Raw genomic sequence first — 57,671 nt, 5'->3', positions numbered from 1 at the left:
CACGCCGGCACGGTCCAGCGCGCCGACGATCGCGCCGACCCGTTGCGGGCTGATGCGGTGGCGGATGGCGTGCATCCCGTCCCGCAGGGTCACGTCCTGCAGGTACATCCCGGTCACGCCGCCACCCCCAGCGCGATGCGCTCGGCGACCCGCATCGCGGCCGAGGTCATGATGTCGAGGTTGCCGGCGTAGGCGGGCAGGTAGTGCGCCGCCCCCTCGACCTCCAGGAACACGCTGACCTTCCAGGCGGCCCCGTCGGGGGCGAGCAGCCGCACCTCGCCGGGGTCGACCGGGGTGAACTGCACCGCCTGCTTGAGCCGGTACCCCGGCACGTACGCGGCGACATCGGCGACCATCCGCTCGACCGACGCGCGGATCGCGTCGTGGTCGGCCTCGCCGATGAGGCACAGCACGGTGTCGCGCATGATGAGCGGCGGCTCGGCCGGGTTGAGGATGATGATCGCCTTGCCGCGGCGGGCGCCGCCGACCGACTCCAGCGCGTGCGCGGTGGTCTCGGTGAACTCGTCGATGTTGGCCCGGGTACCGGGGCCGGCCGAGCGCGACGCGACGGTGGCCACGATCTCCGCGTAGGCGACCGGCGTGACCCGCGAGACGGCCGCGACGATGGGCACGGTCGCCTGACCCCCGCAGGTCACCATGTTGATGTTCGGCGCGGCGAGGTGCTGCTCGAGGTTGACCGGCGGGATCACGAACGGGCCCAGCGCCGCCGGGGTCAGATCGACGATCCGGCGGTTGTACGGGGCCAGCGCCGCCGCGTTCACGAGGTGCGCGGCGGCGCTCGTCGCGTCGAGCACGATCTCGACCGCACCGAACTCGGGCATCCGGATCAGGCCGTCGACCCCCTCGGAGGTGGTGGCCACGCCCATCCGGCGGGCGCGGGCCAGGCCGTCGGAATCGGGGTCGATGCCGACCATGGCCGCCACCTCCAGCGGTCCCCCGGCGCGCTTGATCTTGATCATCAGGTCGGTGCCGATGTTGCCCGATCCGATGATCGCTACGTGGTGAGCCATCTCAGCCTTTCTTCGTGAACGTCGCGGCCACGCGGCCGAGCGGGCCGATCTCGGCCTCGATCCGGTCGCCGTCGCCGACGGCGACCATGGGCCCGAGGGCGCCGGAGAGCACGATGTCGCCGCGGCGCAGCGGCGCTTGCAGTTCGAGCGCGGTGCGGGCCAGCCAGCCCAGGGCGTTGAGCGGGTCGCCGAGGCAGGCCCGGCCGTCGCCCTCGCTGGCCAGGGCCCCGTTGTGGTACATCCGCATCGGCACGTCGGCCGGCGTGAACTCGTCCAGCCGCAGCCGGACGTCGCCGAGCACGAACACGCCGCTGGAGGCGTTGTCGGCCACGGTGTCGGTGATGCCGATGCGCCACTGCGCGATCCGGCTGTCCACGACCTCGATCGCGGCGACGGCGTACCCCACCGCCGCCGCCACGGCCACCGGGTCCGCGTCGGCGATGTCGTCGGCGAGCACGAAGGCGACCTCCGCCTCGGCCTTCGGCTGCAGAAGACGCTCCAGCGGTACCGCCGGCCCGCATTGCATGTCGTCGAAGAGCACCCCGAAGTCGGGCCGGTCGACGCCGATCTGCCGCTGCACGGCCGCGGACGTCAGGCCGATCTTCCGCCCGACGATCCGCGCGCCGCCGGCCAGCCGCCGGGCGGTGAGGATCGACTGCACGGCGTAGGCGGTAGCGATGTCGGTGCCACCGATGAGGTCGGCGACCGGCGCGCACGCCACCCCGGTGCGCGCCGCCGCCTCGAGCCGGTCGGCCGCCGCGACGACCGGGTTCACGCGGCGACCGCCAGGTGCTCCAGGAGGATGCGGTGGAAGGCGTCCGGCTGCTCCCACTGCGGCCAGTGCCCGGCCCGGTCGATGAGCGCGAAGCGGCCGTGCGGCAGCCGCTCGGCCATCTCCAGGCCGGCCGCGGCGGGCCCCGACGGGTCGTCGCTGGTCCACACCACGACGGTCGGCGCCGTGACGGCCGCGAGCTCGGCGGGCGTGATGAGGTTGCGCCGGCGCACCTCCGGGTCCTGCAGGCAGAGCAGGTGCCGCATCGACGCGGCGAAGCCGGGCTGCGCGTAGAGGGCCTGGCGGATCGCGACGAGCTCGTCGGTCACCGATGCCGGATCGGCCATGAGCCAGGCGAGCCGGGCCCGGATGCGCTGCTCGGTGGGGTCGTCGGCGGCCTCCTGGCTGAGTGTGCGGATGCGCGCCATGACCTCGGGGGTGGCCATGGTACCGCCAGGCGTGTTCAGCACCAGCCGGTCGACCCGGCCGGGATGGGCCGCCGCGAACTTCACGGCGACCCAGCCCCCGAGCGACTCGCCGCTGAGGTGGGCCCGCTCGATGCCGAGCGCGTCGAGCAGGCCCAGCAGGTGCGCGGTGTAGTCGGCGAGCTCGAGATCCCGCGCGGCGAGCGTGGTCCCTCCGTGCCCCGGCAGGTCGTAGGCGACGACCCGGAAGTGTTCGGCGAGCGCCGGCACGTTGCGGGCGTACGCCTCGAGGTGCCCGCCGGTTCCGTGCAGCAGCACGAGCGGCCGCCCTGTGCCGGCCTCCAGCACGCGGGTCGACCAGGGGCCGACCGGCACGGTGTGCATGCGGAAGCCGGCCGGGACGCGCAGCGCGAGCTCGGTCCAGAGCGTCACGTCAGGAGCCCACCTGGTACTGGCCGTTGACCTGGGCCGCGGACGGGATGAACGGGAAGTCGTCCGGCGTCGGGGTCGGCGTGTGCTTGTCGGCGGAGTAGGTGAACTGCCGCTCGGTGAGCCAGTACCCGTCCTCGACCTTGAGGTTGTAGACGGCCTTGACGAGCGAGCCGGGCAGGTCGGCGAGGGCGCCGTCCTGGGCCGCGGCGGCCGCGATCAGGCGCAGCTCGTCCCAGGCCAGCGACGGCGTGGAGAGGCTGTTCTGGATCGGCTGGCCGCCGGAGTAGCGGGTGATGAAGTCCTTGAACACCGGCGACTGCTGGGCGTCGGGCACCGCGACCTCGACCTTGAAGACGAGGATCTCCAGGTTCTTGTTGGCCTCCGGCGAGCCGTACTTGAACGGGCCGCCGGCCGTGAGCGACATGCCGCTGCCGGCGATCGTCGGGATCGTCACCGCGCCGGTCTGCACGCGGGCCTGCAGCAGCCGCGTCGCGGCGTCGCCGGTCGTGTCGAGGTACACCACGTCGGGCTTGGCGTCGAGCATGCGGCGGTAGGAGACGGACAGGTCGATGTCGGTCGGGACGAACTCGAAGTTCTGCACCTCGATGCCGCTGCCCTCCAGCTGCGACTTGACGGCGGAGACGACGCCCTTGCCGTATTCGTCCTGCGACACCAGCAGCCCCAGCCGCTTGGCGCCCTTGGCCTCCAGGTGCTTGCGCAGCCCGGTCAGCTGGGCCGCGCTGCTGGGCACGCTCTGGAAGTGGTACGGGTACTTCTGCGGGTCGTTGAGCAGCGGGCTGGCCCCGAACGCGATCGACACGATCTTGCTGCGGGTCAGCAGCGGTACCATCGCCAGGGCTTCGGCACTTGTGCCGCTGGGGATCACCACGTCGGGCAGGTTCTTGCCGGACAGCTCCTCCTGCAGCAGGCTGACCGCCTTGCGCGCGTCGCCCTGCGAGTCCTTGACCTTGACCACGACGTTGCGGCCCTTGACGCCGCCGTGCTCGTTGATGGATTTGGCGGCGGCGTCCAGCGCCTTGGTGGTGGCGGCGACGGTGGTCGCGGCGGGGCCGGTGACGCCGCCGATGAACAGGACGGTGAAGTCCTTGCTGCCGGCGCCGGCGTCGCTGTCCTTGCCGCAGCCGGCGGCGAGCAGGGTGAGGGCGGCGCCGGCGGCGAGGAAGCCGCGGCGGGTGAGGGATAACGGCATGGCAGTGCCTCTTTCGTCGGTTGGGGGTGTCATGCGATCTCCTCGGCCATGTAGGCCCGGCGGATCGCCTCGCGGAGGCCGGTGTCGGTGGCGTTGCCGGAGTGGACGGTGCGGCCGAGGTTGAGCACCACGACCCGGTCGGCGGCGGCGAGCGCGAACTCCACCGCCTGCTCGACCAGCAGGATGGCCAGCCCGCGGGCCCGCAGGTCGCGGATCACGTCGAGGACCTGGCCGACGATCGCGGGCGCGAGGCCCGCGGAGGGTTCGTCGAGCAGCAGGACGCGCGGGTCGGCGACGAGCGCCTGCGCGATGGCGAGCATCTGTTGCTGGCCGCCGCTGAGCTGGGCGGCGCGCAGCTTGCGCCGCTCGGCCAGCAGCGGGAACCGTTCGTACATCTGGGCTGTGAGCTCGCGCCCGCGGGCCGTGCTGCGTCCGGCGTAGGTGCCCAGGAGCAGGTTCTCCTCGACGGTGCGGGAGCGGAAGATCCGCTTGCCCTCCTGGACGTAGGCGATGCCGGCCCGGGCCCGGCGGTAGGCCGGCAGGGCGGCCAGGTCGGTGCCGTCGAGCGTGGCGGCGCCCGACGTGATCTTGTTGAGGCCGGCGACGGCCCGCAGGGTGGTGGTCTTGCCGGCGCCGTTGCGCCCGAGCAGGGCGGTGACCGAGCCGGCGTCGACCTCCAGGGTGGCGTCGGTGACGACCCGCAGATCGCCGTAGCCGCACGCGACCTGGCGCAGTTCGAGCGTGCTCACGCCGTCCTCCCGGAGATCTGCGTGCCGGTGATGGCCCCGCCTTCGCCGAGGTAGGTGCGCACGACGGTGGCGTCGGCGGCGACCTCGGCCGGGGTACCGACGGCGAGCACCCGCCCTTCGGCGAGCACGACGACGCTGTCGGCGACGGCCTTGACGAGGGAGAAGTTGTGCTCGACGAGCACCACCGTGATCCCGGCGGCGCGCATCTTCTGCAGCACCCGCACGAGCCCCCGGATGTCGTCCTCGTCGAGCCCGGACGCGACCTCGTCGAGCAGCACGAGCGCGCTGCCGCCGGCGATCGCCCGGCCCAGTTCGAGCATCCGGCGGGTGCCCAGGGCCAGGTCGGCTGCGGGCGTGCCGGCGTGCCGGTCGAGGCCGAGGGCCCGCATGATCTCCTGGCTGCTGCGGCGCTCCTCGGCCAGCGCCCGCCAGTGCCGGGGCAGCCGCAGCGCCGTGGCCAGCAGCGAGACGGGGTGGCTGCCGAGCCGGCCGGTGACGATGGTGTCCTGCACGGTCAGCCCCTGCGGGATCAGCGGCGTCTGGAAGGTGCGCCCGACGCCGCACCGGGCGACGCGGTGCGCCGGCAGCCCGGAGATGACCCGCTCGCCGAGCATGACGGTGCCGGCATCGGGGGTGTAGTACCCGGAGATCAGGTTCATGGTCGTGGTCTTGCCGGAGCCGTTCGGCCCGACGATCGCGGTGATCCGGCCCGGGTGCGCCTCGAACGAGACGTCGTCGACGGCGAGGTTGCCGCCGAAGCTCCGGCTCACGCCGGAGACCACCAGCGGCTGCCCCTCGACGGCCGGCAGGTCCACGAGCGCCTCGCCGGCCTCGGCAGCAGGCGGTGGCGCGCCCCCACGCACCCGCCGCCACAGCCGCTGGGCCAGCCCGGCCAGGCCGTTGCGCAGCAGCAGCCCGCCGACGACCAGGAACACGCCGTAGGCCACCAGGGCGTAGTCGTTGAAGAAGGTGATGCGCAGCGGGCCGACCTGCATGATGGCCGCGCCGACGAGCGCGCCGTAGACGCTGGTCGGCCCGCCCAGGATGCCGGCGGCCAGGATGATGATCGACAGCTCCAGGCCGAAGGTCAGCGGCGACAGGTAGGCGTCGACGTAGGCGGCGAAGCAGCCGGCGATCCCGGCCGGCACGGCCCCGATGGCGTACGCGGCCAGCTTCGTGCCGTGCGGCGAGGTGCCGACCGCGGCGGCGAGGATCGGACTCTGCTTGAGCACGAGCAGCCGTGCGCCGTGCCGGGAGACCGCGATGTTGCGGAACACGAGGAACCACAGCGCGGTGACGGCGATGACGACGACGTAGAAGGACGGGCCGTCGAGCTCGACGCCGAACACCGCCGGTGCCGGGATACCGATCATGCCCTCGTAGCCGCCGAGGCGGTCGCCGAACGCGGTGACGATCGACGGGATGAGCAGCACCACGAAGAACGAGGTGATGGCCAGCGTCCAGCCGCCGAGGCGCAGGCCCGGCAGTCCGGTGACCACGCCGACGAGGACCGCGACCGCGACCGCGGCGGCCAGCGCGACGAGCAGGTCGTTGAGGACCTCGGTGGCCAGGTACCCGGTCACGTAGGCGCCGGCCGCGTAGATCGGCACCTGGGCCAGGGCCAGTTCGCCGGCGTAGCCGAGGGTCAGGTTCAGCCCGCTCACCACCAGGGCGAGGATCGCCACGAGCGTGACGAGGCGCAGCGTGGCGCCGCTCGCGCCCAGCCACGGCAGGGCGGCGAACGCCCCGACCGCGACGATCCACGCGCCGGCCAGGGGCCGGACCGCCGTTGCGCGCGTCATACCGCCCTCACCTTCCGGTCGCCGAAGAGCCCCTGCGGCAGGGCCAGCAGCACGATCGCGAACACGACGAAGACGACGATGTCGCGGTACAGCGGGCCGATGTAGCGGGCCCCGAACGCCTCGACCAGCCCGATGCCGAGGGCGGCGACGAGCACCCCGCGGTGACTGCCGACCCCGCCGAGTACCAGCACGACGAAGCCCTTGACCGCGAGCACCAGCGCGAGCGACGTCGCCGCGAAGGTCTTGGCCACCAGCAGCGGCCCGAGCAGCCCGCCGGCCGCCGAGGCGACCGCGAAGCCCCACATCGACAGGCCGGCGACGTTGATGCCGCGCAGCTGGGCCGCCTCGCGGTCGTCGGTCTGGGCCAGCGCGGCCAGCCCGACCCGGGTGCGGTGGGTGACCCAGTGCAGGCCGGCGGCGAGCGCGACGGCGACGCCGACGATGATGAGGTCGATCGGCTGGGCCCGGCCGCCGAGCACCTTGACGGTGCCCTCCGGCCCGAAGAACGGCACGCGCAGCGCGTCGGTGCCGAACAGCAGCGCGACGACGCCGGTGATGACGGTGGCGACGCCGATCATCGTGACGAGCTCGGCGCTGCCGCTGGTGTTGCGCAGCGGCCGGATCGCGAACCGCTCCTCGACCAGGCCGACGACGCCGGCCAGCACGAAGGCGATGAGGAAGACCACCGGTACGGGCAGTCCCCCGATGCTGTGCGCCCAGTAGGCGACGAACATCCCGGCGACCATGAGGTTGGCGTGCGCGAAGTTGAGCACGCCCGAGGCCAGGAAGGTCACGTTGTACCCGAGCGCGACCATCGCGTAGATCGCGCCCGTGGTCAGCCCGGCGATAATCTCGGTCATGACGGTTCTCCAGTCGGTGCGGGCGCGCCGAGGCTGCCCGTGCGGTGCGGCAGCCGGCCGGTGGCGACGCCGGCCAGGTAGCCGCCGTCGGCCCAGATCACCTGGCCGCTGACGTAGCTCGCGTCGGTGCTGCCCAGGAACGCGAGGACGGCCGCCTGCTCCCCGGGCTCGGCGAGGCGGCCGAGCGGCTTCGGGATGGCGTCCAGGAACGCCTCGCCGCGCGCGGCGCGGGACGCGTCGAGGATGGGGGTGGCGGTCAGGCCGGGGGCGACGCAGTTGATGCGGATGCTCCGCCCGGCCAGGGCAACGGCGGAATGCAGCGTGTACCAGACGATGGCGTCCTTCGACACGGCGTACCCGGTGCCGATGTCCGCCGAGTGCTCGCGGCACCAGCGGGTCGCCTCGTCCCGGTCCCGGGTGGCCAGCAGCCCGGCGACGAGCTCGCGGCGCTCCAGGTAGTGCGAGGCGGCGATCGACGCGGTGGTGACGATCGCGGCGCCGGCCGTCATCCGGGGCAGCAGCAGCTCCGTCAGCTCCCGCGTGCCGACGAAGTTGACGCCGACGACGCGGGCGGGGTCGATCGCCCCGGACAGGCCGGCGACGTTGAACAGCGCGTCGACCGGGCCGCCGATCTCCTCGGCGGCGGCGCGGATCGAGGCCGAGTCGTTCAGGTCCGCGGCGACGAACCGGGCCGGCGGGGCCTCGGCCGGGCGGATGTCCACGCCGATCACCTCGGCGCCGCGCTCGTGCAAAAGGTGGGCGAGGGCGGCCCCGATGCCCGACGCGCAGCCGGTGACGACGACCCGCTCGCCGCGGTAGCCGGTCACGACGCGGCCTCGGCGTGCGTCAGGTCGTTCGCCAAGTCGTTGGCCGCGATGTAGGCGAAGGTCATCGCCGGGCCGAGGGTGGCCCCGGCGCCGGCGTAGCTGCGGCCCATGATGGTGGCCGAGGCGTTGCCGGTGGCGTAGAGGCCGGAGATCGCGCTGCCGTCCGGCCGCAGCGCCCGGGCCCGCTCGTCGGTGCGCACGCCGCCGTTGGTGCCGAGGTCGGACAGGATCAGCTTGAAGGCGTAGTACGGGCCGGGGCCGAGCGGGCGCAGGTTGGGCACCGGCAGTGTGACGTCGGCGTAGTACCGGTCGTAGACGCTCTCGCCGCGGTGGAAGTCCTCGTCGCGGCCGGCCGCGGCCAGGGTGTTGTACCGCTCGGCGGTGCGCCGCAGCCCTTCGGCGGGCACGGCCATCCCGGCGGCGAGCTCGTCGAGGGTGCGCCCGGTGACGACCGAGCCCGACGCGAGCCAGCTCGCCGGCAGCTTGCGCCCGGTCGGCACCGGCGCGAACGGGATGCGCGGCAGCGGCAGATGGCCGAAGACGATGTACCGCCGCCAGCACCAGTCGTCGGTGACGAGCCACGACGGGATGTGGCCGCCGGCGATCATCGCGTGGCCGAAGTCCTCGTAGGGCGCGGCCTCGTTGATGAACCGCTCGCCGGCGCCGTTGACGATGAACTGGGCGGGCATCATCCGCTCGTTGAGGCTGAACTGCACGCGGTGCTCGCTCCAGGCGACCGCCGGGTACCACCAGGCGTTGTCCATCAGCTCGGTGCCGGCCCCGGCGGCCGCGGCGGCGGTGATGCCGTCGCCGGTGTTGGCGGTGGCGCCGAGGCTCAGCCGGTGGTCGGCGAACGGCTGGTGGGTGCGGCGCAGCCCCGGATCGTGGTCGAAGCCGCCGGAGGCGAGGATGACCCCGCGCCGGGCCCGCACCCGGGTGACGGCGTCGCCGCGGCGCACCTCGGCCCCCACGACCTGGCCCTCGTCGCCGGTGACGAGCGCGGTCATCGGCGAGTCCAGCCACAGCTGCAGCTCGCGCTCGCGGAAGGCGAGCATGAGCCGGGCCATGAGGGCCTGGCCCATGGTCACGTACCGCTCGCCGAGCAGCCGGGCCCGCGCCATGCGCCACAGCAGCCGCAGGAAGACCCGCTTGCCGGTCCAGCTCTGGCGCAGCCGGTAGAAGTCGACGAGCTCGTTCGGGCCGATCCAGAACCCGCTCGGGGCGACCGCGTGCGGCGGCAGCAGCAGCGCCGCGTCCTCGCCGAGGGTGCGCAGGTCGATCGGCGGGATGTTGATGACGCTGCCCTCGGCGGAGCCGCCGGGCGCCTCCGGGTAGTAGTCGGGGTAGCCGGGCTTCCAGACGAAGCGCAGGTGCCGGCTGGCGCCCTCGAGGAAGGCCAGCATCGGCGCGGCGTGCTCGAGGTAGGCCCGCAGCCGGGCCTCGGCCACCGCTCCCCCGGTGATCGTGCGCAGGTAGGTCAGCACCGCGTCCGGGTCCAGGTCGACCCCGGCCCGCTGCTGGGCCGGCGCGCCGGGCACCCACAGGCCACCGCCCGACAGGGCGCTGGAGCCGCCGAAGTGGCCGGCCTTCTCCACCACGAGCGTGGAGAGCCCGCGGGCGTGGGCGGTGAGGGCGGCGGTGAGGCCGCCGGCGCCGGAGCCGACGACGAGGACGTCGACGGTGTGCTGGAAGTCCGGTTGGTCATGCGGCACGGTCGGCCACCTCCACGCGGGGCTGGTCGTTGAGGGCCAGGGCGGACGCGAGCCGCCGCGACACGTCGGAGGCCTGCTGCGCGATCGACGCGGCGGCGACGCAGCGGTCGGGCCGCAGGAACACGACCGACTCGGGGTGGCCGTCGAACCACGACTTGAGTCGGCCGAGGTCGCCGACGACGAGGACCTCCGGCGGGAACGCGGTCCGGCCCAGCTGCGCCGCCGGCACGATCGCGACGAGGCGGGCGCCGAGCCCGCGCCAGATGCCCAGCGCGTCGTCGTCGAGGATCGCGGTGGGGTCGTTGTTCCAGCACAGCACCGCGAACCAGGTGCCGATCGCGTCGTCGAGCAGCGCGGGGCCGTCTTCCGTCTGCACCTGCGGCTGGATGAAGAGGCGGCCGACCGGTGAGCGGTCGCCGCCGATCGGCACGATGGCGCCGCGCTCGTACCGCGGCATGGGTTTGAACCGCATCTCCACGATGTAGCGCTTCAGCGAGGGCAGCAGGGACGCGGCGCCGGCGATCCGGTCGCGCAGCCAGGCCAGCGGGCGGCTGCGGATCGAGATGATGCGCCCGACCGTCGTGGAAAGGTCGATCATCGCCTTGGCATGGCCGCGGCGCTCCGCGTCGTAGGTGCCGAGGAGGTCCTCGCGGCAGGCGCCGGAGACGACCGCGGCGAGCTTCCAGCCGAGGTTGGCCGCGTCGCGGATGCCGCTGTTGTACCCCTGCCCCTGCCACACCGGCATGAGGTGCGCGGCGTCGCCGGCGATGAGCACGCGGCCCTGCACGAACGTTCCGGCGATGCGGGAGTGGTGGGTGTACACCCGGTGCCGGATGATGTGCGCCTCGGCGGGCCGCGGGACGAACGGGGCGAGCAGCCGGTGCAGGAACTCGGGCCGCTCGACCTCCTCGTCGGACTCGTCGGCCATCACCATGAACTCGAAGCGGCGGATGCCGTGCGCGATGGAGATCGACGCGAACGGCCGGGCCGGGTCGGCGCCCACGTAGCTGTTGGGTGAGCCCAGCGGGTCGTGCTCGATGTCGACGACGACCCACCGGGTGGCCGAGGTGGTGCCCTCGAACGTGGTGCCGAGCAGCTGGCGGGTGGCGCTGCGGCCGCCGTCGCAGCCGACGAGGTACCGCGCCCGCACCTCCCGCGCCGAGCCGTCGCCCTCGCGCAGCCGGACCGTGACCGCGTCGGCGCCGGTCTCGTAGGTCTCCATCCGGGTCTGCCAGGCCAGCTCGACCGACGGGTGCCGGCCGAGCCCGCCGAGGAGCTCGGCGTCGACGAGCGGCTGGACGAACCCGCTGCGCTTGGGCCAGCCGAAGTCGGTGCCGCTCGGGGCGATCTCGGCGAGCACCCGGCCCTTGCCGTTGACGAAGCGCAGGATCTGGTTCGGGATCGTGTGCCGCTGGACCTGGGCGATCAGCCCGATCGACTGGAACGTGCGCAGCGACTCGTCGTCGATGCCGACGCCCCGCGGGTAGTCGATCAGCGCGGCCCGCTCGTCCACGACGAGCACGCCGATGCCGCGCGCGCCAAGGATGTTGGCGAGGGTCAGCCCGACGGGCCCGGCGCCGACGACGACGACGTCGAAGTGGTCGCGGGGGGCGGCGGTGGGGGTCTCGTGCATCTTCACCTCGTGTATTTATCGCACAGGCGGTTGCGATAGTCGCACACTAACGAGCCGTGCGAACCGCGTCAACAAGCCGGAGGGCCCGGCCGCCGCGGCGCGCCGGGCCCGTAACGGCCGCCGTCTATCGAGGCCGGGCGGTCGTGGTGGCGAACCCGGCGAACCACTCCGGGATCGCGCGGTAGTAGCTGGACTGCACGTCGTAGGGGCCCTGCGCGGCCAGCGCGGCGTAGGCGGCGATCCACGTGCGCACCTCGTGCGCCGAGTGACCTCCCTCCGCCACGAACCAGTCGTTGTCGTGCCCGTCGATCGCGGCGAAGTCACCGGCCGCGAGCGAGCGCAGCACCAGGGCGTCCCACTCGGGGTTCAGCGGGCGGTACGGCCCCTCGCCGCGCGCGAAGTCGGCGGCCGCGGCGACCGTGCGGCCCTCGCGCTGGGCCCGCTGCTCCCGGGTGGGGTTACGGCCGTGCTTGAGCCGCTCGACGACCTCCGGGGGCGCCTCGGCCAGCCGCGGCACCGGCGGGTCGTGCGAGAGCCCGCCCGAGCCGACCACGAGCACACGGCGGTCCAGCCGGCCGGCCGCCGCCCCCACCGCCGCGCCGAGCCGCCGGGCCCGCACCGCCGGCCCGAGGGGCTCGGCGACGCAGTTGATGAAGACCGGCACGACCGGCACCGCGTCGATCGCGCCGAACAGGAACGTCATCGGCTGCACGAGGCCGTGGTCGACCTGCATGTCCTCGGAGACGGCGACGTCGACCCCGGCGGCCAGCGCCGCCCCGGCCAGGGCGTAGGCGGCGGCGCGGTCGACGTCCAGCGGCCCGGCCGGCAGGCCGTAGTCGCCGACCGACGTCGCGGCGGCCCCGACGCAGAACGACGGCATCATGTCGTACAGGAAGCCGTTGTAGTGATCCGGCGCGAACACGACCACGAGTTGCGGGTCGAACTCGGCGACGAAGGCCCGGGCCCGGGCGAGGACCGCGTCCACCTCGGCCCGCACGGCCGGCGGCGGGTCGTGCAGGCCGATCAGCGGGGAATGCGATGTCGTACACAGTGCCACTGTCATGGCATACTCCCGATCTGATACCGTTATTTACACGGCGCTGCTCGCTATGTGGGCGCAGCGTACGCAGCCGCGATGCGCCGGTCAACGAGGCCCGTGCGTTAATAGGGACTGCGCCGAACGAGGGGATACAGCGGTATGGCGGAACAGGCATCGGCTCGGCCGCAGGTGGGCAGCCAGACACTGGCCCGGGGGCTGCGGGCGCTGCTGGTCGTCGTCGACTCGCCCGACGGGCTGACGAGCCAGCAGCTGGCCGTCGAGCTCGGCGTGCACCGCTCGATCGCCTACCGCCTGCTGCAGACGCTCGTCGAGTTCGGCCTGCTGACCCAGAGCGCCGACGGGCGGTACCGCGGCGGCTCCCGCCTGGCCACCCTCGCCGACGCCTACCTGCCCGCGCTGCGCCAGCTCGCGATCCCGGCCATGCGCGAGGTCGCCAACGAGATCGGCTGCACCGTCTCGCTGTTCATCGCCGAGGGCGCGGAGGCGGTGTCGATCGAGCTCGTCGAGCCGACGACGGCCACCCACCACATCGCCTTCAAGGCCGGCATGCGCACCCCGATCAACCGGGGCGCGGCCGGCTACGCGCTGCTGGCCGCCGGGCCGCAGGTGGCCGAGGAGCCCGACGAGGTGACCCGGGCCCGCGAGCGCGGCTACGCGACAAGCTCCGGCGAGATCGAGGTGGGTGCGTACGCGGTGGCGGCGCCGATCCCCAACTCCCATCCGCGGGCCTGCCTCAACCTGATCACCTACCGCGAGGACCAGGCCACGGCGGCCGAAGAGTTCATCCTCAACGCCGCCCGCCAGGTCGGCGAGGCGCTGCGCGACTGACGCCCGGCCCGGCTTGATTCCGGCGGCCGCTCAGCCGACCGCGTGCTCCGGCTGGGCGAGCGGCCAGGTGAGGGCCAGGCCGCCGTCGACGACGAGGTTCTGGCCGGTCACGTGCCCCGCCAGCGGCGAGGCGAGGAACAGCACGGCGGCGGCGATGTCGCTCGGCCGGGCCACGCGCCGCAGCGGCGTGCGTTCGCCGTTGGCGCGGAGAGCCGCGGCGAAGCGCGGGTCGGCGGCCAGCCGCGGGTTGAGCGTGACCCCCGGCGAGACGGCGTTGACCCGGATGCCCGCCGGACCGAGCTCGATCGCCGCGGTGCGCACCATCGACAGCAGGGCGGCCTTGGCCATGCCGTAGAGGCCGTGCCCGGGCGCGCTGGTCAGCGCGGACACCGAGGCGATGAACGTCAGGGCTCCCCCACCGGCCCTGCGCAGCAACGGTACCGCCGCCCGCAGCACCCGCACCGACTGCCCGGCGACCACCTCGCCCTGCCACACCCAGTCCTCGTCGGCGGTGTCCGCCAGCGGCGACCACCGCACCAGCCCGACCACGTCGGTGACCCCGTCGACCCGGCCCAGGTCGCGCTCGGCGGCGGCGAGGGCCCCGGCGAACCCGTCCGGCTCGGTGACGTCGCAGACCGCGGCGACCCCACCGGTCTCGGCGGCGACCGCGGCGGCCTGCTCGCCGTCGACGTCGACGCAGACGACCCGGGCGCCGGCCGCGGCCAGCGCGAGGGCCGTCTCCCGGCCGATGCCCGGCCCGACCCCGACGACCACGTGCACCCGTCCGTCGAGGCGCAGCAACCCCGGATAGTCCACCCCGCTCATCCTCCGGCCGCCAGGAACTCGAGCAGCAGGTCGTTGACGGCGTCCGGCCGCTCGATCTGCGGGCAGTGCCCGGCGCCGTCCACGACGACGCCGCGCCCCTCGGGCACCCGCGCGGCGAGCCGCGCGGCCCAGCCGGGCGGCTTGAGCTTGTCGGCGCCGCCCTCGATGAAGAGCACCGGCGGGCGGATCCGGGCGTAGTCGGGCTCGCCCGATCCGCCGCCGGGCGGGGCGCCGGGGCGGCGGAAGCGTGCCGCCGCGATCGCCTCCCACGCCCCGGGCGCGGTGCTGGAGGCGAACCGGCGCTCGACGTAGCCGGCGTCCTCGGCGTAGGCCGGGTCGTGGAACAGCGCCGCGACGAGCCGGCGCATGGCCGGGCGGGTCGCGTCGTAATCGTAGAGGGCGTCGACGTGCTCGTTGCGCAGGATCTCGCCGCCGCCGCAGATCGCGACCAGGCGGCGGGCCGGCAGCAGCGGTGCCGCCGAGGCCGCGTCGACGAGCAGGTTCACCGCGCCCATCGAGTTGCCGACGAAGGCCGCCGACTCGATGCCCAGCGCCGCGCAGAGCCGGGCGACGTGGCGGATGCGCAGGCGCCGGCCGTCGACGAAGTCGATCACCTTGGCGGTGCGGCCGTAGCCGAGCTGGTCGGGCGCGACGACCCGGTAGCGGGTGGCCAGCGCGGCGATGGTGTGCTCCCAGGCGAGCTCCGCGTCGGCGCCGAACTCGCCGCCGTGCAGCAGGACCACCGCCTCGCCGGTGCCGGCCTCCAGGAACGAGGTGGCCAGGCCGTCGACCACCAGCTCGCGCCGATGCACCGTCATGCCGCCGGCGCCTTCGAGCCGGTGGCGGCGCGGTGGGCGGCGCGGTGGCCCCAGGTCAGGGCCGGGCCGATGGTGCCGCCGGCCCCGCCGTAGGCCATGCCGGTCGTGCCGGCCATGGCGTTGCCGGCCGCGTAGAGCCCGCCGATCGGGTGGCCGTCGAGGTCGAGGACCTGGCCGTTGTCGTCGGTGCGGGGCCCGCCCTTGGTGCCCATGGCGCCGATGCCGACCCGCACGGCGTAGTACGGCGGCGTGTCGAGCGGGCCGAGGGTCCGCGCGGCCAGGGTCGGGGCGGTGCTGTCGCCCCAGTGCCCGTCGTAGCTGCTGCGCCCGCGGCCGAAGTCGGGGTCCTCCAGGCGTCCGGCGTGCTCGTTCCAGGCCTCGACGGTCCGGCCGAGGGCGGCACCGTCGGCGCCGAGCCGCTCGGCGAGCTCGGCGAGGCTCGCGGACTCGTGGAACCACGCCGGGACCGGGTCGCCCGCGGCGACGCCGAGGAAGCCGTACCGCCGCAGGTGCTCGGCGTCGAAGACGATCCAGGCCGGCAGGTTCGGGTACTCGAAGCGGGCCGGGTCGAACTGGTGGAACGCGCCGCCGAGGCTGTGGTAGTCGCCGGCCTCGTTGGCGAAGCGGCGCCCGGCGCGGTTCACCATGATGGAGCGCGGGCGGGTCCGCTCCAGCCGGACGCTGCGGTTGCGCTGCTGGCCGCCGAGCGTGTCGCCGGGGATCTGCACGATCGGCACCCACCACGCCTCGGCCATGTTGCCCAGCGCCGCGCCGGCCCGCATCGCCATCCGCAGCCCGTCGCCGGTGTTGTTCGGCGGCGAGGTGGGCCCGTGCATCGGCCCGCGCAGGAACGCCCGCACCAGCTCCGGGTCCCACTCGAAGCCGCCGGTGGCGAGGACGACGCCGCGGCGGGCCCGCACCTCCCGCACCCCGTCCTCGATCTGCAGCCGGACGCCGGTGACGGCGCCGCCCGCGCACACGAGCTCGACGGCCCGCGCCGACGTCTGCGGCTCCACGCCGAGGTCGAGCAGGCCGCGCAGGAGGCTGCCGACGAGCGCCTGCCCGGCCACCCGGACGTCGGCGCCGGGGCCCAGCTCGCGGCCGGCCCAGATCCGGGCCCGGGTCTCGGCGTCGAAGCCGACGTTGCTGTAGTCGTCGGGGAACGCGGTCACCCGGCCGGCCCAGTCGCCGAGCGCGGCGAAGTCGAACGGGGCGGGGCTCAGCGACCGGCCGCCGGCCGCCTTGCCGCCGGGAAGTTCCGGCTTGTAGTCCGGGAAGCCCTCGGTGACCGCCAGCCGCAGCGGCGTATGCGCCTCCAGGAACCGCACCGCGAGCGGGGCCGAGCGCACGAACACCTCGGCCAGGCGCTCGTCGATCGTGCCGTTGGACAGGGCCCCGAGGTACGTCAGCGCGTCGTCGACCGGCAGCGGGACCGGGGCGTCCGGGCGGTCGTGGGCCGGGATCCAGGCGACGCCGCCGGACACGGCGGTGGTGCCGCCGACGGTGCCGGCCTTCTCGAAGACGCCGACGGACGCGCCGAGCGCCGCGGCCGTGACGGCGGCGGCCAGGCCGCCCGCGCCGGTACCCAGGACGACGACGTCGTAGGCGTCGGCCACTGCCACCTCCGGAGTGTAATTATCGTTGACTCATGCGCGATATATACACACCCTGGCGCCCGGAGGGCGGGTTGTCAACCCGCTAGCCGGTTCCGGACCGCAGCGGGAGGAGTTCGCGAACGTGCGTTATACAAATGGCGTGCCCTCAACCGCCGCCGCCCGGCAGGAGTTGCTGCGACGCGAGCTGGCCGCCCTCGGGCCGCCCGGCTGGCGCCGCCTCGACGCGGTGTTCGCCCTGACCACTACGGCCGAGACGGTCCGTCTGGAGTTCACCGACGCGCAGGGCACCACGGTGCGCCGGGAACCGACCGACGTGATCCTGACCCTGGCCCGCTCCGAACGCGGCGCGTCCGCCGGGCCCGGCCCCGGCCCGTGGTGGCGGATGCTGATCACCTTGGAAAGCGTCGGCAGCGCCGGCTCCGCCGAGGTGGTGTACGACCACGGCGAGCACCCGTTCCCCGCCGACCAGCTGGCACCGCCGGAGGCCTACCGCGCCGATCTGCGGGCCTACCCCCGGGAACGGCTGCCGCTGTGGCTGGCCGCCCACATCGCGCACGACGGCCGGCAGGTTCGCTCGCCGGGGCAGGCGGTCGCCCAGGCGCGCGTGGACCGCCGCGCCGGCGTCGCCGCCGTGCCCGCCGGCGGCGAACTGCCGGCCCTTCCGGAGATGTGGGCCCGCTGGGCGGTGATGGCGGCCGGGTTCGTGGCGGCCGGCTCACCGCTGGGGCCGCGGGTGCAGCCGGCGGTGGGCCGGTTCGAGGGCTCCCGGCGCGGCGGGGCCACGCTGTACCGGCTGCCGGGCGACCGCGCCGTGCTCTCCGGCGGCGTCTGGGACGCGCCGGCGCTGCGGGCGGCCTACCTCGGCGGCGCCCCGCTGCCGGCCCTGTTCGCCGGCGCGCCCGAGTGGGTGGCCGAGCCGCTGCTGAACCAGCGGGTGCACAGCGGGCTGCTGTCGTTCTGCTTCTGGTGGGAGGGCGGTTCGTGGTACCGCGGCGAGTCCCCGCCGGCCGGCGAGCTCTTCACCGCCGTGCCCGGGGTCTGGACCTCGACCACGGTGAGCGAGGTGATCGCGGACCTCGTCGACGGCCCCGGCGACGTGCCGGCGCTGGTGACGGCGGCCGAGATCGGCGTCGCCACGCGCTCGACGCTCGTCGCGGCGTTCGGCGACAGCGGCGCCTTCGACCTCGACGGCGCCCTGCACCAGCTGACGATGGCGGGCGTGACCGCGACCGTCCCGGAGCCGATGCCGGCCGAGGACGCTATGGCCCAGGTCCGCCGCTACGTCCGCGACCGCGGCCTGGACACCCGCAACTATCCGCTGCAGGAGCTGCGGGCCGACCGCATCGATGCCGGCTGGATGCTCTACGTGCCGACCCGGCCGGGTGAGCTGGCGATCGGCCGGGCCATCTTCTACGTCGCCGACGACGGCGTGCTGGAGCAGTCGTCCTCCTCGATCGCCCCGTCGGTGTTCGCGGCGGACTTCGCGCGGCGGTTCCATGAGCGGCACTGAGCAGGTCACCGACGAGCTGCCGGCGGCCATGCGGGAAGAGATCGACGCCCACCGCCGCCGGGTCGCCGCCGACCCGCGCCGCCGGCCGGACCTGGCCGGCGCCCTGCAGCGCTACGGGCTCGTCCTGGGCGTGCACGGCCACCGCAAGGAGGCCCGGCTCGTCCTCGAGGAGGCCGTCGCGCTGTACCGCACCGATCCCGGCGCGCACCGGCAAGACCTGGCCGCGGCGCTGATCGGCCTGGGCAACCAGCTCGCCGAGCTCGGCCGGCACGAGCAGGCCCTCGACCACATGCGCGAGGCGGTCGGCCTGCACCGCGAGGCCGGCGGCCGGCCGCTCGCGTCCGCGCTGACCGACCTGGGCATCGCGCTCGGCGAGGCGGGCCGCCACGAGGAGGCGGCCGGCGTGCTGGCGCCTCCCGGCCTGGTGCTGGCCTGACTGAGCCGGCCCGCGGAGGCCTTCGAGGCCACGGCCGAGGCGGTCCGCCACTACCGCGCCGGCGCCGGCGCCGACCCGGCCCTCGCCGACACCCTGGACAGCCGGCCCGGGCGAAGTGGTGGCGCAGGTTGGCCTCGCCGCCGAGCCCGCAGCGCTCGGCGATGCGGGCCGGCGGCTCGTCGGTCGCCACCGCGGCCGCGGCGCTGGTTCATCCGTCGTGGAACTGGCGCGCGGCCACCGGGTCGAGCCCGGGCCCCTCCGGCAGCCGCGCGACCAGCCCGGCCGGCAGCCGCACCGGGCTGATGCCGGAGTAGCCGAGCATCCCCAGCACCTCGGGCGTGGCCACCGGGTAGCGCCGGCCCATGTCGGTGATCACGGTCAGGGTGCCGGCCGGGGCCAGCGCCGAGGGCATCGCCTCGATCACGGCGGCCCGACCGGCCGGCACGTACACCCGGTCGGCCAGCGGCAGCCCGCCGGCGCTGTGCCGCGCGGTCGTGCTCAGCGGATCGGCGGGCGGAAGGGTGGCCTCGACGCTCAGCCGGGGCGTGGCCTCGCCCGGCGCGAACGTGGCGCAGGCCGTGGTGTCGTCGCCGCGCAGCCGGACCATCGCCGGGCGCGTGGCGGGCGCCGCGCCGCCCGCGGCGTCCGCCGGGGTCAGCTGCCGGGCCGCCGCGGCCAGCGACGGCGCCAGCGGGACCGCGCCCGGATCGCCGCCGGAGTAGGCGGCCAGGGTCGGCGGGTAGGCCCGCTGGATGTCGTACTGCAGCTCCGTGATCGGCCGCAGCGCGTCGGCCTCGGCCAGGTAGTACTGGCGCCCGCCGGAGGCCTGCACCATCAGCAGCGCCCCGGCCCGGATGTCACCGCGCCCGGCCACCGCGCTGGACGGCGCCCCCGCCCTGGCCATCTCGATCGGCCCGATCGGCTCGCCCTCAGGCAGCACGTCCAGCCAGGACCGCCCGACCCGGGCCCAGGACTCGGTGGCCAGCGCCAGCCCGGCGCCGACCGTCTTGTCGTCCTCGATCCGGTGCCGCCGCCCGCGCCACACCATGTAGCGCTCGCCGGTCGGCACCAGCTCCACCAGCAGCGCCTGGTCGGCCAGGTCGAGCCCGGCGCCCGGGGCGGTGCCGACCAGCAGCACGGACTCCTCGATCCGGGCCCCGGCCCCGTCGCTGGCCGGCGCCGAGCACAGCGACCACGCCCCGGACAGCAGCCGGTTGGGGCCGGGCAGCGCGTCGGGTGCGTCCGGGATGCCGATCCGCGGTCCGCGCGGGACGCCGACGATGGAGTCGCGGGACACGAGCACGGTGCTGCCGTGGGTACCGAGCAGCAGCAGCGCCGAGGCGTAGTTGGTCACCGGGTGCAGCCGGCCGTCGAGGAACACGTAGCGGGTGCCGGTCTCCTTCTCCACGACCACCGCGTTGTCCTGCCGCCACGCGCCGTTGCCGCCGGGCACGAGCATCCCGTACACCCCGAAGCCGGCCAGCGCCACGATGGCCAGCGCGATGCCGGCGAGCGAGGCGACGGCCGAGCGGCGAAACGGCGGCTGCTCCGGGTCGGTCTCGCCGGTCACCAGCGCCGAGGTGGCCCGCTGGACGAGGAACTGGTAGGCCTGCAGCTGATCCCGGTTGGACGCCACCGCCTCAGCCCCCGAGCCCGCGGACGTAGGCGAACAGGCCCAGGACCCAGCACACCACCGGCGCCGTGGCCACCATCATCAGCATCTCGGCGTACTCGGCGATGCGGCCCAGGTACGCGTTGGGGGCGCGGGTGCTGTACCCGACGCCGGCCAGGATCGCGACGACGGCCACCAGGAACAGCGGCGGCACCGCGGATGCCGGCAGCGCGGTCCGGTCGGCCATCAGCGGGCCGAGCACCAGGCCGGCGGCCGCGAACCCGCCGGCCAGCAGCAGCGGCACCCGCTGGCGCAGGATGGGGTACAGCCGCGCCCGCAGCAGCAGCCCGGCGGCGAGCACGGCGACCAGGACCACGGCGGCGCGGCCGGGCCGGTGCAGCAGCACCACCGTGCAGCACGCCACGGCCAGGCCCGATCCGCACAGCATCCCGGTGAGCCAGGCGTCGGCCCGCGCCACGGCGGCGTGCACCAGCGGCAGGGGCGGCTGCGGATCGTCACGGACCAGGTCCGCGGTGGAACGCGGCAGAACCGGCATCGGTACCCGGCCGAGCCGCAACGCCAGCGGCCCGAACGCGGTGGACAGGATCAGCAGCGCGCCGGCGACGACGGCCGCCGCCTCGTGCGGCCGGAACGGGCCGGCCGCGGCCAGCCACCCGCCGGCCACTCCGACGAGGCCGGTCGCGGCCGCGGCCGCCCACAGCGCCGGGGCGGCGGTCACCCCGAGCTGCGCCACCGCCGCCGTCAGCAGCAGCAGCGCGCCGGCGAGCAGCACCTGCCCCGCGGAGAGCGCGTCCTCGCCCGCGAGGAGCAGCCCGCCGCCGGCGGCCGCGAACGGCAGCGCGACCGCGGCCAGCACGACCCCCACGCCGGCGTCGCCCACCGCGCGGGTCAGCACGACCGCGGCGAGCAGCAGCAGCACCGCCGCGCCCAGGGCCCACAGCGCGGGGGCCGTCCACGGCGGCCCGGCCCGCAGCACCGCGACCAGGCCGAGCAGCAGCGCCGCGGCCCCGGCGGCCAGCCCGGCCCGGCGGGTGTGCCGCGGGCCCCACGCGCCGCCGGCGCGCCGCGAGCCGGTCGCGATCGCGTCGACCAGGTCGTCGTACTCCAGCTCGGGCCACTCGACCCGCCGGTGCGCCAGATGCAGGACCTCGCCGTCGAGGACCCGGTGCGCTCCAAGCGTCCGGTCGGGCTCGAACGCCGTCCCGTCGGCCCGGCGCAGCAGCCAGCCGCCGCCGGTGACGCCGTCGTCGGCGAGCCCCTCGCCGGCCCGGGCCAGCAGCCCCGGCAGGATCTCGGCGACCGCGGCGTGCTCCGGCAGGGCCATGTCGATACGCCGGTGCGGAGTCGCGACAGTGACCCGGACCAGACTGATAGCCTGCATGCCGGCCAGCCTCCACCGCGGCCGCCGGCGGCGGTGGGCCCCGGCAGGTTGCTGCCGCGCGGCGATGCGGGCCGCTCGGCGTACGTACCGTCGAGCACGTGCCGACACCAGCCGTGGAGCGGGAGCCTGAGCTTGTGAGCAGCGCGGTGAGCGGCGTCGTCATCGACCCGGATGCGCTCGCCACCGGCGCCGTCGCCACGGTCTACCCGGGGCGGCGGGCCGACACCGGCGCCGAGGTCGTGGTCAAGCTGTACGCCGAGCGGTTCGACCGCGACACTGCGGCCCGGCTCGACCGCGAGCGCCAGGCGTTGCGGACCGCTGGGCCGGTCCCCTCGATCCTGCCCGTCGACGGCGTGCTCGAGCACCCCGACGGCCGCTCCGGCGTGTGGATGGAGCGCTGCGCGGGGTCGCTGGCCGGCGGCGGGGCGCTGCCGCCATCCGAGGTGGTGCGACTGGGCCTGACCGTGGCGACCGCGCTGGCCGCGGCCCACGACGCCGGCGTGGTGCACGGCGGCGTGACGCCGGACAACCTGCTCTACCGCCGCCCCGGCGAGCTGGTCGTGGCCGACTTCGGCGTGGCCCTGCGCGAGCGGTTCCCCCGCGACGTGGCGCATGCGCTGGAGTACACCGCCCCGGAGACGCTGCGCGATGGCACCCGGACCGTGGCCACCGACCTGTACGGGCTCGGGGCCGTCCTGTACGCCGCGCTGACCGGCACGCCGCCGTTCGCGCGCCGCACCGGCCAGCCGCCGGGCGAGCGGGTGCTGCGGGTGCTGCAGGAGCCGGTGTCGGCCCCGGACGGGCCGGCCGAGCTGGTCGGCGTGATCCTGCGACTGCTGGCCAAGCACCCGGACGAACGGCCGGCCGGCGCGGCGGAGCTGGTGGCACTGTTCTCGCGCCTGTCGTTGGACGACCCCGACGACTTCGACTTCGACGACTTCGCCGCGGCCGCCGGCCCCGTCGCGCCGTTGGAAGCCGCGCCGTTGGAATCCGCGCCGTTGCAATCCGCGCCGTTGGAAGCCGCGCCGTTGGAATCCGCACCTTTGGAGGCGGTGCCATTGGAAGCCGCACCGGCCGGGCGCACGCAGGTTTACAGCACCGAGGCGAGCCGGCCGCCGGCGTCTCGGCGGCGGCGGTGGCCGGTCCTGCTCGCCGGCCTGGGCGCGGCCGCCCTGGGCCTCACGGCGGTGCCGATCGTCCTGGCGCAGCACGGCCCGAGGCCGCCCGCGGGCCCCCCGGCGGTGGTGGAGCGCTCGGCGCCGGCCGCCCCGTCCTCCGCCGACGCCCCGGCGGTGAACCTGCGGCTCGCCCCGCCGGTCGACCAGGGCGACCACGTCGAGCTGACCTGGCAGGCCGACGGCGACCTGGACTTCGCCGTCGTCGTGGCGGGCGAGCGGATCGACACGATGGTGCTCGTCGCCAACCGCCAGCGCACCATGCGAGTCCCGGTCGACCCCGCCCGCCGGTACTGCTTCCAGGTCCGCGCCACCGACGGCCGGCACATCTACACCACCGAGCCGCAGCCCATCCGCGGTGCGACGTGCAAGCTCTGAGACCGGAGGGGCCGTGCGGCTGACGACGCGCGGGCGTCCACGCTGGATGTACGCCGCGGCCGCCGCGGTGGTGCTCGCGGCGGGCGTCGTGGCGTACGCCTGGCTGAGCGGGCCGGAGCTGATCGCGCTCGGCCCGCCGCCGGGTCGCGTCACCATCGCCGGGCGGCTCACCCTCGAGCCCGCGAGCCCCGTCGCGGGCGGCACGGTCACGGCGCGCGCGAGCATCAGCGCCGACCGGGTGGTCACCCTGAGCCGGCTGACCGTGCGGGTCCGCGACGAGGCAGGCGCGCTGCGTGACTTCCCCGAGCAGCAGGACGTCAGGCTCGGCACCGCGCCGCGTGACATCGTGCTGCAGCGCCGGTTCGACGCGACCGGCACCTACACGTACTGGCTGACTTACGAGCTGGACGGCGACTGGGTCGACCTGCCGCCGTGGCAGCAGGTCACCGTCCGCTGACCGGCAAGGTCAGCTCGAAGATGGCGCCGCCCTCGTCGGCGTTGTAGACCGCCAGGCTGCCGCCGTGGGCCTGGGCCACCCAGCGCACGATCGACAGCCCGAGCCCGGACGACCCGCCGGTGCTGGAGAACCGGTCGAACGCCTCCTCGGCGAGCGCGGTGTCGATGCCGGGCCCGTGGTCGGCCACCGTGACCTTGCCGCCGGCCACGGTGATGTGCACGATCGCCTCCGCGCCCGGCTGGTGGCCGTAGCGCACCGCGTTGTCCAGCAGGTTGGCGATGGCCCGCTGCAGCAGGTCGGGGTCGGCGTTGACCTTGGTCGGCGCGGCGGTCACGGTGACCTGCGCGGCGCCGGTCGGGGTGTCCTCGACCACGCCGGCCACCATCTGGTCGAGCCACACCGGCTGGATGGCCAGGTGCTCCACGCCGGCCGCGAGCCGGGCCCGGGCCAGCAGCCCGTCGATGATCCCGCCCATCCGCACGGCCAAGCGGACCGTGCGCGGCAGCAGGTCGGCGCGCTGCTCCGGGTTCTCCAGTGCGGTCTCGGCCAGCGCCCGCAGCGCGGCGACCGGGGTCCGCAGGTCGTGTGCGGTCTCGGCGAGCAGGAGCTCCTGCTGCTGCAGCGCCGCCGCCGCGGGCCGGATCGCCCGCCCGGACAGCACGTGCGCGGCCACGCCGAGCCCGCCGACGAGCACGACGCAGCCGGCGATCACGCTGAGCATCAGCCGATCGTGCCGCCGCTGCTCCGGGCGCATGTCGGCGACGGCGACCACCGCCCCGACGGGCGCCCGGGCCCGGTTGAGCAGCGGCTCGACCCGCACGCGGACCAGCCCGCCGTCGGTGGCGCGCTGGTAGCCGGTGACCACGGTGCCGCCGCGGACGGCGACGGCGGCCAGCCCGCTGAGCACCGCGCTGTCCATCGGCACGCACGAGCGCGCCGACAGGTGCGCCTGGAACACGGCGGCGCCGCCCGGCATGATCGCGAACTGCGGGCAGGCGTCGTCGAGCACGTCGACGTTGACGAGGCTGAAGTCGATGGTCTCGTCGAGCACGACCAGGCGGCTCACCGCCGAGGTGACCCGGTAGAGGTCGGCGTCGGTCCGTGCGACGCTCGCCGCCGCGTCGTCCCGCAGCATCCACCAGGCGAAGGCCAGCAGCCCGACCGTGTTCGTGGCGGTGAACACCGCGGTCAGCACCCAGCGCAGGCGGCGCAGCCGGTCCGCCGACGACCCGCTCACGCGGATCCCAGCCGGTAGCCGCGCCCGCGCACGGTGTGAATGAGCTCCGGCTCGCGCAGCTTGCGCCGCAGCCGCTTGACCACCACGTCGACCAGGTTGGACTTCGGCCCGGCCAGCGGGTCGATCCGCGAGTCCCAGCAGTGCTCCATCAGCTCGGCCCGGTCCACCGCCTGCTCGGCCCGGGCCAGCAGGTGCTCCAGCACCGCGAACTCCCGGCTGGACAGGGTCAGCAGCACCCCGGCCCGGCGCACCTCCCGCCGCGCGCAGTCCATCGTCAGGTCCGCGTGGCGCAGCACCGGCGGCCGGCCGGTGGCGGAGCGGCGGCAGAGGTTGGCCACCCGCGCCGAGAGCTCGGCCACCGCGAACGGCTTGACGAGGTAGTCGTCGCCGCCGTGCTCGAAGCCGGCCACCCGGTCGGCCAGCGCGTCGCGCGCGGTGAGGAACAGCACCGGCACGCCCCAGCCCTGCTGCCGCCGGGCGTGGACGTAGCCGATCGCGTCGCCGTCGGGCAGCATCCGGTCGAAGATCAGGCAGTCGTAGTGCCGGTCGCGCAGGGCCCGGTCCGCGGTCGCGATGTCGCGGGCGACGTCGACCTGCAGGCCCTCGGCGCGCAGCTTCGCGGCCACCGCCACCCGCAGGTTCTCGTCGTCCTCGACGATCATCACCCGTGTCATCGAATCCTCATGTACCGCGGCAGATGGTGGACGCGTGCGAAACGTTCTGGGCAGTGCGCGCGGTACGCCGGCCGTGCCCCTGCACGCTAACGCGTCGGTGAGCTTAGACCACCCGATCAACGCGAACTGGCAGGAACCGGCCGACCTCGTGCCGGCCCGGGCCGCCGCGGACGGAGGACCGCTGTCATGACCAACCCGGAGATGGCGCCCGGCGGCCTCGAGGCCCTGCTCGCCTCGGCCGCCGGCGACGTGCTGATCATGAACTCCGGCGCGCCCGGCGGCCCGATCGGCGCGCTGAGCCGGATCGACCGCGACGGCCTGCGCCGCGGGGTGCGCTACCGGGCGCTGCTGCCGGACTCGGCCCGGCTGTCCCGCCGGGTCAGCACCCTGGCCCTGGCCGGGGCGGAGGTGCGCACCGTGGCCGAGGTTCCGGTGGACGCCGTCGTGATCGACGACCGGGCCGCGCTGCTGCCGGCGGACCGCCTCGCCCACGTCACCGTGTTCCGGCTGCCGACCGTGGTCACCGCCGTCGCCGAGCTGTTCGAGCGGATCTGGCCGGCGGCCGTGCCGCTCACCCCGCTGGACCTGCCCGACGAGGCCGGCGGCGGGGCGCCGACCCACCGGGAGCAGGCCCTGCTCGGGCTGCTGTGCGCGGGCAGCACCGACGAGTCGGCGGCGGCCCGGCTGGGCGTCTCGGTCCGCACCGTGCGGCGGATGGTGGCCGACATCATGAACCGGCTCGGCGCGCGCAGCCGATTCCAGGCCGGGGTCAAGGCGGCGGATCGGGGCTGGCTGCTCGACCCGGCGAGGTGACCTTGGGGCGTACCGTGCAGGCGTGCGGGTTCTGATCACCGAGGACGACGACAACCTGCGGGCGGCGCTGGAGGTGGCCCTGCGCGGCGCCGGTTTCGCGGTTGACGCCGCGGACGATCTGCCGGCCGCGGAGGAGGCGCTGTTCGTCAACGCGTACGACTGCGCGATCTTCGACCGCATGCTGCCGGCCGGTGACGCGCTGCGGTACGTGCATGGCCGGCGCCGGGAGGGCTGGCCGGTGCCGGTGCTGTTCCTGACCGCACGGGACAGCGCGGCCGACCGGATCGACGGCCTGCGCCTCGGCGGCGACGACTACCTGGTGAAGCCGTTCGCGATGGCCGAGCTGGTGGCCCGGGTCCGCAGCCTGTGCCGGCGTGGGCCGGTCGGTCCGCCGCAGGTGCTGCGCTGGGCGGACGTCGAGCTCGACGGCGGCCGGCACCGCGTCACCCGGGCCGGTGTGCTGCTGACGCTGACCCGCAAGGAGTTCCTGGTGCTCGAGCGGCTGATGACCGCCCGCGGGCAACCGGTGCCGCGCCATGTGCTCATCGCGCACGCCTGGGACGAGATGGCCGATCCGGCGTCGAACGTGCTCGACGTCGTCGTGGCCCAGCTGCGCCGCAAGCTCGGCGACCCGCCACTGATCCGCACCGTGCGCGGGACCGGCTACCTCGTCACGGGTTGACCAGGCCGAGCGGCAGGGTGGCGGCCACACCCCGGGCGTGGCGGCCGTCGAGCCGCTCGATGCCGGCGCCGCCCTCGCGGACCAGCCGGGCCAGCTCGGCCTCGGCCCGCTCCAGCGCGGCGCAGCTCGTCGCCGCGATCCGCAGCGTGGCGCTCCCGACCGGCATGCGCTCCCCGGGCACGGTCCCAACGGGCACGCTTCCGGAGCGCACGCTTCCCACGGGCTCGGTCCCGGCGGGCACGCTTCCCACGGGCACGCGTCCGACGGGCATGGTCCCGGCCGGCGCGCGGCGGGCTGTGACGGCGACGGTCACCGCGGCCTCGGGCGCCGCGGTGAGCAGCCGGCCCAGCAGTTGTGCGGCGGCCGCCGGGGGCAGCCGATCCCAGTCGCCGAGCCGGAACACGGCCTGCTCCACCGGCCCGGTGCGCCAGCCCCGCCAGTGTTCGCGGACGCTACCGCGCCCGGCGTTGACGTGGGCGAGGGCGGCGATGGTGCCCAGCGCCTCGTGCTCGGCCAGCGCCTTGGCCGCCAGCCCGTCGCGGCGCAGGCGGCGCTGCACCCGCCGCACGGTGTTGCCCAGCGCGCGGCTCAGCTCGGCGTCACGGTACCGCTCGGCCGTGCGCAGCGCCTGCACCGCGACCCAGATCCGCGGCGGCTGGGCGCGGTTGAGCCCGGCGTGGTGGATCACCTGCACGGCAAAGGCCTCCGGCCCCTCGCGCGCGGGCAGCAGCGCCGCGGCGGCGGGCATCGCGGCCGTCAGGTTCCGCCCGGCCGCCTGGAGGACGGCGGTCACGCCCTCGGCCCGGCTGAGCATGTGCACCGCATGATCGCCGTCCGCCACGGCGGTCACCTCCGGCGCGAGGCGACGCAGCAGCGCCCCGCCGGTCGCGCCGGCCCCCGGCAGATCCCAGGCGCGGTCGCGCAGGTGGTAGCGGACCGCGATGTGCAGCCACTCGTACCCCCACCGGTCCCGGTGGCGCACCGCGGTCAGGCCGAGCACGACGACGGCGGCGAGCGCGACCCCGACGACGGCGGGCCACCGCTCGTGCCAGGCCAACGCGACGGCGACCAGCACCAGGTACCAGCACACGACCTGCAGCACGGACACGCGGCCGAGCGGGGTGCCGGCCGAGCGACGGACCGGCCGGCGCGGCGGCGGGACCGGACCGGGCCGGGGCGGCCGGTCCACGACCGGCGGGGTCTCGGGAAGCAGCGCCGCGGTCCGATACGGTGCGGACCCGGCCCCGTCGCGCGCTTTGCGAAGCACAGCGGCGACGTTCGCGGCGACCGGGGCCGGCGCAACGCGCGACGCGGTGACGACGTCCGCGGCGACGGAGACCGGGGCAACGCGCAACTCGGCGTCGACGTCCTCCGCGCCCAACGCCGGCGCGCGCGGCGCCGGTTCGGAGGCGGGCGACGAGGCCGGCGACGAGGCCGGCGCGCCGGTCCGCTCGCCGGTTCCGGGCACATCGGCAGGCACACCGAAACTGGTCACCGCCCGAGCCTGCGCGCCGAACATGAGGTTTTGATGACATGGCCGCCACGCTCGCCATTTACACAATCCGAGGTCACGCGCGCATTCCCGGCACACCGGCCCTGCGCTGCGGTTTCGCGGCCGGGGCCGGGCGGTTAGAGTCCGCCCCGTGGAAACGGCAGAGTCGCAGGTTCCCGCGCGGCGCCGGCTCGGTCCGGCGGCGCGCACCCGTGTGAAGTTCACCGCCGTGCTCGCAGGCTGCGCCGCACTCATCGGCGTGGCCGCGGCCGGCAAGCTCTCGGCCTCCCCCGGTCTGCAGTTCGCCCAGGCCGGTCACTGGGTGTTCAACACCGCGTTGCGCTCGGCGTTCCACGTCGACGGCTCCACCGGCCAGGTCGACGCCGAGGTCAAGGTGCCCGGCGGCGGCGGTGAGCAGGACGGTCAGGTCGTGCAGGGCGAGGGCTCCGGCTACGTGGTCCAGCGCTCGGGCATCACGGTGTTCAGCAAGTCCACGCTGAGCGTCGAGGAGACCCGCACACCGCCGGCCACCGAACGCCCGGTCGTGCTCGAGGTCGGGGGCGGGCCCTACCTGGTGTACCGCAACGCGGGCCAGGTGGTCCGGCTCGGCGACCCCGCCGCGACGGTGTCCGCGGGCGGCCCGCTGTCCCGGCCCGCGGCGACCGGCGACGGCACCGTCTGGCTGCACCGCATCGACGCCGGTTCGCTGTGCGAGCTGACGCGGGCCGCGACCCGGCTGGCCTGCCCCGCGCAGCTGACCCCGGGCCACGCCGGCGCCCTGAGCGTCGCCGACGACCGCCCGGTGCTGCTCGACACCACGGCCGACACGCTGCGCACGGTCGGCGAGCAGGGCCTCGGCGAGGCGGTCCCGGCCGGCGTCGACCTGCCCGCGTCGGCCCAGGTCGCCAGCAACGCCGTGGCCGACCGGCTGGCCGTCGTCGACCCGGAGCACAACCAGCTGCTGCTGCTGGACACCGCCGGGCTGCGCAAGCGCCCCGCGGCCAAGCCGATCGTGGTGGACCTGCCCCACGACGGCCGGTTCGCCGAGCCGGTCACCGGCCCGAACGTCGTCGCCGTGATCGACCAGACCCGCAACCAGCTGCTGACCTTCGACGGCACCGGCGCGCCGAAGGGCAATGCCGCGATTCCCGGCCCGTCCGAAGGCGACGGCCAGCCGCCCGGGCTGAACCGGGGCGAGGACAACCGCATCTACGTCGACAGCCCCGGCGGCTCCCACGTGCTCGTCGTCAACGGCGAGAACGGCTCGATCACGAACGTGCCGATCGGCGACAAGACCAGCCCCGCGCCCACGGTGGCGGCCACGACCGCGGCGGGGGATTCGAGCGCGCCGGCCGTCGCCGACACCCCGGGCGCGGCCGACAACCGGACCACAGGCGGCCCGGCCAAGCCCGGCCCGGCGACGCAGCCGGCCGTCACCGCGGTCCAGGCGGCCGCGCCGGCGGTCAGCGTGAGCGGCTCCGGCACGGTCACCGTGTCGTGGAACCGGCCCGATCTGCGCGGCGGCACGCTCGTGCACTACCTGGTGAGTGCGCCGGGCCAGGCCGATCGTCAGGTCTCCGGCCTGAGCACGCAGTACTCCGGCGTCTCCGGCACGGTCACGGTGCGCGCGGTGACGCGGTTCGGCTCGTCCACCATCGTGGGCCGGCCCGGCTCGGCGACGATCCCGGCGCCGCCCGCGCCCACGGTGAAGATCAACCGCGTGCGCAGCGTGCCGACGCTCAACCTGGTGGTGACCGTCAGCGCCGACGGCAAGGGCGCGCCGGCGACCTGCAAGGCGAGCGTCGGCGGAGCGTCCGCCTCGGCGTCCTGCAGCGGTACGACGGACGTCACGATCCCGAACGTCTCGTACTTCGGGGCCATCACGGTCACGGTGACGATCACCAGCGCCGGCGGCAGCCGCACGGACACCTGGACGGGCGTGCCGCAGGTCGGCTGAGGTGGCCGCCATTATGTAGTATTCGCTACAGAAGTGCGGGAAGGTGGAACGTCGTGACCCCAACGCCAGGTGCGGCCTACCGGCTCATCGCCGACAACGTGCAGCAAGTCGTGCACGGCAAGCCGGAAATCGTCCGGCTGGCCGTGGCCGCCCTGTTCGCCGAGGGACACCTGCTCATCGAGGACGTGCCCGGCGTCGGAAAGACCACTCTGGCGCGGTGCATCGCGGCCAGCGTCGGCGGCCGGTGGACCCGCATCCAGTTCACCCCCGACCTGCTGCCCGGCGACATCACCGGCGTCATCGTGTACCACCAGAGCAGTGAGCAGTTCCGCTTCCACCCCGGCGGCATCTTCGCCAACGTCGTGCTCGCCGACGAGATCAACCGGGGCACGCCCAAGACCCAGGCCGCCCTGCTGGAGGTCATGGCCGAGCGGCGGGTGACCGTCGACTCGGTCGGCCACGAGGTGCCCCGCCCGTTCCTCGTCGTGGCCACCCAGAACCCGATCGAGCTGGAGGGCACCTACCGGCTGCCCGAGGCACAGCTGGACCGCTTCCTGATGCGGCTCTCGGTCGGCTACCCCGACCACGACGCCGAGGCGCGGATCGTGCTGGAGGACTGCGCCGGGGTCGGCCCGGACGACCTCGGACCGGTGCTCGCCATCGACGACGTGCGGCAGGTCATCGCCGCGGTACGCCGGTCGCGGGTGGCCCCCGAGATCGCCTCCTACGCGGTCCGGCTGGCCGCGGCGAGCCGGGAGCACCCGGCCGTGCGCTACGGCGCCAGCCCGCGCGGCAGCATCGCGCTCGTCCGGGCGGCGCAGGCCCTCGCGGCCACCCACGACCGCGACTACGTGGTCCCGGACGACGTGAAGGACGTGGCCCACCCGGTGCTCGGCCACCGCCTCGTGCTCACCGCGGAGGCGGAGCTCAACCGGCAGCAGGCCGGCCGGGTGGTGGACGAGCTGCTGGCCGACACCGCCGTGCCCACGGCCGCGGCCGCGGCCTAGCCGTGCGGCTCACCCGCCGCGGCGCCGCCGTGCTCGCCGGAGCCGCCGGCTGCTACGCCCTCGGCGTGCTGGCCGGGTACGCCTACTTCCGCGTCCTCGGCGGCGCCGCGGCCGGGTGCCTCGCGGTCGCCGCGGTCACCGCGACGCTGCGGCCCCGGCTCGAGATCAGCCGGACCGTGTACCCCGACCGGATCGAGCGCGGCCGGCCTGCCCTGGCAACGCTGCACGTGCGCAACCCGACCGCGCACCGCCGCGCCGGGCTCGCCGCGGCCGACCGGATCGCGGCCGCGGTGCACCAGATCCACGTGCGCCCGCTCCCGGCCGGCGCGGAGGCCACCTACCACTACGAGCTGCCCACCGCGGTGCGCGGACGGCTGCCGGTCGGCCCGCTGGCCCTGCGGCGCTTCGACCAGTTCGGCCTGGTGCGCGCCGAAAGACCCGTCGGCGGTACCGCGACACTGTGGGTCCACCCCCGCCGCCACCCGGCGCGCCCGGCCCGCGTCGGCCATCCCCGCCACCACCACGACGGCCCGATCACCGATCCCCCGCTGCACGGCTCGGCCGACATGCGCGCGGTCCGCGAGTACGCGCTGGGCGACGAGATCCGGCACCTGCACTGGAAGGCGACCGCCCGCACCGGCCGGCTCATGGTGCGCGACTACGCCGACCCGGCCCGCACGAGCTGCACCGTGGTGCTCGACACGAGACCGGCCGCGCTCAGCCCCGCCGCGTTCGAGGAGGCCGTCGAGGTGGCGGCGTCGCTGCTGTACGCCTCCGCCGCCGCCGGGCAGCAGTGCCGCCTCGTCACGCCGAGCGGCACCGACACTCCGGTCGACAGCGGCCTGCGGGTGGCCCGGGCGCTGCTCGACGAGCTGAGCCTGGTCGGGCAGGACGCGGCGGGCGACGCGCCCCTGGTGCCCCTGGCCACGACCCGGCCCGGCGGTGCGCTGATCGTGGTCACCGGGCCGGGCGCCGACCTTGGCGCGGCCCGCCGCTGGGCGCCCGACACCGTGATCCGGCTCGGTGCCGCAGAACCGGCGATCGGCCCGGGCACGGTCGCCGCGGTGGACGCGGCCGGGGCTATGAGCGCGTGGAACGCGTCGCAGGCTGGCCACCGATGAGCCGACCCCGCGACGAGCTCGATCGGCTCGCGCTGGTCGGGCTGCTCGGCTCGACGGCGGTCGCCGGGCTGTTGTTCGCGCCGGTGTTCGGGGTGTGGTCGCTGCTGCCGCCGGTGTTCGTGGTCGTCCTGGCCGGCTACGGGGCCGCCGAGCTGGGCGCCTACCGGCCGGCCCTGGCGTCGTGGCGGCCGCTGCTCGTACCGCTCGCCGCGCTCCTCGGCCTCGTCGAGCTGGTGCTGTTCAACACCACCGCCGCAGGCCTGCCCACCGCGGCGTCGCTCCGCGCGCTCCAGCGCGGGTTCGCCGACGGCTGGCTGCTCACCCTGCAGTCCACCCTGCCGGCCCGCCCGGACCCCGAGCAGCTGCTGTTCGTCCCGCTGGCCGTGCTGCTCGCGACCGTGCTCGGTCTCGAGCTGCTGTTGCGGATGCGCCGGCCGGTCGCGGCGCTGCTGCCGGGCCTGGCGGTGGCCGGGCTGGCCCAGGCGTACCAGGCCCTGACCGTCGGCCCCGCGCTGCTGGCGGCCGCGGGCTACCTGGCCTTCGCCGGCCTGCTGCTGCGCTCCGGCATCGCCCGTCCATCCCTTGTGGACATCGGCCGGGCCGGGGCGGCCGTTTTCGCGGTCGCGGCCGTCGCCGTGGTCGCCGGCGGCACCGACCCGGCCGGCCGGGCGCCGCTGCGGCTGCAGAACGCTCATTCGGTACCGCTGCAGAATAGTAGGGTCGCCAATCCGCTGCAGGACATCGCCCAGCGCCTGGCCGACCCGGGCCGGGAGGTCTTCCGTTACCGCAGCGACCGGCCAGCCGACCGGTGGAGCCTGGTCGTGCTCGACGAGTTCGACGGCGCCAACTGGTCCACCGACGCACGGCTGTACCGCCTGGGCGCCCGCCGTCCGGGCCCGCCCGGCGGCACCACCCGCTCGGCCGACGTCCACGTCCGGGAGCTGGCCGGGCCCTGGCTGCCGAGCCAGCCGATCCCGCTGGCGGTCGACGGGCTCGAGCCGCTCCTGGACCCGTCGGCCGGCACGCTCCTGCTCGACCGGCCGGCGCCCGCCGCGACGACCCGGCAGTACCGCCTGACCTGGTCCGAACCCACGCCGAACGCGGCCGCGCTCGGCGTGGGCGTGCTCGACGGCACCGCGCCGGGCGGGCTGGGCGGCCTCGGCACCGTGCCGGCCGACATCGAGCGCGTGGCCGGCGACGCGCTGCGCGACGCCCGCCCGACGTTCCAGTCGGCGCTGCGCCTCGAGCGGTACCTGGCCGAGCACTACCAGGTCGCGACCGGCGCCGGCCTGCCGACCGGGGACGGCTGGCCGCAGCTGCGGCGATTCCTGACCGAGACCAGGCGCGGGACGAGCGAGCAGTTCGCCGCCGCGTACGTCGTGCTGGCCCGCCTGAACGGCATCCCGGCCCGGCTGGTCGTCGGCTTCCGCGGCTCGGCCGAGACCGACGGCGACGCGCACGTCGTGCGCAACCGGGACGTCCTGGCCTGGCCGGAGGTCCCGGTGGCCGGGGTCGGCTGGGTGCCGCTGGACCCGACCGCGGCCGGGACCCGCGCCACGTCGGCCGGCGCCGTGTCGTCGGGCCTGGCCCAGGCGGCCGCCCAGGCGCGGGCCGAGCTGCCGCCCGAGGCGCAGTCGCCGCGCGAGCCGGAGCCCGGCCGCAGGACGCCGTCGCGAACGCCGGCCGAGACGGGCCTGGCGCTGCTGCGCGCCGCCGGCTGGACCGTGCTGGCGTTGGCCGCGCTGCTGCTCGCCGGCCTGTGCGCGGTGGCGCCGGCGAAGGCCCTGCGCGCGGCCCGGCGCCGGCGGCGGACCGGGGCGAGCGGCGTGACCGGCGCGTGGGCCGAGGCGCGGGACCGGCTGCGGGCACACGGGGTGGCGTACCGGATCGGGATGACCCCGCGGGACCTGGCCGCGGCGGCCGCCCCGCTGGCGGGCGAGCCGACCGCGCTGGCGATCGCCCGGCTGGGCGTGCGGCTGGACACCGCACAGTGGTCGGGCGCGCCGGTGACCGCGGAGGACGTCCGTCGGGCCTGGGACGAGGTGGGCGCGGTCCGCCGGGGCCTGGCCGGCCGGCCGTTCACGGCCCGGCTGCGCGCCGCGGTCGACCCCCGCCCGCTACGGTCGCCGCATTCGGAACACAGCGACCGTCCGACGCGCCTAACTGTGCCAGCGCGGTGAGAACCGAGGAGGTAATACGGCTCTTCGACGACGACGTGGCCCGGCAGCTGCGCGTCCAGCGCCTCCACCAGCGTCGTCAATCCGCTGGGCGATCATAGCCTTCGCCCGGCGCCACGGGGTGTGTGGCGCCGGGCGAGGTACGCCGCGGATCAGCGGCCGTCGTTCGCGGCGGCCGGGTCGCGGCGGGATCGGCCGCGCAGCTTCGCCGGCACGCCGTCGGCCGCGATCGCCGGCCGCCGCCCGTTCGCGGGGCGCCCACCGGGGTTCACGCCCGGCCGCGACCCCGGTCGCAGCGTGCCCCCGGCCGCCTGCTGGCCCGCCATCGCCGGCGTCACCGGCGGCAGCATCCCGGCGGCGGAAGCGGACCCGGCGCCCGGCGCGACAACGCCCGGGCGGGCCTCGGCGGCCAGGGTCGGCGCCCACCGGCCGGCCACCGGGTTCGCCACCGTCCGAGGGCCGCCCGGGCCGGACGCGCCGCCCCACCCGCCCAGGCCGCCGAGCCCGGCGAGTCCCGGCCAGCCCGGCGCGCCGCCCGTGGTCGCCGACGTGCCGAGCGAGGGCAGGGCGGCGGCGGTGGGCAGCGTCGTGTCGTGGGCCCCGGCCAGCGACAGCCCGCCGGCGAAGTCCAGGCCCTGCTGCACCACCCCGACGCTGGCGTCGGCCAGCCCGACCCCGGCGTCGAGCGCGTCGATGATGTCCTCCGGGCTGTTGCCCTCCGCCGTGGTGGTGACGCCCTGCACGGCGGCGGCGTTGCCGAGCCCGGACACCAGGTCGGCCGGGAGCTGCCCGACGCTCGCGGCGAGCTGGAACATGGCCCGGGTCTGCGTCGCCCCGAGCGCGGTCACCGCGGCCACCGCCTCGCCCACGCACTCCGCCGCGACCAGCCAGGTCAGCGGGTTGCCGATCGCCGCCAGGTACCTCGGGTAGATCTCGCCCACGACGGCGGCGTGCGTGGCCCGGATCGCGTTCGCCACGTCGGTCAGCGCCAGCGGCACCTGGGCCGCGTCGAGCCGCTCGCCCCACCCGGTCGCGCTGGCCAGCGTCTGCCCCACCTTCGCCGTGTGCTCCTGCCCGGCGGCGTCGGTCCAGCCGGGCGAGAGCTTGCCCTGCCGATCGTGCAACTGCTGCACGGTCGGCCAGATCCAGCCGCTCGCGTCCGTGAAGGCCTTCGCCGCCGCCTCGGCCCACTCGGCCCGCGGCAGCTCCGCGTTCATGGCCGCGACAATCACTTCCATCGACATATACCGCTCCCTCAGGTTGTGGTCGGATGCACGAGCGACTCCGCCTTCTGCGCGACCCCGATCGCCTTGCCGACCACCGTGACGGCCTTGGTGGCCACCTTGAGGGCGCTCGCCACGTCGTGCGCCGTGACGGTGGTGACCTTGACGGCGCTGGTCGCGTCGGCGGCGGTGTAGTCCACGGCCGCGGTCTTGACCGCCGCCGCGTCGGCGACCATCCACTCAGTGGTCTTGGCCATGAAGGCCGCGAACGCCCCGCCGACGGCCTGGCCCACGGCGGCCAGCGCGATCCCGGTGGGCAGCCCGGCCACCGCCGGCGGCGCACCCGCGACCGCCAGCAGCGAGGCCGGCAGCTCCGTCGGGGTGAACCCGCTGTAGCCCTCCTGCAGCGCCGGCACGCCGTTCACTTCCGATCCGATCATGTCTCACTCCTCGATGTCCGGTTCACCAGCCACAGCTCCTCGTCGAGCACCTCGTGGTCCGCGCCGCCGGGATCGGGCCGACGGGGCGACGGGGACCCCGGCCGCGCACTCTCGGGCTTGACGCGGCCGGTGAGCGCCACCCCGGGCATGGCGCCGGCCTTGCGCCCGCGCGGCCGGGACGCGCCGGTCGGCTCGGCGTCGCCCGGCCGGACCCCGCCGCCGGACTTGGCCCCGCCCGCGGCGGACGGCGGGTACATCATCGGCGGCACCGCCGACGCCGAGCCCGCGCCCGCCGCCGCCGTCGTGGCCGTCGTGGCGGCGACCGGCAGGGATCCGTCGTACAACCCGGCGGCCGCCGGGTTCCCGACCGGTGCGAGCGCCGTCCCGCCGCCACCGAAGCCACCACCGAGGCCACCGCCGCCGATGCCGGCGCCGCCCCCGGCCAGGCTCGGATATCCCCCCACGTCCGCGCCGGCGGCCGAGGTCAGGCCGGTCGGGCTCAGCGCGGCGAGGTCCCCCGGGGCCACGGCATCGACCCCGGTGGACCCGCCCGGCGACGAGTCACTCGACCCGCCGACCGAGTCGGATGAGGCCGACGACGAGTCCGCGGGCGCCTGGCCCGGGTCGGTCTGACCCGGGTCGCCCGCCTCGAGGTCGCCGAGGTCGCCGGCGGCCGGGGCGCCGGGATCGCCGGATTCCGCGCCCGCGCCGCCCGCACCGGCCGGGCCCGCGCCGCCCGCACCGGATGTCACGCCCGGCCCGCCGGGGGATGCTCCGCCCACCGGCCCGGGCCACGGATCGCCGTGGGCGTCGTTCATCGCCGTGAGGGCGGTGGCGTACAGGCCGTCGAGGCTCGCGATCTTCGCCTGCATGTCCGTGAAGGCCTTGCGGTTGAACTCCTCCCGGTCCGACCGGTGCTGCGGCAGCTGCGCCGTGTAGTCCCGCCACAGGGCGTCCACCTCGGGGAAGACGCGGTCGAGACCGTTGGCCAGGTCGTTGATCGCGGTGCTGACCTTGGAGAGCCGGATCCTGCCTCCGTAGCCGTAGTTGCCGCCGTAGTACGCCGACCAGGTCTGCAGCGAGCCGACGCAGGGACGCAACTTGTCCAGGAAGGCGTTGCCCGCGTCGTCCGGCCAGTCGCGGATGAGGTCCAGCTCCCCGGTGGCGATCGCGTCGCACATCTGGGCCAGGTAGCTCTGCGCCTGGTCCCACATCTGCACCGCGTTGCGCAGGTGTGCCACGCGCACGCCGTGCTCGGCGGCGAATCTCTGGTACAGGCCCTCGACATCTTCCATCGGTGGCTACTGCTGCGGCGTTATCGCGAGCGCGTTCAGGATCTGTTTGCGCGCCTCCGCGTCGGCGTCGACGTAGGCGGCCAGGGACGCCCGGGCGAACGAGGCGATCGCGGCGAACCCCTGCTCCACCTGCTTGACGTACTCCTGCAGGTCGGCCGTGATCCGCTGGTCGGCGGCGGTGAGCTCCGGATGCGAGTCCGGCTCGGGCCCCGCGGGGGCGGGACGGTCGACCACCTCCGTCGGCGGCGCGCCGGCGTTCTCCATGCGCTCCGCGTAGCGCAGCACGCCCGCGGTGATGAGGTCGATTCGGTCGCTCATGTGTCCTCCGGCCGGGGTTGGAGTTGGCGGGGCGGGAGCCAGGCGATCTGGACCAGACCCTTCTGGCCGCGGCGGTCGACCAGCCAGCCGCGCCCGGGCGGGAGCACCTGCGCCCGCAGGCCGCCGAGCAGCGGGCCCTCGTCCCGGTCGCCGGACATCATGAGGCCTGGCGAGCCGACCTCCCGCACCCGCCCGAGGAACGGCTCGAGCAGGCCCCGCCCGGCGCCGCCGGTGCGGCGGGCCAGCACGACGTGCAGCCCGATGTCGCCGCCCTGCGCGAGCAGCGGCAGCAGCGACATCAGCGGATGGTCCTTGTGGGTGGCCACGAGGTCGTAGTCGTCGACCAGCACGAAGATCTCGGGCCCGCGCCACCAGCTCCGCTCCCGCAGCTGCTCGGGGGTGACGTCGGGGCCGGGCAGCCGCTGCCGCAGCCCGCCGGCGACCTCGGCGAGCAGGCCGCCGCTGTGCTCGTCGTTGGTGCCGTAGCCGAGCAGGTACTCCTCGCCGACCTCGCCGAGCAGCCCGCGGCGGTGGTCGATCAGGACGATCCGGGCCTCCGTGGGCCGGTACCGCTCCTCGATCCGCCGGGCCACCGCCCGCAGGAACGACGTCTTGCCGGACTCGGTGTCGGCCAGCAGGAAGAAGTGTGGGTCGGCCGCGAAGTCCAGCCGCATCGGGGACAGGTCGCGCTCGTGGATGCCGATCGCGAAGTCGCCGGTGGGCAGGTCCTCGTACGGCAGCCGTCCGGGCAACAGCCGGACCGACGGCGCGCGCTCGCCCGGCCACGCCGCCCGGACCGCCTCGACGAGCGCGTCGACGCCCTCGGCGAGGTCCTCGGCGGCCGGTACCCCGTCGATGCGGGGCAGCGCCACGAGCATCTGGTGGCCGCTCATCGAGATCCCCCGCCCCGGGGCGTCGGCGGGCACCCGCATCGCGGCGCGGCGGTCGACCATCGAGTCCATCGGGTCGCCGATCTTCAGCTCCAGCCGGCTCGCGAACAGATCCCGGATGTTCATCCGCAGGTCGAACGAGCGGGCGCAGCTGGCGACCACGTGCGCGCCGTAGGACAGGCCCCGGGCGGCGATGTCGGTGACCATGTCCTCCAGGTCGGGGAAGTCCGTGCGCAGCGTCGTCCAGCCGTCGACCACGAGGAACACGTCGCCGTGCGGGTCCTCGGGGAACCGGCCGTGCGCGCGCAGCCTCCGATAGGTACCGATGCCATCGATCTTTTGCTCTGCAAACATGCGTTCCCGCTGGGCGATCAGGGCGGACACCTCGGCCACGGTCCGCCGGACCGTCCCGGCGTCCAGCCGGCCGGCCACCCCGGCCACGTGCGGCAGGCCGGCGATGGACGCCAGCGTGCCGCCGCCGAAGTCCAGGCAGTAGAACTGCACCTCGCGGGGCGTGTGCGTGAGGGCCAGCGCGGCGATCAGGGTGCGCAGCGTCGTGCTCTTACCGGTCTGCGGTGCGCCGAGCACCACCACGTGCCCGGCCGCGCCCGACAGGTCGAGCGTCAGCGGGAGCCGCTGCTGCTCGAAGGGCCGGTCGACGATGCCGAGCACGGGCTGCAGCGCCCCGCCCGAGGCGGCCGAGCCGGCGAGCAGACCGTCAAGGGTCGGGGAGTCGGCCAGCGGCGGCAGCCAGACCTGGTGGGCCGGGGTACCGCGGCCCACCAGCCGGTCGACGAGGATGTCCAGCAGGGTCTCGCCGATGATGGCGTCCTCGTCCGGCTCCGGCGGCTGGGGCGACGGCTCCGCGGCCCGCAGCGCCGTGGTGTAGTCGTGCATCACCAGGCTCCGCCCCGTCCCGGAGGTGGTGCGGCCGTCGGCGCGGCGGTGGTACGCCCCGGAGACGTACGCGGACCGGAACCGGTCCATCGGATCGGTGCCCACCTTCAGGAACCCGTGCCCGGGTGCCCGGGGCAGGTGGAACGCCTCGGTCACGCCGAACACCGCGCGGCTCTCCATCTCCGAGAACGTCCGCAGCCCGATCCGGTAGGACAGGTGGCCCTCCAGCCCGCGCAGCCGGCCCTCGTCGAGCCGCTGCGAGGCCAGCAGCAGGTGCACCCCGAGGGAGCGCCCGAGCCGGCCGATCTGCACGAAGATGTCGATGAAGTCGGGCCGTGCGGAGAGCAGTTCGGAGAACTCGTCACAGATCACGAGCAGCGTCGGTACCTCGGGAAGCGGCGCGCCCGCCAGCCGCGCCTTCTCGTAGTCACGCAGGGACGAGAAGTGCCCGGCCGCGCGCAGCAGCTCCTGGCGGCGGATGAGCTCGCCGTTGATCGCGTCGGTCATCCGGTCGACCAGGTGCAGCTCCTCGGCCAGGTTGGTGATCACGACGCTGGTGTGCGGCAGCGCGTCGAGCCGGGTGAACGTCGCCCCGCCCTTGAAGTCGACGAGGGCGAAGTTCAGCGACTCCGGCGGGTGGGTGATGGCCAGCGCGAGGACGAGCGTGCGCAGCAGCTCGGACTTGCCCGAGCCGGTCGCGCCGATCAGCAGGCCGTGCGGGCCCATGCCGTCCTGCGCCGACTCCTTGAGGTCGAGCTCGATCGGGGCGCCGTCGGGCCGGATGCCGAACTTGACCCGCAGCCGGTCCCGGTTGGGCCGCGCCACCCACGTCGCGGCCGGGTCGAACTCGTACGGGTCGCCCAGCTCCAGCAGCTCGGCCAGGCCCAGCTCGGCGTTCATCGGCGCCTCGTCGCGCGGGCCGGCGGTCAGCCGCAGCGGCGCCAGCTGCCGGGCCAGCCCCTCGGCGGCGACCGGGCCGAGGGCGTCGGCCCGGCCGAGCTCCGCCTCGCCGTCGACGGTCTCGCTGACCAGGGCGCCGTCCGGGTCCACGCGCAGCACCACCGTGGTGCGGTCCAGCGCCCGCGGCGGGGTGGTGCTCAGGTCCACAATGGTCACGCCCTCGACGCCGCCGCCGGTCATCAGGTGGTCGGAGCCGGCGACGCCGCCGCCGTCGAGCACCACCACCAGGTGCGGGCCGGCCAGCGCCGCCTCGGAGTCGGGATCGAACCGCGGCCGCTTCGCCAGCTCCTTGTCCAGCAAGGACTCCAGCGCCGGGATCGTCGGCGCCACCAGCCGCACCGGGCCGAGCGCGTCGGTGAGCAGCGGGTGCAGCACGTGCGGCAGCCACTTCACCCACTCCCACTCGCCGCGGCGCTCGTCGGCGGCGCAGACCGCGATGCGCAGGTCGTCCGGCGCCTGCAGGGTGGCCAGCTGGGCCAGCAGGGCGCGGACCAGGCCGAGCGCCCGGCCGCGGTCGCCGCGCACGTGGACGCGGCTGAACCCGTCGACCGCCATCGCGATCGGCAGCCCGTCGACGGTGTCGTAGGTGGTGATGAACCGGCGCAGGGCGAGCGCGGACAGCGGCTCGAGCTCCTCCAGCGGCTTGGTGTCGGGCGCGATAAGCGTGGTGGCCGGGCCCTGCGCGCCGCGGGCGATCCGGGCCAGCCCGAAGTCCGGGTCGTGCTTGCGCCGCTCCCACAGCCGATGGCTCGCCGCCAGCGACCACAGGGCGGCCGGGTCCGGGTGCAGGTACTCCATCGCCTCCCGCTGGCGGCGCACCGTGCGCCGCAGCCGCAGCCGGTGCTGGGCCAGGTGCCGCAGGTACTTGCGCCGGGCGTAGCCCATCTCCCGCCGGCTCGGACCGCCGCCCTGCAACAGCCCCATGCCGATCATGGCGAGCATGCCGACGCCCATCAGGCCGTACGTCACGTACCGCAGCGAGCCGCCGCCCGTCCCGGTGTACATCAGCATCATCGACCCGCTCATGGCGGCCATCGGCAGCACCATGAGCAGCTGCGTCCACTGCCGCCCGGACGGCGGCGGGATCTCCGGCGGGGCGTGGAGGATCAGCTCGCCGACCGGCATCTCCGGCGCCGGCCGGCGGGCCGGTCTCTTCACCACGACTGTCGCCACGTCGGTGATCGTGCGGCACCGGCGGCGGCGGTTGGGCCCGGTGGCAGGAAAGTGCCGTCCGCCCCGGCGCCCCCGCCCGCGCGCCATACCGTCGGTGGACCGGATGTCCGACGATTTCGGGAGGGTGGATGTCGGATCAGCTAAGGGCCGATCTCGCGGCCGTACTGCACCTGGCGAGCTTCACCGACAACAACGCGGAGGAGCACAGCGCGATCAGCACGACCTACAGCCGGCAGAGCCTGGAGATGGCCCAGACCGGCCTGGGCGGAACCGCCCAGCCCGCGGCCTTCGACCTGGGCAACACTCGCGACTCCTCCTCCACCCGCGTCGTGAGCTGGGTGAAGCAGCTCAGCGAGACCAGCGCCGCGGCCGCGCCGCACTACGCCGACGGCGACGCCGACGCCCGGGCCCGGCTCGGCAACAACAACTACGGCACCACGGGCGTCATCAACCCGATCTGAAAGGGTCAGCAATGGGAACCGAAGACGTGAAGATCGTGTTCAGCCCGATGGCGCAGCTGCAGTCCGGCGCGCACCAGACCGCCGGGCAGCTGGAGGGCCACGCCGACGACCTGCTGCACCGGATGCGGGCGACGGTCGGCAACGGCTGGGACGACGACGCGGCCAACGCGCAGCTCGAGCAGTACCAGCTGGTACGCAAGAACACCGGCTACCACATCGCCGCGCTCAACGCCGAGGGCGCGGCCTACGGCGAGGTACTGGACATCGGCCAGCAGACGCTGAGCCGGGTCATGCGGCTGGTCTCCGGCATGTGAACCACCGCACGGATGCCCGGTGTGCAGGCCGCACACCGGGCATCCGCTCGTTCACCGCTCGCTCAGCAGGAAGATCTGCTCAGGCGGGTCCGCCGGGGCCGGCTCGGCCGGCACCGCGGGGGTCCAGCCCGCCCGCCAGCGGCGCCGCCGGCCGCGCGGCAGGATCGCCGCCACCAGCGCGATCGCGCCGGCCGCGGCCAGTGCCAGCCATGTCGCCGTCGACGCCGTGCCCCGCGCCCAGGCGGCCCGCTCCAGCCGCGCCCGGTCCGGCGGCGACGGCACGAGCGCTGGCCGCGCCGCGGGCTGGTCGGGGTCGAGCCCGTCGGTCACCGCGCGGTACGGGTCGACCAGGCCGGCCCCGTAGGCGTCGCTGTCCAGGCCGCCGCGGGCGGGGCTGGCCGTGGCCGTCAGCCGCCGCGCGACCTCGGCCGCGGTGAGCCCGGGCCAGGCCGCCCGCACGAGCGCCGCCGTGCCGGCCACGAAGGCCGCGGCGAAGCTGGTGCCGTCGACGTAGGCGTGCCCGTCGACCCGCGTGGCGGCCAGCACCTTGGCGCCGGGCGCGACGAGGTCCACGTACGGGCCGATCTGCGAGCCGGGTAGCGGGGCGCCGTCGGCGTCCACCGCGCCGACGCCGAGGACGCCGTCGTAGGCGGCCGGGTACGACGGCAGCTCGGTGGACCCGTCCGGCTGGGCGTTGCCGGCCGCGGCCACCACCAGGGCGTCGCGGGCCACCGCGTAGGCGACCGCGCCGCGGATGGCCGGGAAGTCGTCGAAGCCGGCCAGCGACAGGTTGATCACCTTCGCGCCCTGGTCGGCGGCGTAGCGGATGCCGTTGGCGACCACCTGCGGATCGATCCGCAGCGACTGGCCCTGCTCGCTGATGTCCCGGTCGGTGATCCGCACGGGCAGGATCCGGGCGTCCGGGGCCACGCCGTGGAAGCCGATGCCGGGCACCGGGTCGGCGGCGATGATGCCGGCGATGCCGGTGCCGTGCGACACGCAGTCGTAGGAGCCCGGCAGGGTACCGGCGAAGTAGAAGTCCCGGCCGCGCAGCACCTTGCCCGCCCGGCGCAGCTGCGGATGGTCGGCGTCGACGCCGGAGTCGACGACCGCGACCAGCACGCCGCCGCCCCGGCTGCGCGGCCAGGCCCGCTCCGGGTCGAGGACCTGCTGGGCCCAGGGCTGGGCCCGGATCTGCCCGTGGGCCGGCTCCGGGTTCTGGCAGGCGCCGGCCGGCGGAACCGCGTCCGCCGGCCGTCCGCCGCCGCCGCCGACCAGCACAACCCCGACGGCGACCAGCACGGCGGCGACCGCACGCATCCGCCGCCGGCTCATCGGGTCAGGTCGAGCAGCGTCTGCCGGTAGGCCTCGCGCTGCGCCGTGAGCCCCTCGCGGCCGAACCGCGCCGGATCGGCATCGTAGACGGCACGGCCCGCCGCGGAGGTGAACTCGTCCGCCGGCACCGCGTCGGCGGACGGCGGCAGGAACTTCAGCACCTCCTCCAGCGTGGCCACCGCGTCGGCCGCGGCGTCGGCGGCGTCGGCCCGGCGCAGCGCCGAGGCGTCGGGCGGGACGACCGCGTACTGCGCCGCCCGTTCGGCCAGCGCGAAGAACTCGCCCGGGTCGATGATCCGGGACGGCTCCGGGCCGCCGAACGCCGGTGGCGGCACGAGGTCCGGCCCGAGCGTGAACGCGAAGCGGCGCTCGGCCCCGCACGACGGGCAGTCGCCCTCGTAGACGGACACCGGCCCGTCGTCGCCGGTACCGAAATCGTGGCGGCTCCAGGGAAAGTCGTCCTCGCCGCACTCCGCACACGGGTGCAGGGCCATGAACAGGTGACACTCGGAGATCGAACGCGCGACAAGCACAGCCCTCATGCTGCGCCCGGACGGCGTTACGCAGCTGCGGGACGGCAGCATCCTGCCAGCGTTCCCGCGTCCGGCGGCGGTGCCGTTCCAGTAAGGTCGGCCCTCATGAGCTCGCTCGTGCTGCCGCTCGGCCGGATGATCGGCACCTTCTCCGACGGTGCCGACGACCCCGGCCACCACCACGAAATCCAGCTCGGCGGCGGGATCCACGAGTTGTCGGACGCCGAGCTCGCCGGGTGGGCGTTCGCGCACGAACTGCTGGCCAGAAGCGCGCTGGAGGACCGCCTGGACCACCTCGGGGCCGGGCCCGCCGCGCCGATCGTCGGCGGGCTGCTCGCCCGCGGGCTGCTGGCCGAGGTCGCGCCGGACACCGCCGAGGCGGTCGCGTTCGCCCGTGCCCATCGTGTCGTGCCGACGATGCAAGGACTGGGCAACTCGGCCGACGAGCCGGGGCGCTACGGGATCGGCCTGCTCGGCCGGGAGCTGATCCAGGTGACCCGGCCGGTGTACGAGCTGTGGGCGTGGGCCCACCTCGACGGCGACCTGTGGCGTGCCTGCGAGGCGTTCGCCGGGCACGAACGCGCCGCGGGCGGCACCGAGCCCGAGCTGTGCGACCCGGCCCACGTCCTGGCCGGCTTCCTACCCTCGCTGCACGGGCTGCTCGACGTGCAGGCCGTCTACCTCGACACAGAATCGGGGCGGCCGTGACCGACAACGCGTGGGTGTTCCCGGTCGGCCACTATCTCGGCACCTTCTTCCCGGCGGCGGGCGCGCCTCTGCAGGCGCACCGGGTCCGGGTCGGCCGGTCGGTGACGAGCCTCTACTCCGATCAGGAGTTCGCCGTGTGGGCGCTGGCGCACGGCCTGGCGGGCCCCGCGGACGAGCGGCCCTGGACCTGCCAGCGGCTCGCCGCCGCCGCCCGCGAGCAGAGCGGCGCCGACGTCACCAGGATCGTCGCGGAGCTGCTCGAGGAGCGTGTGCTCGTCGAGGCGGCGCCGGAGCTCCTGTTCGCGCGCACGCACCGCTTCCAGGCCCTCCTGTCCGGCCTGGGGACGGACCCCCGGCGGCCGGACTCGTTCCAGCTCGGTCTCGCCGGGCAGCCGCTGGCCGCCGTCGACGAGCTGGCCTTCGAGATCTGGCAGTGGGCACCCCGCCAGCCCACCATCTGGGCCACGTGCGAGCTGCTGGCCACGGCCGACGGGGTCGCCGTGGGCCGGCCGGCCGATCCCGATGCCATGCTGGCCCCGGTGCTCGACCGCCTGCACACGCTGCTGTCGGCCGGGGCCGGGTACCTGGACGTGGCCTGACGTCAGCGTCGCTCGGCGAGCGCCACCCGGATCCAGTCCGGGCCGGCGTCGCGGGACCGTAGCGCGGCGAACAGCTCGCCGGTCACCGCCTCCACGGCCGCCCGGGCCGGCGGCCGCGGGTCGTGCTCCCACAGGCGGCCCAGCGCCGCCAGGGCACTGTCGCCGCGCGCCCGGCCCGCACCTGCGCCGAGCACCACGGCGGCCTCGGCCCGGACCCGGTACACGTCGGCGCCGTCCTCCAGACGCGAGCCCAGCCGGTCGCGCAACGCATCGAGGTCGAGGCTCGGACCGGCGAACAGCGCCAGCAGGCCGGCCAGCACCGCCTCGGCGACCCCTGCCAGGGCCGCACGCTGCCAGCCGTGGGCGCGCAGGCTCAGGTACAGCCGCCGCTGCTCCGGCGGCAGCCGATCGGCGCGCACCTCGGCATCGACCATCCGCCACAGCACCCCGGCATTGGGCGCGCCCGGCTCCAGCCCCAGGTGCCGCAGATGCGCGGTCAGATCCCGGATCGCCGCCGCCGGCTCCGCCCCCGCGATCTGGGCGACCAGCTCCTGCACGTCGCCCACGCCGCCCCGATCGTGGTGGGACAGCCGCGCACCCGGGCGCGGGGCCGCCCCGGCCGCCGTCAGCACGTCCCGCCGCGGCGCGGCACCCGGCCGCCGGCGCAGCCTCGCGTCGGCCTCCCACAGCGGCAGCACCGCGTCCGCCGTGCGGGTGCCGGGCACCACGGTCGCGGTCACCGGCGGGTCGTGCGGTGGGTCGGCCGGCAGCTCGGCCCTGACCCGGTCCGCGAAGGTGGCGTGGGCCTGCGGGTGCCGCTGGTGGTCGCGGTACAGGGCGATCAGGTCGAGCCCGGCCGCGTGGGCGGGGTCCGTGAGGTCGCCGGTGTAGAGCGAGGCCAGGGCTGCGGCGAGGCCGCCGTCGACCCGGCGGCTGGTGAGGCGGCCGCTGGGCCGGGCGTGGAAGCGGCGCACGGTGCCGATGGCGTCGGTGACGTCGAGCTCGACGGTGGCCCCGAGTTCGGCGGCGACGGCCCGGGCCTGCATGAACGGATCGGGCAGGCCGGGCTCGAGCGGCGCGTTCACCAGGAGCCGGACGCGCGACAACGGGCCGTCCACTCGGCGGCGCAGCTCGTCGGCGATGGCCCGGTGGACCGGCGCGTCCGGCCGCGCCCACATGGCGTCGTTGACCAGCGCGGCGTAGTCCAGCGTGCGGATGGCCGGGCCGGTGGGGTCCGCGGACGGCAGCTCCCAGCGTCGCTCGTTGCGCTGGTCGAGCATGTCGGCCCAGTCCGCCTCGAACATGGTCAGGCGGGCCTCGGCCGCGCCCCCGGAGATCTCGACGCGCTGCACCGCTCGCCACGGCCCGGTGCGCGAGGCGCGGAGCAGCCCGGGGCGCTGGGTCCACCGGGACGCGGTGGCCTCGTACCGGACGATCTCGACGGTGATGTCGAGGTCCAGGTCGGCGGTGATGGCCTCGCCGCCCACGTTGAGGGTGTCCTGGTCCTCGTCGCCGTGGCGGTGGTCGGAGTTCGCCGCCCCGCTGCGCGTGGCGCTCCACGATCCCGACAGCAGGTCCTTGGCCCGCTCCGCGAACGTCGGCCCGGCCGACCAGCTCCAGCCGGCCTTCGCGCTGGTGGCGTGCAGGCTGCGCCGGGTGAAGCCGGCCTCGAGCTCGCCGCGGTCGATGACCGGCCGGGGGCGGCGTGGCACGACGCGCACCACCACCGCGAGGTGCTGACCGGGCTTGCGCAGGTTCAGCGGCAGCCACAGCATGGTGTGCCCGCCGTCCTGGGCCATGCGCCGCAGCAGCGCGTTGAACCGGATGGAGCTGAAGGCCCGGTTGACGCGATGCTCGACCAGGGCCGCCCGGCGGCCGGCCCATCGCAGCTCCCGGAGGGCGGCGAGGACGGCGGTGGCGACGTGCTGGCGTGTGTCGTCGACGCTGAAGATCCGCGGCAGCCGCACCGGCCGCGGATCGGCGAGGCGGGCCTCGCCGGCGGCCGCGGGCACCGGCCGGGGCCGGCCGTCGGCGTCCTTGAGCAGCTCGCCGGGCACGAACTGGGTCACCTGGCCGTCCAGCCGGGTGCGCCACGTCGTCTCGCCCGTCGATCCGATCGCGCGGCGGACGAGGTCGCCGGCCGCGCGGGCCGTGCGGCCGGGCGGGCCGAGCCGCAGCAGGCGCACCTCGACCGTGACCGTGATCGGACGCCAGATCTCGACCCCGCCGGCGGTGAAGATGCGCTGCAGCTGGGTGAGCGTCTCGCCGTAGCCACCGGCCCGGGACGAGCCGACGCCGAAGCCGCCGGTGACGGCCGTGCCCGGCGCCCCGGTGCCGGCGCCGTCGGCGTCCTTGGTGCCGACGGTGTAGCTGACGCCGACCGACCGGCTGGACGAGCCCTTCCGGCCGCTGCCCTGCCAGGCGTACCGCTGCATCATCGCCAGCGCGTCGGCCACATCCTGCACGGGTGTCCCCACGCCCAGCCCGGCCCGGACGTCGACCTCGACCACCTGGTCGAACAGGCCCGCCAGGTCGGCCAGGCGCAGCGTCAGCCCGCGCGGCGAGATCATCTCGCCGATGAGGTCGTCGGCCCGCAGGGCGGCGAACGTGCCGGCGACCTCGCGCCACATGCCGGCGTTGCGGCCCGTGACGCCGGGCGCCACCGTCTCGACGCCGGTCAGGACGGCTTCGAACAGGTCCTCGCCGCGCAGGTCGATGTCGGTGAACTTGCTCTGGCCGCCGCCGAGGTTCAGGTACTCCAGCAGCTCCCGCAGCGGCCCGGCCAGCTCCTCGCGCATCGGCGCGGGTGGCACCGGCCGGCCCGCGAACCACCGCAGCAGGTCGTCGAGGTACCGCGCCGACTCGCCGCGCGCGACCCACCGGCCCGGCGTGTCCGGGAACTCCGCCACGGGGAACTCCGGGCCGATCCGGTCGGCCAGCCGCTCCGCCAGCTCGCCGGTGGTCCGGAAGGCGGCGTCCGGCAGCTCCGGCCACGTCGGCGCGCCCGTGGCGGCCAGCTCGGCGCGGTACTTCAGCATCACCTGCACGGCCAGCCGGCGGTTCAGGTGCAGCTCGCCGCCGGCGTAGCGTTCCAGCGCGTCGGCGACCTCGTCCAGCGAGACGGGCAGCTTGCCCCGCACCCACCACTGCAGCGCGTCGCGCTCCTCCCGGATGAGCACCACCCGGCGCGGGACCGGCCGCTCGTTGCCGACGACCGGCTCGCCGTGCCGCAGCAGCCGCGTCGTGCGCCGCCAGGTCGCCACGTACACGTATTGGCGGCCCAGGTTGATCAGCAGATCCTCCTCGCCCGCGGTGTCCGACGCCGAGCGCTCGCCGCCCGTCCCCCAGGTGAACGACGCCCCGGTGGTGTCCGTGTAGCCGCTCCCGGCGCCCCCCGGCCGGTGCAGCAGCTCGCCGAGGCCGCTGCTGAAGTCGTGGTCGGGGTCCAGCAGGTCCTTGCCCGAGCCGGACACCGTGTTGGCGACGCTGACCCCGGTGGCGAGGCTGTGGCCGATCATCGGCAGGCCGATGTTGCCGTCGGTGAACGTGCCGCTGGCCACGTGCCTGATGTCGAACAGGTCGCCCTCGGCGAGCAGCGTCACGAATCCGGCCGCGTCGGCCGGGTCCACCACGTCGGTGTGGGTGCCGTACATGAACAGCGCCGTTCCCGTGGCCCGCTGGCTGCGCAGGCTGCCCGCCGCGGTGATGAGCGCCAGGGCCGCGTCCGTCGGCGAGCGTCGCATCCCGGGCAGCGTGCCGGGCAAGGCTCGCTGGTACAGCTCCAGCCACTCCTCGGCCAGCCCGGTCCCGTCCATGTGCACGACCCGGGCCCCGCGCAGCGCCTCGCGCGACACCTCGGCCATCGCGGCCGGCGTCGTCTGCAACCGCGGCGGCCGGGCGTCGGCCAGCAGGTCCGCCGGCACGAGCACCCGCGCGGTGCCGGGCACCGGGCCGCTCGTGATGTCGGCGACCCGCCGGCCGGCGCTGTCGACCAGCTCGACCGTGATCGAGATTTCCGCGTCGTACTCCGCGACCCCCTGCCCCTCGCCCTCGTCCCGCGACTCGATCAGCCACACCTCCTGGTTGCGCATCGACTGGCTCGTGTCGATCCACGCCGACATGGGCCTGGTGTAGCCGGCCTGGGGTGCGGCCGTGGGCACGAGGTCGCGCAGCACCGGCACGTCCTTGTGCGCCGTCGTGGTCGCCGACAGCGGCGTCGGCGCGAACGAGCCCGAACCGCCCCAGCTCTGCGTCGACGCGGTCGAGTCGATGTCCAGGTAGACGACCTCCCGCGCGAAGCCGTGTCCGCGGTACCGGTAACCGTGCTCCTCGATGCTGATCCGCAGCAGCGCGCGCGACCCCTTGTCGTTCTCCACCCACACGTAGAGCCCGCGCTGCGTCGCGTCGTCGTACTCGGTCGCGAGCCGTGCGGCGTTGAGATGGCCGAGAAACCGCAGCGCGGTGCGGCGGTCGGCGGGCAGGAAGCCCTTGCGCTGCAGGTACGTCAGCACCTGCTCACGAATGCCGCCGGGGTCGTCGCCGGATGCCTGCTCCTCGACACCGGTCATGTCCTCGACGAGACCCACCCCGACGCCGGGGACCCGATCCGTGCTCCCGTCGCCCAGCCACCACGCGGCCGGGTCCCGGCCGACCGGCGGCGCGGGGTCCAGGGCGTCGCGCAGGCTCCCGTCGCCGCGGATCGCCCTCGGGTCGAGCTTGAGCCCCATCGCCGCGGCGATGCGCTCCGAGTGGGCCAGCACGGCCTCGCCCGGCGCCGTGACGTCGGGCCGCGCCGCGCCGTCGACCTCGATCCGGGCCCGCCACCGCAGGGTGCGCCGATAGGCCGTCGGATGGCCCTTGTCCTTGTGGACGTACACGCCGATCGCGGTCCGCTGCCCGTGGCCGGCCAGGTGCGCCTCCGAGCCCCTCGCGACCCCCGCCGTCGCCGTGACGTCCGGCCGACCCGGATCGGCGGTGCCGTTGAAGTCCCACCCGAACGTGCCGCCGGCCTCGCGGGGCAGTCCGCGCTGCCGGGACACGTTTTCGTCGGCGAACGAGACGCCCAGCATCTCCAGGCGGATGTTGTCGGCCGGCGGACCGATCATCTCGGCGTCCGCGGGATCCCCGAGCTCCGCTTCGAGCGTGATCGCGACCCGGCTCCGGCCGTCCGTGGTCAGGTGACCGAGCAGGCCGCCGGTCTCGGCGTGGTTGACCGCCGTGGCCAGCCGGGCCGGCGCGACCTCGAACACGTGCGTCATGAGCTCGCCTCGCGCCACGCTGCCCAATGGCGTCAGCGGGCCGAGCCGGGCCAGCAGCCTCTCGTACAGCTCGACCAGGCCCGTCAGGCCGAGCACCGTGTGCTCGTCGGGCAGGCCGTGGATCGTGGGCGGAGCCGGCCGCGGTGCCGAGGCCGGGTCGGCGGGCCGGGTGAACGGGTGATCGACCATCACCGGCATCCGGCCGTAGCTCACCGGGCGGGGCGAGGCCGGCCCGGCGCCCACGTCGACGCCGGCCTCCAGGCGGTACCGGTATTCGTACTGCGTGCCGTCGCCCCGGTTGTCCCACACCTGCCCGGGCGGGGCGTGCTTCGCCCCGGTCATCCCCACCGAGCGCGACCGTGCCGCGGTGCCGCCGACGCCCCACTTCAGGTGATCGAACACGTACTGCGCCCACGTGGACCACTGGCCGGGGTCGTGGCCGAGCAGCGGCGCCGCCCAGGCCGCCAGTGTGGTCCCGGCGGCCGCCACCCACTTCGCCACGGCGGGGTTGACGTTCAGCCCCCGCTGGACGCCGCGCGTCTCGCTCAGCTGCGTGCCCAGCGGCGCGAACACCGGGATCTGCCCGTGCGTCGTCTCGCGGTGCACCAGCCGGGGGTTCAGGATCTCGACCGGGTCCTCCAGGTGCAGCCGCAGCCGCAGCTCCGCGTCCCCCTGGCCCGCGAGCGAGCCGCCGTCCAGGTCGAGCACCATCCCCTCGGGGCCGACCGCCCACCGCCACCCGGCGCCGAACCGTTCCGCGAGCGCCCCCGGCTCGACCCGCACCTGCGCCCCGGCGTCGTCGAGCATCGCGTTCAGCTCCGCGGCGATGGCCTCCCACGGCAGCTCGTCCATGGCGTGGCTCATCGAGATCGCCGCCGCCACCGGCTGTACCTTCCGCAGCGCGTCCTCGAACGCCTCGAGCCGCCGCGCCACCTCGTGTAGGCGTGCCCGGTCCGCCGTCCCGGCGAGCTCGCGCGCCGCCGCCGCGACCGCATCGGCGGCCGCACGGGCGGCGGTTTCCGCGGCGGCGTACCGATCCGCGATCCACGCATACCGTTCCCGGCGTTCCCGGTGCTGCGCCTCGGCCCGGCCCGCCGACGCCCTCCGTGCCTCCCGGCGCCGGTCGTGCTTGCGGCCCGCGTCCGCCGCCTCGTTCGCGGCATCCTCGGCCTGTCGCCGCGCCGCGTCGGCCTCGCCCGCCTTGAGCACGCTTCGCGCCCGCAGCGCGGGTATCGCGGCGCTCAGCTGTGCGGCGAGGCCGGCGAGATGGCGTTGTACCGCCGCCGGATCGTCGAGGGCCAGCGCCTCCCGTGCCTCGCGGTAGGTGCCGTTGCGCAGCATCTCGTGCTCGTCGCGCGCCATCGCCACGCGCGCCGCCCCGATCAACGCGGCCGCCGCCGGCGTCGATCCGGCCAGCCCGGCGGCGTCGCGCGGGTTGTCCTGCAGCAACTGGCGGGCGACGGTCTCCGCCGCCGGCCGGCTCGCCGGTCGCGCCTCGACCAGCAGCCCCAGCGACGCCAGTGCGCCGTCCACGCCGGAGCGCCCGCCGAGCCCTTCCGCCCCGACCACGGCGGCCGCGTACGCCCGCAGCTCCCCGACGTCGACCGCCGCCCCGGCGACCTGCACCATCTCGGCCAGGACGGTGACTATGTCCTCGATCACCTCCGCCGCCACGTCCGCGCGCACCGCGCCGACCAGCGCCAGCGCCTCGTCGACCAGCTGGCCCGGCACCGGCCCGCGTCCCTTCAGCACCTCCGCCGCGGCGACAGACGGCGCCGGTACCGTCCCCCCGTCGAACTCGAGCTGGCGCCGGACGGCCAGGAGCAGCCTGGCCGCGGCCGCCTCCACCGGCCCCGTCCTGGCCTCGCGCAGGTCCGCCAACGCCTGCAGCGCGGCCTGCGCCCCGCCCACCTGCAGGCCCAGCTGGTACGCCACAGTCGCGGTCAGGACCGGCAGCTCGCGGGAGGCCGCCAGCTTCCCGGCGCGGGCGAGGACGTCGGAGAGCGCGATGTACCGGTCGCCGGAGGGGTGCGGCACCCGCAGGCGGTCGCCCTGCACCGTGACGTCCAGCCGGGCGAGGCCGTCCCGGACCACGCCCGCGACCAGCTGCCGGACCACCCCGTCGGACACGCTGCGGCGCAGCCCCGCCAGCGCCTGCGCCGGCACCTCCCGCACCCCGAACCCGGCGCGGAACAACGACTCGGTCAGGGCGGCGACGTCGACGGGCTCGTCGGCCTCGCCGGGGCGCGTGAGCACGAACGTGTCGGCGTCCCGGCGGCGAATCGACACGCCCGAACCGCCGTCCAGGCGGCCGGCCGCGTCGTCCAGGGCCGCGGCGGCGCGGCGCCGGCCGTCCTGGCGCCAGGGCGCGTTGTCCCGCCGCAGGGCCGCCACAACCCGGCGGTGCGGATCGGCGAGGTCGAGCAGCCTTGTGCGATGCCCGACCGCGGCGGCGTCCGGCGCGCCGGAGTACAGGTAGTCGACCATCAGGCCCGCCGTCAGCTGCAGCTCCCGCCGCGCCGTGCCGCCGACCGCCGGGTCGCCGAGCAGGTCCAGCAGCTCCACCAGCTCGGCCCGCCGGCCCGCATCGGCCGGGCTGAGCGCCGGCGCCCGCCCGCTCGCGTCCGGCCCCAGCCCGTCGCCGGCCCGGCCCCGCGGCTCGGCCACCGTCGCCCGGCCGACCTCGAAGGCGACCAGCCGGCGCACCTGGACGTCGCGCTCGGTCAGATCCGGCGTCAGCTCGGCACCGCGCGGGATGTCGGCGGCCACCACCACGCGCACCAAGCGCCGGTCCGCGACGCGCACGTCGCCGGAGCGTTCGTCCGCCACGCCGATGCCGTCGTGTACCTGTCCGGGCGTGAACAGCAGCGCGTAGTCGGCGCCGTCGGGCCGCACGAGCACCGAAAGGTGATCGTGGTCGATCGCGACCTCGCTCGGGTGCCCGCCGCTGAACGCGCGCGTCAGCGAGGCGAACACCGCCTCGGCGTCGCCGTCCCGGCCGGTCGCGGTGGCCTTGCCGACCACGCCGCTGCCGGCGGGGCGCTGTTGTTGCTGCCCGGCCGTCGGCGCCGGTCCCGCCTCGGCACGCGGGCCGCGCACCAGGTCCGCGGCCGACTGCGGGCCGGTGGCCCGGGCCGCCTGGTCGGTGGCGGTCCGGATGAGCTCGGTCAGTTCCCCCGGCGTCAGGGCCAGCTGCCGGGCGCGGTCGCGCTGGATCAGGTCGCGGTGGCGGCGGGTGACGTCGGCGCCGAGCTTGCGGAAGATCGCCTCGCCGATGCCGTACGAGGCCTGGTTCGCGGCCTGACTGGCCCCAGTGAGGAGCAAAAGGCCCAGCTGACCGGGGAGCATGTACGGCCCGGCGACGCCGACGGCCGCGATCCGCATGGACAGCGCCGGACCGTGCTTGAGCAGCGCGACGGACACGCCGTGCGCGTCGAGCGGGACCCGGTCCGAGCCCGGCTGGCCGGCCGGATCGGCGGTGGGATCGCCGAGCAGCTCCAGCGTCTGCTCGAGGTGGGTCAGGCCGTCGCGCGCCTGGCCGGCCGCGCGGATCAGGGCCAGCGCCAGCTCGTCCGCGACCTCGTCGCCGCGCTGCGCCGCCCAGCCCTGCCCGAGGCCGGCGCTGGCGGCGATGCCGGCCAGGCCGGTGAGCGTCACGAAGCTGAACGACCCCGGATCCAGCAGCATCGTCACGGCGGTCAGCCCGAGGGCGTTGACCACCGACGGCACCACCATCCGGACCCGGTACTGCCCGTCCGGGGCCCGCCCCGGGGGCAGCTCACCCTCCGGCGGCGCGGCCGGGCGCCCGCGGGCGAGGCGGACCGGCGCCATGACGATCGCCGCGCCCAGCCGGGCCGGCCCCAGCACGAGGGCCTCCAGCACCAGCCGGCGCACCTGCCGGCGTTGCCGGACCGCGCCGCGGGCGTGCCGCTCCAGCGGTTCCACGGCGTCCCGCACCGCCTCCAGTTCGGCCCGGACCCGCTGGATCTCGCCGACCAGGGCGGCCCGCTCGGCCGCGGGGATGGCCTCGTCGAGCGTGCCGGCCGCCGCCAGCCCCGAAACCCGCTCCTGCAGCTCGGCCGTGTAGTAGTAGACGTCGCTCAGTGCGGCGTTGCGCCGGCCGTCCGGGAGCTTGCTCAACGCGTGTTTGCGGTCGGCCCGCGCCTGCTGCTCCGGGCGTTCGGCCTGATAGTCGGACTCGCCGTAGGCGATGCCCTGCGCGAGCGGGGCCACCGCGCCGACCAGGCCGGCCGGCCCCTTGCCGCCGAACAACCACACGAACGCGCCGAGCCCGGCCGACGCCACCCCGGTCGGCACGGCCCGCTTGCGGTAGAACGGCGCCCGCGGGGGCGGTGGCACAACCGGCGCCTCGTCGTGCCGGTCGGCCACAACCGGCTGCGGCGCGGCCTCCGCCTGGCGCGCCGCGCGGGACTGCTCGCTCACGTACAACGCCTGTCGCAGCGCGCCGTCCTGCTGGGCCTGCAGCAGGTTGTTGGCCACGTTCGAGCCGGTCTGCCCGTACAGCAGCATCGGCGCCCGCCCGGCCAGCAGCCCGTTGACGATGTTCGTGATGCTGCTGACCACCGAGCCCAGGGCCCGGCCGGGGTAGTACATCCACGGGGCCGGCAGCCCGGTGCCGGCCTGGCGCGCCGCCACGTGCGCCTCGGCCCGGCCCGTCGTGCGGCGGCGCCCGGCCACCCGATCGGCCAGCTGCTGCCCGGCCTGGCGGACCTCGGCGTGCCGCTCGGTCCGTTCTCCCGGGTCGGCGCCGCCCAGGTCCTCGACCGTACGCTCGATCTCGGCCGCGATGACCGGCCGCACCAGCTCCCCGGCCACCCGATGCCAGCCGTGCAGGAACCGCAGCCTCGCCACGGCGGACTCCACACGCACCGCCGCCTCGTCCGCGCCCGACATCCGCTGCACGAACTCGGCCAGCGCCCCGGACACGTCCAGCCCCAGCGCCGCCCGGGTGGCGTCCGGCCGCAGCCGCAGCCGCCATCCGCCGTCGTACCCCAGCTCGGCGAACCGCGGCCCCTCCACCGGCAAATCCACCACGACGTCGAGCTCGAAGACGGAGTACCACTCGTCGTCGAGAATGATCTTGATCTTCGACTCCTCGGCCGCCACCTGTGCGCCGCGGGCGCCGAAGTCCGCCGCGGTCGGCGGCACCAGCGACGCCAGCGACCGCATGACCGCGGCCGGGTCGGCCACCGCCCGGGTCGACGGGCTCACCAGCCCGGCGACCCTCGCGTCCGCCGGCAGCCGGCCGTGCTCGGTCGCCTCCACGGCGCGCCGGCGGTCGACGAACCCGGCCTGCCCCTCCAGCAGCCCCAGCGCGCCCAGCGCCGCCCGCAGCCGCGCCGCCTCCGCGCCACTCACGGCCCGCAGCCGCTCCGCTGCCGCCGGGCCCGGCGCACGCCTCGCCTCCTCCGCCAGCGCGACCACCCGCCGCGCCGCCGCGGCCACCGCCCGCCACTGCCCCACCGCGTGCGGTCCCAGCCGGGGCTTGTCCCCCGTCACCGTGACGTCCGCATCCAGCTCGGCCACCCCGCCGCCGGCCCGCCGCAGCCACGCCCGCCGGTTCGCCGCGAGCGACTCGGCCACCGCGCCGGAGACGGCCGACGTCACCGCGCCGGGCGCGAGCGCCGGGTCGGCCAGCAGCTCCTCCGGCACCCGCACGAGCGCCTCGCCGTCCGTCCGCTCCATCCGGTACAACGTGCCCACCGGCAGGGCCGCCCCTTCGACCCGCAGCCGTACCGTCCCGCCCGGTGCCCGCCGCGTCGAGACCTCGATCCCGCCGTCGGCGGTGACCTCGACCCGCCGGATCGACCGGTCCGCCGGCTCGGCCTGCAGCTCGCTCGCGGCGTCCAGCAACGCCAGCCGGTCGCGCCAGCCCGGGTGGCGCAGCGCCGCCAGGTGCCGGCGGACCGGCTCCGGCAGGGCCTTGCCCCGCACGACGGCGTCAACCAGGCCCCAGCGCGCCGCGGCATGCCCCGGGTCCGCCTCGGGATCGAGCCCGAGCTCCTGGCGCAGCGCCTCGATGCCGTCGGCGGCCCGAACCCGCTCCCGCGCATCGCCGGCCGCGACCAGCCGCAGCACCCGCACGATCAGCCCGTTGACGCCGGCGACGTCGTGCCCGCTCAGCCGGTTCGGCAACCCGCTCGCCCACAGCGGCGGGCCGGCCGTGAGCAGATTCGGCGCCGGCACACCCCGCCTTTCGCCTACTGCCCACAGCTCGCGCACGAACGCGCCGGCCAGCGCTTCGGGGTCGGCGGCCCGATCGGAGAGCACCACCGTCACCGCCGGGGCACGGTCGCCGGGCGGCTCGACCGGGATCAGCGAACGCGCTTGCAGACCGTCACCGATCGAGCCCGCCGCCACCCGCACCAGCGTCGACGGCCGACCGTCCCACCAGTGCACCTCGACCACGCCGGCGACGACGCCCCGCACCACCACCGGCGGCCCGCCGTCGGGCCGAAACGCCTCCACCACATCGGCTGAACCGGGACGGCCTGGATCGGCATGAGCGATCGGCGT

Annotated in this window: 43 protein-coding genes (2 of these 43 only partly in view); 15 read left to right on the top strand and 28 right to left on the bottom strand. The window is 75.6% G+C overall.

Translation table 11 applies throughout. The annotated features are described in order from the left end of the window. The 12 genes from dmpG to ABT369_RS09330 all read right to left on the bottom strand — a co-directional run. Positions 1–117 carry the 5' portion of a 4-hydroxy-2-oxovalerate aldolase gene (dmpG, locus tag ABT369_RS09385; RefSeq protein ID WP_350611239.1) on the bottom strand. 900 nt of this gene lie to the left of the window's left edge, so only the first 117 of its 1,017 coding nucleotides appear in the window; it begins with the start codon at positions 115–117; its stop codon lies off the left edge, out of view. After that, positions 114–1,031 carry an acetaldehyde dehydrogenase (acetylating) gene (locus ABT369_RS09380; RefSeq protein WP_350611238.1) on the bottom strand — a complete coding sequence of 306 codons (918 nt, stop codon included), beginning with the start codon at positions 1,029–1,031 and terminating at the stop codon, positions 114–116. Before ABT369_RS09380 ends, dmpG begins: the two co-directional genes overlap by 4 nt. A 1-nt stretch (position 1,032) precedes the next feature. Further along, the gene (locus ABT369_RS09375; RefSeq protein WP_350611237.1) at positions 1,033–1,806 is read right to left on the bottom strand and encodes a 2-keto-4-pentenoate hydratase; all 774 of its coding nucleotides are present in this window, start codon (positions 1,804–1,806) and stop codon (positions 1,033–1,035) included. Further along, positions 1,803–2,660, bottom strand: a complete 858-nt coding sequence (locus tag ABT369_RS09370) for an alpha/beta fold hydrolase (protein WP_350611236.1) — start codon at positions 2,658–2,660, stop codon at positions 1,803–1,805. Before ABT369_RS09370 ends, ABT369_RS09375 begins: the two co-directional genes overlap by 4 nt. Before the next feature lies 1 nt (position 2,661). Then, positions 2,662–3,870, bottom strand: a complete 1,209-nt coding sequence (locus tag ABT369_RS09365) for an ABC transporter substrate-binding protein (protein ID WP_350611235.1) — start codon at positions 3,868–3,870, stop codon at positions 2,662–2,664. A gap of 29 nt (positions 3,871–3,899) precedes the next feature. After that, positions 3,900–4,619 carry an ABC transporter ATP-binding protein gene (locus ABT369_RS09360; RefSeq protein WP_350611234.1) on the bottom strand — a complete coding sequence of 240 codons (720 nt, stop codon included), beginning with the start codon at positions 4,617–4,619 and terminating at the stop codon, positions 3,900–3,902. After that, a complete protein-coding gene (locus tag ABT369_RS09355; RefSeq protein WP_350611233.1) occupies positions 4,616–6,421 on the bottom strand; it encodes a branched-chain amino acid ABC transporter ATP-binding protein/permease in 1,806 nt (601 codons plus the stop codon). Before ABT369_RS09355 ends, ABT369_RS09360 begins: the two co-directional genes overlap by 4 nt. Further along, a complete protein-coding gene (locus ABT369_RS09350) occupies positions 6,418–7,281 on the bottom strand; it encodes a branched-chain amino acid ABC transporter permease (protein ID WP_350611232.1) in 864 nt (287 codons plus the stop codon). Before ABT369_RS09350 ends, ABT369_RS09355 begins: the two co-directional genes overlap by 4 nt. Further along, positions 7,278–8,108 (bottom strand): coniferyl-alcohol dehydrogenase, encoded by an 831-nt coding sequence (locus ABT369_RS09345; RefSeq protein ID WP_350611231.1) that lies wholly within the window; start codon positions 8,106–8,108, stop codon positions 7,278–7,280. The genes ABT369_RS09350 and ABT369_RS09345 overlap by 4 nt, the downstream gene beginning before the upstream one ends. After that, positions 8,105–9,820 (bottom strand): FAD-binding protein, encoded by a 1,716-nt coding sequence (locus tag ABT369_RS09340; protein ID WP_350611230.1) that lies wholly within the window; start codon positions 9,818–9,820, stop codon positions 8,105–8,107. Before ABT369_RS09340 ends, ABT369_RS09345 begins: the two co-directional genes overlap by 4 nt. Further along, entirely contained in the window at positions 9,810–11,453 is a 1,644-nt protein-coding gene (locus tag ABT369_RS09335) for a bifunctional 3-(3-hydroxy-phenyl)propionate/3-hydroxycinnamic acid hydroxylase (RefSeq protein WP_350611347.1), read from the bottom strand. Before ABT369_RS09335 ends, ABT369_RS09340 begins: the two co-directional genes overlap by 11 nt. A 124-nt stretch (positions 11,454–11,577) precedes the next feature. After that, positions 11,578–12,516 (bottom strand): 3-carboxyethylcatechol 2,3-dioxygenase, encoded by a 939-nt coding sequence (locus tag ABT369_RS09330; protein WP_350611229.1) that lies wholly within the window; start codon positions 12,514–12,516, stop codon positions 11,578–11,580. Between the two features lie 135 nt (positions 12,517–12,651). Here ABT369_RS09330 and ABT369_RS09325 point away from each other — a divergent pair, with 135 nt between their 5' ends. Then, positions 12,652–13,341, top strand: a complete 690-nt coding sequence (locus ABT369_RS09325) for an IclR family transcriptional regulator (protein ID WP_350611228.1) — start codon at positions 12,652–12,654, stop codon at positions 13,339–13,341. A 30-nt stretch (positions 13,342–13,371) separates the two neighbouring features. Here the strand turns inward: ABT369_RS09325 and ABT369_RS09320 are convergent, their stop codons facing one another. Genes ABT369_RS09320 through ABT369_RS09310 form a run of 3 tightly spaced genes read right to left on the bottom strand, consistent with a single transcriptional unit; the run spans position 13,372 to position 16,606 of the window. Further along, on the bottom strand, positions 13,372–14,157 hold the full coding sequence (locus tag ABT369_RS09320) for an SDR family NAD(P)-dependent oxidoreductase (protein ID WP_350611227.1): 786 nt from the start codon (positions 14,155–14,157) through the stop codon (positions 13,372–13,374). 5 nt (positions 14,158–14,162) lie between these two features. Next, positions 14,163–14,984, bottom strand: a complete 822-nt coding sequence (locus ABT369_RS09315; RefSeq protein WP_350611226.1) for an alpha/beta fold hydrolase — start codon at positions 14,982–14,984, stop codon at positions 14,163–14,165. Then, complete coding sequence (locus ABT369_RS09310; protein ID WP_350611225.1) at positions 14,981–16,606, bottom strand: FAD-dependent oxidoreductase; 1,626 nt, start codon at positions 16,604–16,606, stop codon at positions 14,981–14,983. Before ABT369_RS09310 ends, ABT369_RS09315 begins: the two co-directional genes overlap by 4 nt. A gap of 133 nt (positions 16,607–16,739) precedes the next feature. Here ABT369_RS09310 and ABT369_RS09305 point away from each other — a divergent pair, with 133 nt between their 5' ends. Then, positions 16,740–18,110: a hypothetical protein gene (locus tag ABT369_RS09305; RefSeq protein ID WP_350611224.1), complete on the top strand. Its 1,371-nt coding sequence runs from the start codon at positions 16,740–16,742 to the stop codon at positions 18,108–18,110. Beyond that, positions 18,097–18,546 carry a tetratricopeptide repeat protein gene (locus ABT369_RS09300; protein ID WP_350611223.1) on the top strand — a complete coding sequence of 150 codons (450 nt, stop codon included), beginning with the start codon at positions 18,097–18,099 and terminating at the stop codon, positions 18,544–18,546. Before ABT369_RS09305 ends, ABT369_RS09300 begins: the two co-directional genes overlap by 14 nt. 208 nt (positions 18,547–18,754) lie before the next feature. On the opposite strand, the gene eccB is transcribed toward ABT369_RS09300, so the two are convergent. Next, the gene (gene eccB / locus ABT369_RS09295; protein ID WP_350611222.1) at positions 18,755–20,182 is read right to left on the bottom strand and encodes a type VII secretion protein EccB; all 1,428 of its coding nucleotides are present in this window, start codon (positions 20,180–20,182) and stop codon (positions 18,755–18,757) included. 4 nt (positions 20,183–20,186) lie between these two features. Beyond that, on the bottom strand, positions 20,187–21,560 hold the full coding sequence (gene eccD / locus ABT369_RS09290; RefSeq protein WP_350611221.1) for a type VII secretion integral membrane protein EccD: 1,374 nt from the start codon (positions 21,558–21,560) through the stop codon (positions 20,187–20,189). A 98-nt stretch (positions 21,561–21,658) separates the two neighbouring features. Between eccD and ABT369_RS09285 the strand changes: the two genes are divergently transcribed. Beyond that, positions 21,659–23,113 carry a serine/threonine protein kinase gene (locus tag ABT369_RS09285; RefSeq protein ID WP_350611220.1) on the top strand — a complete coding sequence of 485 codons (1,455 nt, stop codon included), beginning with the start codon at positions 21,659–21,661 and terminating at the stop codon, positions 23,111–23,113. Between the two features lie 13 nt (positions 23,114–23,126). Beyond that, the gene (locus tag ABT369_RS09280) at positions 23,127–23,570 is read left to right on the top strand and encodes a hypothetical protein (protein WP_350611219.1); all 444 of its coding nucleotides are present in this window, start codon (positions 23,127–23,129) and stop codon (positions 23,568–23,570) included. Here the strand turns inward: ABT369_RS09280 and ABT369_RS09275 are convergent. Continuing rightward, the gene (locus ABT369_RS09275) at positions 23,557–24,807 is read right to left on the bottom strand and encodes a sensor histidine kinase (protein WP_350611218.1); all 1,251 of its coding nucleotides are present in this window, start codon (positions 24,805–24,807) and stop codon (positions 23,557–23,559) included. The two genes, ABT369_RS09280 and ABT369_RS09275, sit on opposite strands and share 14 nt — an antisense overlap. After that, complete coding sequence (locus tag ABT369_RS09270) at positions 24,804–25,481, bottom strand: response regulator transcription factor (protein ID WP_350611217.1); 678 nt, start codon at positions 25,479–25,481, stop codon at positions 24,804–24,806. The genes ABT369_RS09275 and ABT369_RS09270 overlap by 4 nt, the downstream gene beginning before the upstream one ends. 186 nt (positions 25,482–25,667) lie before the next feature. Here ABT369_RS09270 and ABT369_RS09265 point away from each other — a divergent pair, with 186 nt between their 5' ends. Then, complete coding sequence (locus ABT369_RS09265) at positions 25,668–26,294, top strand: helix-turn-helix transcriptional regulator (RefSeq protein WP_350611216.1); 627 nt, start codon at positions 25,668–25,670, stop codon at positions 26,292–26,294. A 22-nt stretch (positions 26,295–26,316) separates the two neighbouring features. Next, positions 26,317–26,976: a winged helix-turn-helix domain-containing protein gene (locus tag ABT369_RS09260; protein WP_350611215.1), complete on the top strand. Its 660-nt coding sequence runs from the start codon at positions 26,317–26,319 to the stop codon at positions 26,974–26,976. Here ABT369_RS09260 and ABT369_RS09255 read toward each other — a convergent pair. Further along, the gene (locus ABT369_RS09255; protein ID WP_350611214.1) at positions 26,966–28,471 is read right to left on the bottom strand and encodes a type VII secretion protein EccE; all 1,506 of its coding nucleotides are present in this window, start codon (positions 28,469–28,471) and stop codon (positions 26,966–26,968) included. The two genes, ABT369_RS09260 and ABT369_RS09255, sit on opposite strands and share 11 nt — an antisense overlap. 148 nt (positions 28,472–28,619) lie before the next feature. Here ABT369_RS09255 and ABT369_RS09250 point away from each other — a divergent pair, with 148 nt between their 5' ends. Genes ABT369_RS09250 through ABT369_RS09235 form a run of 4 tightly spaced genes read left to right on the top strand, consistent with a single transcriptional unit; the run spans position 28,620 to position 34,733 of the window. Further along, positions 28,620–30,425 carry an NHL repeat-containing protein gene (locus tag ABT369_RS09250; RefSeq protein ID WP_350611213.1) on the top strand — a complete coding sequence of 602 codons (1,806 nt, stop codon included), beginning with the start codon at positions 28,620–28,622 and terminating at the stop codon, positions 30,423–30,425. A gap of 53 nt (positions 30,426–30,478) precedes the next feature. Continuing rightward, a complete protein-coding gene (locus ABT369_RS09245) occupies positions 30,479–31,432 on the top strand; it encodes an AAA family ATPase (protein WP_350611212.1) in 954 nt (317 codons plus the stop codon). A 2-nt stretch (positions 31,433–31,434) separates the two neighbouring features. Continuing rightward, positions 31,435–32,553: a DUF58 domain-containing protein gene (locus tag ABT369_RS09240; RefSeq protein WP_350611211.1), complete on the top strand. Its 1,119-nt coding sequence runs from the start codon at positions 31,435–31,437 to the stop codon at positions 32,551–32,553. Further along, positions 32,550–34,733, top strand: a complete 2,184-nt coding sequence (locus tag ABT369_RS09235; protein ID WP_350611210.1) for a transglutaminase TgpA family protein — start codon at positions 32,550–32,552, stop codon at positions 34,731–34,733. Before ABT369_RS09240 ends, ABT369_RS09235 begins: the two co-directional genes overlap by 4 nt. A gap of 149 nt (positions 34,734–34,882) precedes the next feature. Here the strand turns inward: ABT369_RS09235 and ABT369_RS09230 are convergent, their stop codons facing one another. The 5 genes from ABT369_RS09230 to eccCa are packed head-to-tail and all read right to left on the bottom strand — an operon-like array spanning position 34,883 to position 41,926. After that, positions 34,883–35,974 carry a hypothetical protein gene (locus ABT369_RS09230; protein WP_350611209.1) on the bottom strand — a complete coding sequence of 364 codons (1,092 nt, stop codon included), beginning with the start codon at positions 35,972–35,974 and terminating at the stop codon, positions 34,883–34,885. 11 nt (positions 35,975–35,985) lie between these two features. After that, the gene (locus ABT369_RS09225; protein WP_350611208.1) at positions 35,986–36,393 is read right to left on the bottom strand and encodes a hypothetical protein; all 408 of its coding nucleotides are present in this window, start codon (positions 36,391–36,393) and stop codon (positions 35,986–35,988) included. Next, positions 36,390–37,688 (bottom strand): hypothetical protein, encoded by a 1,299-nt coding sequence (locus ABT369_RS09220; protein WP_350611207.1) that lies wholly within the window; start codon positions 37,686–37,688, stop codon positions 36,390–36,392. The genes ABT369_RS09225 and ABT369_RS09220 overlap by 4 nt, the downstream gene beginning before the upstream one ends. A 6-nt stretch (positions 37,689–37,694) precedes the next feature. Next, a complete protein-coding gene (locus ABT369_RS09215; protein ID WP_350611206.1) occupies positions 37,695–38,006 on the bottom strand; it encodes a hypothetical protein in 312 nt (103 codons plus the stop codon). After that, on the bottom strand, positions 38,003–41,926 hold the full coding sequence (gene eccCa, locus ABT369_RS09210) for a type VII secretion protein EccCa (RefSeq protein ID WP_350611205.1): 3,924 nt from the start codon (positions 41,924–41,926) through the stop codon (positions 38,003–38,005). Before eccCa ends, ABT369_RS09215 begins: the two co-directional genes overlap by 4 nt. 128 nt (positions 41,927–42,054) lie before the next feature. Between eccCa and ABT369_RS09205 the strand changes: the two genes are divergently transcribed. Further along, on the top strand, positions 42,055–42,387 hold the full coding sequence (locus ABT369_RS09205) for a hypothetical protein (protein ID WP_350611204.1): 333 nt from the start codon (positions 42,055–42,057) through the stop codon (positions 42,385–42,387). 11 nt (positions 42,388–42,398) lie between these two features. Further along, on the top strand, positions 42,399–42,701 hold the full coding sequence (locus ABT369_RS09200) for a hypothetical protein (protein ID WP_350611203.1): 303 nt from the start codon (positions 42,399–42,401) through the stop codon (positions 42,699–42,701). Positions 42,702–42,752: 51 nt separating this feature from the next. Here the strand turns inward: ABT369_RS09200 and mycP are convergent, their stop codons facing one another. Further along, positions 42,753–44,036: a type VII secretion-associated serine protease mycosin gene (gene mycP, locus ABT369_RS09195; protein ID WP_350611202.1), complete on the bottom strand. Its 1,284-nt coding sequence runs from the start codon at positions 44,034–44,036 to the stop codon at positions 42,753–42,755. After that, positions 44,033–44,569 (bottom strand): hypothetical protein, encoded by a 537-nt coding sequence (locus ABT369_RS09190; protein WP_350611201.1) that lies wholly within the window; start codon positions 44,567–44,569, stop codon positions 44,033–44,035. Before ABT369_RS09190 ends, mycP begins: the two co-directional genes overlap by 4 nt. A gap of 105 nt (positions 44,570–44,674) precedes the next feature. Here ABT369_RS09190 and ABT369_RS09185 point away from each other — a divergent pair, with 105 nt between their 5' ends. Together ABT369_RS09185 and ABT369_RS09180 are read left to right on the top strand one after the other, a co-directional pair. Next, positions 44,675–45,277, top strand: a complete 603-nt coding sequence (locus ABT369_RS09185; RefSeq protein WP_350611200.1) for a hypothetical protein — start codon at positions 44,675–44,677, stop codon at positions 45,275–45,277. After that, positions 45,274–45,876, top strand: coding sequence for a hypothetical protein (locus ABT369_RS09180; protein ID WP_350611199.1), 603 nt, complete (start codon positions 45,274–45,276; stop codon positions 45,874–45,876). The genes ABT369_RS09185 and ABT369_RS09180 overlap by 4 nt, the downstream gene beginning before the upstream one ends. Before the next feature lie 2 nt (positions 45,877–45,878). Here the strand turns inward: ABT369_RS09180 and ABT369_RS09175 are convergent, their stop codons facing one another. Beyond that, positions 45,879–57,671 carry the 3' portion of a WXG100-like domain-containing protein gene (locus tag ABT369_RS09175; RefSeq protein ID WP_350611198.1) on the bottom strand. The gene runs 6,132 nt beyond the window's last position, so 11,793 of the gene's 17,925 nt are visible here — the last part of the coding sequence; its start codon lies beyond the right edge, outside the window; the stop codon is at positions 45,879–45,881.

It is taken from the genome of Dactylosporangium sp. NPDC000244 (assembly GCF_040300725.1).
Lineage (GTDB): Bacteria > Actinomycetota > Actinomycetes > Mycobacteriales > Micromonosporaceae > Dactylosporangium.
Note: the sequence above shows the minus strand (reverse complement) of the source record. Positions and strands in the feature narration are given on the sequence as shown.

Bases quoted from the DNA above. Each gene is read 5' to 3' on its own strand.
- ABT369_RS09215 (WP_350611206.1), bottom strand. From the start codon at position 38,006: ATGAGCGACCGAATCGACCTCATCACCGCGGGCGTGCTGCGCTACGCG.
- ABT369_RS09230 (WP_350611209.1), bottom strand. From the start codon at position 35,974: ATGTCGATGGAAGTGATTGTCGCGGCCATGAACGCGGAGCTGCCGCGG.
- mycP (WP_350611202.1), bottom strand. From the start codon at position 44,036: ATGAGCCGGCGGCGGATGCGTGCGGTCGCCGCCGTGCTGGTCGCCGTC.
- ABT369_RS09350 (WP_350611232.1), bottom strand. From the start codon at position 7,281: ATGACCGAGATTATCGCCGGGCTGACCACGGGCGCGATCTACGCGATG.
- ABT369_RS09235 (WP_350611210.1), top strand. From the start codon at position 32,550: ATGAGCCGACCCCGCGACGAGCTCGATCGGCTCGCGCTGGTCGGGCTG.
- ABT369_RS09205 (WP_350611204.1), top strand. From the start codon at position 42,055: ATGTCGGATCAGCTAAGGGCCGATCTCGCGGCCGTACTGCACCTGGCG.
- ABT369_RS09325 (WP_350611228.1), top strand. From the start codon at position 12,652: ATGGCGGAACAGGCATCGGCTCGGCCGCAGGTGGGCAGCCAGACACTG.
- ABT369_RS09220 (WP_350611207.1), bottom strand. From the start codon at position 37,688: ATGGAAGATGTCGAGGGCCTGTACCAGAGATTCGCCGCCGAGCACGGC.
- ABT369_RS09335 (WP_350611347.1), bottom strand. From the start codon at position 11,453: ATGCACGAGACCCCCACCGCCGCCCCCCGCGACCACTTCGACGTCGTC.
- ABT369_RS09365 (WP_350611235.1), bottom strand. From the start codon at position 3,870: ATGCCGTTATCCCTCACCCGCCGCGGCTTCCTCGCCGCCGGCGCCGCC.
- ABT369_RS09355 (WP_350611233.1), bottom strand. From the start codon at position 6,421: ATGACGCGCGCAACGGCGGTCCGGCCCCTGGCCGGCGCGTGGATCGTC.
- ABT369_RS09300 (WP_350611223.1), top strand. From the start codon at position 18,097: ATGAGCGGCACTGAGCAGGTCACCGACGAGCTGCCGGCGGCCATGCGG.
- ABT369_RS09270 (WP_350611217.1), bottom strand. From the start codon at position 25,481: ATGACACGGGTGATGATCGTCGAGGACGACGAGAACCTGCGGGTGGCG.
- ABT369_RS09225 (WP_350611208.1), bottom strand. From the start codon at position 36,393: ATGATCGGATCGGAAGTGAACGGCGTGCCGGCGCTGCAGGAGGGCTAC.
- ABT369_RS09315 (WP_350611226.1), bottom strand. From the start codon at position 14,984: ATGACGGTGCATCGGCGCGAGCTGGTGGTCGACGGCCTGGCCACCTCG.
- ABT369_RS09185 (WP_350611200.1), top strand. From the start codon at position 44,675: ATGAGCTCGCTCGTGCTGCCGCTCGGCCGGATGATCGGCACCTTCTCC.
- ABT369_RS09380 (WP_350611238.1), bottom strand. From the start codon at position 1,031: ATGGCTCACCACGTAGCGATCATCGGATCGGGCAACATCGGCACCGAC.
- ABT369_RS09265 (WP_350611216.1), top strand. From the start codon at position 25,668: ATGACCAACCCGGAGATGGCGCCCGGCGGCCTCGAGGCCCTGCTCGCC.
- ABT369_RS09330 (WP_350611229.1), bottom strand. From the start codon at position 12,516: ATGACAGTGGCACTGTGTACGACATCGCATTCCCCGCTGATCGGCCTG.
- ABT369_RS09200 (WP_350611203.1), top strand. From the start codon at position 42,399: ATGGGAACCGAAGACGTGAAGATCGTGTTCAGCCCGATGGCGCAGCTG.
- eccD (WP_350611221.1), bottom strand. From the start codon at position 21,560: ATGCAGGCTATCAGTCTGGTCCGGGTCACTGTCGCGACTCCGCACCGG.